Source organism: Sphingopyxis sp. 22461 (assembly GCF_052044915.1).
In the GTDB taxonomy this organism is placed as follows: Bacteria; Pseudomonadota; Alphaproteobacteria; order Sphingomonadales; family Sphingomonadaceae; genus Sphingopyxis.
Window position 1 is genome coordinate 167,704 of sequence record NZ_JBQENY010000011.1, and the last position, 48,365, is coordinate 216,068.

The 48,365-nt window shown below is 66.2% G+C and carries 40 protein-coding genes (1 of these 40 running past the window's edge); 28 read left to right on the forward strand and 12 right to left on the reverse strand.

Going from position 1 to position 48,365, the window contains the following annotated elements; all coding sequences use genetic code 11:
- The 3 genes in view from uxaC to ACTJI5_RS18690 are tightly spaced (at most 22 nt apart) and all read right to left on the reverse strand, a layout consistent with a single transcriptional unit that may run on beyond the window.
- Window positions 1-553, reverse strand: partial view of a glucuronate isomerase gene (uxaC, locus tag ACTJI5_RS18680; protein WP_440861360.1) — the 5' end (the start) only. The gene continues 860 nt to the left of window position 1, outside the view; the window shows 553 of its 1,413 coding nt (coding positions 1-553); its start codon is at window positions 551-553; its stop codon lies beyond the left edge, outside the window.
- 4 nt (window positions 554-557) lie between these two features.
- Entirely contained in the window at window positions 558-1,865 is a 1,308-nt protein-coding gene (locus tag ACTJI5_RS18685; RefSeq protein ID WP_058539382.1) for an MFS transporter, read from the reverse strand.
- 22 nt (window positions 1,866-1,887) lie between these two features.
- Window positions 1,888-2,679, reverse strand: coding sequence for a 2-keto-4-pentenoate hydratase (locus tag ACTJI5_RS18690; RefSeq protein ID WP_439512574.1), 792 nt, complete (start codon window positions 2,677-2,679; stop codon window positions 1,888-1,890).
- 103 nt (window positions 2,680-2,782) lie between these two features.
- On the opposite strand from ACTJI5_RS18690, the gene ACTJI5_RS18695 reads away from it, so the two are divergent.
- The gene (locus tag ACTJI5_RS18695; protein ID WP_440861361.1) at window positions 2,783-4,279 is read left to right on the forward strand and encodes a UxaA family hydrolase; all 1,497 of its coding nucleotides are present in this window, start codon (window positions 2,783-2,785) and stop codon (window positions 4,277-4,279) included.
- Here ACTJI5_RS18695 and ACTJI5_RS18700 read toward each other — a convergent pair.
- A complete protein-coding gene (locus ACTJI5_RS18700; RefSeq protein WP_440861388.1) occupies window positions 4,276-5,871 on the reverse strand; it encodes a family 43 glycosylhydrolase in 1,596 nt (531 codons plus the stop codon). The two genes, ACTJI5_RS18695 and ACTJI5_RS18700, sit on opposite strands and share 4 nt — an antisense overlap.
- An 88-nt stretch (window positions 5,872-5,959) precedes the next feature.
- Entirely contained in the window at window positions 5,960-8,788 is a 2,829-nt protein-coding gene (locus tag ACTJI5_RS18705) for a TonB-dependent receptor (RefSeq protein WP_440861362.1), read from the reverse strand.
- A gap of 260 nt (window positions 8,789-9,048) precedes the next feature.
- Here ACTJI5_RS18705 and ACTJI5_RS18710 point away from each other — a divergent pair, with 260 nt between their 5' ends.
- Genes ACTJI5_RS18710 through ACTJI5_RS18720 form a run of 3 tightly spaced genes read left to right on the forward strand, consistent with a single transcriptional unit; the run spans window position 9,049 to window position 11,794 of the window.
- Window positions 9,049-10,422: a pectate lyase family protein gene (locus ACTJI5_RS18710; protein ID WP_440861363.1), complete on the forward strand. Its 1,374-nt coding sequence runs from the start codon at window positions 9,049-9,051 to the stop codon at window positions 10,420-10,422.
- A 2-nt stretch (window positions 10,423-10,424) separates the two neighbouring features.
- A complete protein-coding gene (locus ACTJI5_RS18715; protein ID WP_440861364.1) occupies window positions 10,425-10,826 on the forward strand; it encodes a cupin domain-containing protein in 402 nt (133 codons plus the stop codon).
- Window positions 10,823-11,794 (forward strand): alpha/beta hydrolase, encoded by a 972-nt coding sequence (locus tag ACTJI5_RS18720; protein WP_440861365.1) that lies wholly within the window; start codon window positions 10,823-10,825, stop codon window positions 11,792-11,794. The genes ACTJI5_RS18715 and ACTJI5_RS18720 overlap by 4 nt, the downstream gene beginning before the upstream one ends.
- Here ACTJI5_RS18720 and ACTJI5_RS18725 read toward each other — a convergent pair.
- From ACTJI5_RS18725 to kduI, 4 genes are all read right to left on the reverse strand, one after another.
- On the reverse strand, window positions 11,791-13,305 hold the full coding sequence (locus ACTJI5_RS18725) for a carboxylesterase/lipase family protein (RefSeq protein WP_440861366.1): 1,515 nt from the start codon (window positions 13,303-13,305) through the stop codon (window positions 11,791-11,793). The two genes, ACTJI5_RS18720 and ACTJI5_RS18725, sit on opposite strands and share 4 nt — an antisense overlap.
- On the reverse strand, window positions 13,292-14,305 hold the full coding sequence (locus ACTJI5_RS18730; protein WP_440861367.1) for a sugar kinase: 1,014 nt from the start codon (window positions 14,303-14,305) through the stop codon (window positions 13,292-13,294). The genes ACTJI5_RS18725 and ACTJI5_RS18730 overlap by 14 nt, the downstream gene beginning before the upstream one ends.
- 9 nt (window positions 14,306-14,314) lie before the next feature.
- Window positions 14,315-15,067 carry a 2-dehydro-3-deoxy-D-gluconate 5-dehydrogenase KduD gene (gene kduD, locus ACTJI5_RS18735; protein WP_440861368.1) on the reverse strand — a complete coding sequence of 251 codons (753 nt, stop codon included), beginning with the start codon at window positions 15,065-15,067 and terminating at the stop codon, window positions 14,315-14,317.
- Between the two features lie 93 nt (window positions 15,068-15,160).
- A complete protein-coding gene (gene kduI, locus ACTJI5_RS18740; RefSeq protein ID WP_440861369.1) occupies window positions 15,161-16,003 on the reverse strand; it encodes a 5-dehydro-4-deoxy-D-glucuronate isomerase in 843 nt (280 codons plus the stop codon).
- Window positions 16,004-16,174: 171 nt separating this feature from the next.
- On the opposite strand from kduI, the gene ACTJI5_RS18745 reads away from it, so the two are divergent.
- Complete coding sequence (locus tag ACTJI5_RS18745; protein ID WP_440861370.1) at window positions 16,175-17,224, forward strand: LacI family DNA-binding transcriptional regulator; 1,050 nt, start codon at window positions 16,175-16,177, stop codon at window positions 17,222-17,224.
- A gap of 3 nt (window positions 17,225-17,227) precedes the next feature.
- On the opposite strand, the gene ACTJI5_RS18750 is transcribed toward ACTJI5_RS18745, so the two are convergent.
- On the reverse strand, window positions 17,228-18,907 hold the full coding sequence (locus tag ACTJI5_RS18750; RefSeq protein ID WP_440861371.1) for a hypothetical protein: 1,680 nt from the start codon (window positions 18,905-18,907) through the stop codon (window positions 17,228-17,230).
- 86 nt (window positions 18,908-18,993) lie between these two features.
- Window positions 18,994-21,606, reverse strand: coding sequence for a TonB-dependent receptor (locus ACTJI5_RS18755; RefSeq protein ID WP_440861372.1), 2,613 nt, complete (start codon window positions 21,604-21,606; stop codon window positions 18,994-18,996).
- 354 nt (window positions 21,607-21,960) lie between these two features.
- On the opposite strand from ACTJI5_RS18755, the gene ACTJI5_RS18760 reads away from it, so the two are divergent.
- The 6 genes from ACTJI5_RS18760 (at window position 21,961) to ACTJI5_RS18785 (ending at window position 33,432) form a co-directional block, all read left to right on the forward strand.
- Window positions 21,961-23,142: an efflux RND transporter periplasmic adaptor subunit gene (locus ACTJI5_RS18760; protein ID WP_440861373.1), complete on the forward strand. Its 1,182-nt coding sequence runs from the start codon at window positions 21,961-21,963 to the stop codon at window positions 23,140-23,142.
- 6 nt (window positions 23,143-23,148) lie between these two features.
- A complete protein-coding gene (locus ACTJI5_RS18765) occupies window positions 23,149-26,349 on the forward strand; it encodes an efflux RND transporter permease subunit (protein ID WP_440861374.1) in 3,201 nt (1,066 codons plus the stop codon).
- Window positions 26,346-27,755 carry an efflux transporter outer membrane subunit gene (locus ACTJI5_RS18770; RefSeq protein ID WP_440861375.1) on the forward strand — a complete coding sequence of 470 codons (1,410 nt, stop codon included), beginning with the start codon at window positions 26,346-26,348 and terminating at the stop codon, window positions 27,753-27,755. The genes ACTJI5_RS18765 and ACTJI5_RS18770 overlap by 4 nt, the downstream gene beginning before the upstream one ends.
- 148 nt (window positions 27,756-27,903) lie before the next feature.
- Window positions 27,904-28,704 (forward strand): ImuA family protein, encoded by an 801-nt coding sequence (locus tag ACTJI5_RS18775; RefSeq protein WP_058539401.1) that lies wholly within the window; start codon window positions 27,904-27,906, stop codon window positions 28,702-28,704.
- Window positions 28,619-30,157: a Y-family DNA polymerase gene (locus ACTJI5_RS18780; RefSeq protein WP_440861376.1), complete on the forward strand. Its 1,539-nt coding sequence runs from the start codon at window positions 28,619-28,621 to the stop codon at window positions 30,155-30,157. Before ACTJI5_RS18775 ends, ACTJI5_RS18780 begins: the two co-directional genes overlap by 86 nt.
- Window positions 30,154-33,432, forward strand: coding sequence for an error-prone DNA polymerase (locus tag ACTJI5_RS18785; RefSeq protein WP_440861377.1), 3,279 nt, complete (start codon window positions 30,154-30,156; stop codon window positions 33,430-33,432). Before ACTJI5_RS18780 ends, ACTJI5_RS18785 begins: the two co-directional genes overlap by 4 nt.
- Before the next feature lie 222 nt (window positions 33,433-33,654).
- Here the strand turns inward: ACTJI5_RS18785 and ACTJI5_RS18790 are convergent, their stop codons facing one another.
- Window positions 33,655-34,485 carry a flagellin N-terminal helical domain-containing protein gene (locus ACTJI5_RS18790; protein ID WP_058539364.1) on the reverse strand — a complete coding sequence of 277 codons (831 nt, stop codon included), beginning with the start codon at window positions 34,483-34,485 and terminating at the stop codon, window positions 33,655-33,657.
- A gap of 246 nt (window positions 34,486-34,731) precedes the next feature.
- Here ACTJI5_RS18790 and fliE point away from each other — a divergent pair, with 246 nt between their 5' ends.
- From fliE to ACTJI5_RS18875, 17 genes are read left to right on the forward strand one after another with little or no spacing between them, the layout of a single operon-like run.
- Window positions 34,732-35,085: a flagellar hook-basal body complex protein FliE gene (gene fliE / locus ACTJI5_RS18795; protein WP_137890179.1), complete on the forward strand. Its 354-nt coding sequence runs from the start codon at window positions 34,732-34,734 to the stop codon at window positions 35,083-35,085.
- Between the two features lie 3 nt (window positions 35,086-35,088).
- Window positions 35,089-36,756: a flagellar basal-body MS-ring/collar protein FliF gene (gene fliF / locus ACTJI5_RS18800; RefSeq protein WP_440861378.1), complete on the forward strand. Its 1,668-nt coding sequence runs from the start codon at window positions 35,089-35,091 to the stop codon at window positions 36,754-36,756.
- The gene (gene fliG / locus ACTJI5_RS18805) at window positions 36,749-37,780 is read left to right on the forward strand and encodes a flagellar motor switch protein FliG (protein ID WP_440861379.1); all 1,032 of its coding nucleotides are present in this window, start codon (window positions 36,749-36,751) and stop codon (window positions 37,778-37,780) included. Before fliF ends, fliG begins: the two co-directional genes overlap by 8 nt.
- Window positions 37,773-38,375 carry a FliH/SctL family protein gene (locus tag ACTJI5_RS18810; protein WP_440861380.1) on the forward strand — a complete coding sequence of 201 codons (603 nt, stop codon included), beginning with the start codon at window positions 37,773-37,775 and terminating at the stop codon, window positions 38,373-38,375. Before fliG ends, ACTJI5_RS18810 begins: the two co-directional genes overlap by 8 nt.
- The gene (locus ACTJI5_RS18815) at window positions 38,372-39,703 is read left to right on the forward strand and encodes a FliI/YscN family ATPase (RefSeq protein WP_082639735.1); all 1,332 of its coding nucleotides are present in this window, start codon (window positions 38,372-38,374) and stop codon (window positions 39,701-39,703) included. Before ACTJI5_RS18810 ends, ACTJI5_RS18815 begins: the two co-directional genes overlap by 4 nt.
- Window positions 39,700-40,146 carry a hypothetical protein gene (locus ACTJI5_RS18820; RefSeq protein ID WP_058539358.1) on the forward strand — a complete coding sequence of 149 codons (447 nt, stop codon included), beginning with the start codon at window positions 39,700-39,702 and terminating at the stop codon, window positions 40,144-40,146. The genes ACTJI5_RS18815 and ACTJI5_RS18820 overlap by 4 nt, the downstream gene beginning before the upstream one ends.
- Window positions 40,146-41,333 (forward strand): flagellar hook-length control protein FliK, encoded by a 1,188-nt coding sequence (locus ACTJI5_RS18825; protein WP_440861381.1) that lies wholly within the window; start codon window positions 40,146-40,148, stop codon window positions 41,331-41,333. The genes ACTJI5_RS18820 and ACTJI5_RS18825 overlap by 1 nt, the downstream gene beginning before the upstream one ends.
- A gap of 17 nt (window positions 41,334-41,350) precedes the next feature.
- A complete protein-coding gene (locus ACTJI5_RS18830; RefSeq protein ID WP_058539356.1) occupies window positions 41,351-41,956 on the forward strand; it encodes a flagellar basal body-associated FliL family protein in 606 nt (201 codons plus the stop codon).
- Window positions 41,953-42,903: a flagellar motor switch protein FliM gene (locus ACTJI5_RS18835; protein ID WP_440861382.1), complete on the forward strand. Its 951-nt coding sequence runs from the start codon at window positions 41,953-41,955 to the stop codon at window positions 42,901-42,903. Before ACTJI5_RS18830 ends, ACTJI5_RS18835 begins: the two co-directional genes overlap by 4 nt.
- Window positions 42,896-43,228 (forward strand): flagellar motor switch protein FliN, encoded by a 333-nt coding sequence (gene fliN, locus ACTJI5_RS18840; RefSeq protein ID WP_058539354.1) that lies wholly within the window; start codon window positions 42,896-42,898, stop codon window positions 43,226-43,228. Before ACTJI5_RS18835 ends, fliN begins: the two co-directional genes overlap by 8 nt.
- Entirely contained in the window at window positions 43,228-43,506 is a 279-nt protein-coding gene (locus tag ACTJI5_RS18845; protein WP_440861383.1) for a flagellar biosynthetic protein FliO, read from the forward strand. The genes fliN and ACTJI5_RS18845 overlap by 1 nt, the downstream gene beginning before the upstream one ends.
- The gene (fliP, locus tag ACTJI5_RS18850) at window positions 43,496-44,266 is read left to right on the forward strand and encodes a flagellar type III secretion system pore protein FliP (protein WP_058539352.1); all 771 of its coding nucleotides are present in this window, start codon (window positions 43,496-43,498) and stop codon (window positions 44,264-44,266) included. The genes ACTJI5_RS18845 and fliP overlap by 11 nt, the downstream gene beginning before the upstream one ends.
- 4 nt (window positions 44,267-44,270) lie before the next feature.
- Entirely contained in the window at window positions 44,271-44,540 is a 270-nt protein-coding gene (locus tag ACTJI5_RS18855; RefSeq protein ID WP_039577709.1) for a flagellar biosynthetic protein FliQ, read from the forward strand.
- A gap of 7 nt (window positions 44,541-44,547) precedes the next feature.
- On the forward strand, window positions 44,548-45,327 hold the full coding sequence (gene fliR / locus ACTJI5_RS18860) for a flagellar biosynthetic protein FliR (protein ID WP_440861384.1): 780 nt from the start codon (window positions 44,548-44,550) through the stop codon (window positions 45,325-45,327).
- A gap of 3 nt (window positions 45,328-45,330) precedes the next feature.
- Window positions 45,331-46,470, forward strand: a complete 1,140-nt coding sequence (flhB, locus tag ACTJI5_RS18865; protein WP_440861385.1) for a flagellar type III secretion system protein FlhB — start codon at window positions 45,331-45,333, stop codon at window positions 46,468-46,470.
- Window positions 46,471-46,515: 45 nt separating this feature from the next.
- Window positions 46,516-47,886: a flagellar filament capping protein FliD gene (fliD, locus tag ACTJI5_RS18870; RefSeq protein WP_310255912.1), complete on the forward strand. Its 1,371-nt coding sequence runs from the start codon at window positions 46,516-46,518 to the stop codon at window positions 47,884-47,886.
- A 25-nt stretch (window positions 47,887-47,911) separates the two neighbouring features.
- Entirely contained in the window at window positions 47,912-48,301 is a 390-nt protein-coding gene (locus ACTJI5_RS18875; protein ID WP_058539400.1) for a flagellar export chaperone FliS, read from the forward strand.
- Window positions 48,302-48,365 lie beyond the last annotated feature (64 nt).

Below are 48,365 nucleotides of genomic sequence, written 5' to 3' on the forward strand. Positions count from 1 at the left end.
CGCTGGCGTTGGCGGCGCGGATCACCGCATGATGGTCGAGCGTGTCGATGGGGCTTTCGGTCGTTGCGATCACCTCGATCCCGAAGCGATCGAACAGCGCGCGCGGGCGGAAGGCGTCGGTCGCCAGCGCTTCGGTGATACGGTCGTAGTAGAGATCCGACGTCGCCGCCTCGAACTGCACGCCGATCCCGAACGCCTCGGCGAATACCCAGTCCATCCACATCCGCGACGGTGTGCCGCGGAAGAGATGGTAGTTTTGGGCAAACAGTCGCCAGCTCTCGCGCGGGTCGGCATCGCGGTTGCGGATGCCGAGCGCGCCCAGGGAAATGCCCTGCGAATAGAGCATCCGGAACACATAATGATCGGGATGCAGCAACATCTCGGTCGCATTGCCGAACGACCGATTGCCCGCGAACCAGCTCGGGTCGGTGTGCCCGTGCGGGCTGATGATCGGCAGGCCCGCCACCTCCTTGTAGAGCCGGCGCGCGATGTCGCGCTGCGCCGGATCGGAGGGAAAGAGGCGGTCGGGGGAGAGGGCCAGCGGACGCGGCATCGGATCAGGCTTTGCTTTCCACGGTAACCGGCGCGAGGCGCGGGCTGAGGAGGTGGATCGCCAGCACGGCGAGGAAATAGACCGTCGTGCAGGCGGCGAAAATGAAGGTGTAATTGCCGCCCGTCGCGTCGAGCACCAGCCCGGTCGACTTCGCCATGATCATACCGCCGACGCCGCCCGCAAAGCCGCCGAGCCCGATCACCGACCCGACCGCGCGTTTGGGGAACATGTCGGGCGGGATCGACAGGAGCGTCGACGAAAAGGCTTGGTGCCCCGCGAGCGCCAGACCGATCAACACGACCGCGAGCCACATATTGTCGAGCCCGGTGACGAACAGCAACGGCAGGACGAAACAACCGGCGATCGCCATCGTCACCTTGCGCGCGAAATTGACGCTGTGGCCCTGCTGGATCAGTTTCGACGAGGTCCAGCCGCCAAAGATGCTGCCGACATCGGACAGCAGATACATGATGATCATCGGCAGCAGCACGACCTTGAGATCGACGTCATAGGTCGAGCTGAAATATTTGGGCAGCCAGAAGAGCATCAGGAACCAGACGGGATCGATGAGGAATTTGGCGACCGCGAACGCCCACGCCTCGCGCTTGGTGACGATCCGGCCCCAGCCGATGCGTTCGACCTGTTCGGGCGGATCATGCTCGATCCACGCGAGTTCGGCATCGCTGACCTTCCCGCTCTCGCGCGGGTTGCTGTAGAGCCAGAGCCAGAGGATCAGGAGAAGGACGCCGAAGGCGCCGGTGTAGATGAAGGTCTCGCGCCAGTCGAAGCCGAGCACGCGCATGAACAGCGCAACGGTCGGCGCGGTCAGAATCACGCCGATCGTCGTCGCGCTGTTGACCCAGCCGATCGCGTAGGAGCGCTCCTTTTGCGGAAACCATTCGCTCGACGCGCGGACGACCGCGGGGAAATGCCCCGCCTCGCCGACGCCGAGTATGACGCGCGCGGCCATGAAGGAGGCGATCGACCCCGCGAAACCATGCGCGATATGACCGATCGTCCAGATCGAAATAGCGATGCTGTATCCGATCTTGGGACCGAAGCGGTCGATCAGCCAGCCCATGAGCAGGAAGCCGAGCGCATAGGCGGCCTGGAAGGCGGTGACGATGTTGCCATAGTCATTCTCGCTCCACTTAAGCTCGGTGCCGAGCGTCGGCGCGAGCAGGCCGAGCATGGTGCGGTCGATATAATTGACCGTGGTCGCCGCGAACAGCACCGCGACGATCAGCCAGCGGTAGCGGCCGGACCTTGGCACCGGCGCCGCCGTACCTCCGTCCGCGAATGCCTGTGCCATAAACCTCTCCCGTTGTTTTGCTTTAATAGCTTTTGATCGAGCAACCGACGCGGATTTTTCCGTCGAAGAGCGCTTCGGCGCGCTGGCCGGGTCTGATTTCATGGATACCGGTGATCGCGCCCGCGGACACCCAGGTCCCGGGTGGAATAGCTATGCCGCGTGCGCGCAGGATGTCGATCAGGAAGAGCGCCGATCCGAACGGGCCATCGAGCATCGCCTCCATCGTCGCCGCGCCGACCGTTTCGCCGTCGATCGCCATTTCGACCGGCATGCGGACAAGATCGGCGCCGCGCCAGTCGGCGATCGACGGGCCGAGGATCAGCCCCTTGTTGTTGCCATAGTCCGACGCGGTGACCGCGGGACCGTGGCGGTTGATTTCGGGAAAGGGCGAGCTCGCAATCTCGATGCCGGTGCGGACGTCGGCGATGCACGCGCGCACACTGTCGATGTCATAGACGCGCGTGCCGACGTCGCCGAAGCAGAGCAGAATCTCGGCCTCGGCCGCAGCGAAGCCGTCAGCATAAACCGGCATCACGGGATCGGCGGCGCCATCGAAGATTTCATCGGCGAAGATCGGTCCGGTCAGGCGGTTGCCGCCGTAGCGGGTGACGAGCTCGGCGGCGATTCGCCCGACCTTCCATCCGCCGATGCGGCGGCCGTCGAGCGCGATCGCGCTGTCCTGGATCGCATAGGCCTCAGCCATCGTCTGCGGCATCGCGCCGGGATAGACGGTAAGCGGTGTCTTTCCCGCGCGTGCGTCGATTAGTGCACGCGCCACATTCTGTTGATCGCTTGTCGCCAGCATCTTTCTCATTTCCCTCTTCCGCGAAGCGGTGTAAGAGACACCGGTGTCAAAGGCAAGCGAATATCGGATGTATGATAAATTGCTCCGCCATACCGGGCGCTGCTGAACGGCGATGACCGGCAACAGCCGAATCCATGCGATCCGCGTCCATGACGTGGATAATGTCGTGACGGTGATTGCCGATATCGCGGCAGGCGCCCCCCTGTTCGCCGACTGTGATCTTCGCGCATCGGTTGCCGTGGGGCGCGGGCACAAGATCGCTCTCGCGCCGATCGCGCACGGCGAAGCGGTGATCAAATATGGCTTCCCGATCGGAATCGCGACCGCCGACATCGCGCCGGGCGACCATGTCCACAGCCACAATCTGGCGACCGCGCTGCGCAGCGATGGCGATTATCATTATGGGCCGGGCGCGAGCGAAGCGACACCAGACGCCAAGCCGGCGCCGACATTCGGCGGCTATGTCCGCCCCGACGGCCGCGTCGGCACACGCAACGAAATCTGGATCCTGCCGACCGTCGGCTGCGTCGGCAATCTGGCCGCGCGCGTCGCGCGGATCGCGGGCGCGCGCCATGCCGGGGCCGTCGACGGGGTTCATGCGTTCAAGCATCCGTTTGGCTGCTCGCAGCTTGGCGACGATCTGGGTCATACGCGCGCGTTGCTCGCGGCGCTCGCGCAGCATCCCAATGCCGGCGGGGTGCTGATCGTCGGGCTGGGGTGCGAGAGCAACCAGCTCGGCGCGCTGATCGAGCTGATCCCGGCCGAACGCCGCGCGCATATCCGCACACTGTCGGCGCAGGCGGTCGAGGATGACGAGGCGGCGTGTCTGACGCTGGTCGACGAGCTGGTATCGGGCTGCGCCGATACACCGCGCCGCAAGGTGCCGCTGTCGCAGCTGGTGCTCGGGGTCAAATGCGGCGGCTCCGACGGGCTGTCGGGGCTGACCGCGAACCCGCTCGTCGGGCGCATGGCGGATGCCGTCGCGGCGGCCGGCGGCAAGGTTGTGCTGACCGAAATCCCCGAGATTTTCGGCGCCGAACAGCTGCTCATGGACCGTGCGATATCGCGGGAGGTGTTCGACGACACCGTCGCGCTGGTGCAGGACTTCAAAGATTATTTCATTCGCAACGGCGAGCCGGTGAGCGAGAATCCCTCGCCCGGCAATATCGCGGGCGGGATCACCACGCTCGAGGAAAAGTCGCTCGGCGCGGTGCAGAAGGGCGGCAATGTGCCGGTGGTCGATGTCCGGCGCTACGGCGGCGAAGCCACGCTGCCCGGGCTGACCCTGCTCGAAGCGCCGGGCAATGACGCGGTGTCGTCGACCGCGCTGACCGCGGCGGGGGCGACGATCATCCTGTTTACCACCGGCCGCGGCACCCCGCTCGGCTTTCCGGCGCCGACGCTGAAGATCGCATCGAACAGCGCGCTGGCCGAGCGCAAGGCGAGCTGGATCGACTTCGATGCCGGGTCGGTGCTCGAAGCGGGCTTCGACAGTACAGCGGACGCGCTGCTCGACCTGATCACTGCGACAGCCTCGGGCAAGCCGACGCGGGCCGAGAAAAACGAGGAACGCGATATCGCGATCTGGAAATCGGGCGTGACGCTTTAGTCGAGCGCGCGGAAGGTGAAGTTGCGGAAGCGCGCCTCGCCCTGCCCCGCCGAATAGAGGCCGGGCCGCAGCATCAGGAAACCGCCGCGCACATTATGGTGATAGCCCGAGACCTCCATGCCGCGGTCGAAACGCGTCCACGTCTTCCCGCCGTCGCCGCTGGTGTCGTAGGTGACGATATGGCGGTTGTTGGTGACGCGCATGCGCATCGTGCGGCCGTGCGGATTGGCGGGGCGCGCGCGCTCGATGCCATATTGGTGCGTGACGAAGCGCTCGCCGTCGAAGCCGAGCCCGCAATAGAGTTTTTCGTCGTAGAAGAGGATCAGGCCAGCGGTGCCGCCGGGCGCGATCTCGATATCGCATTCGAAGCGGTACGCCTGATCGCCCGCGATCAGCAGCAAGGGCGATGAATCGACCGGCGCCTTGCCGCGCGCCGCCAGCACCAGCGCGCCATCCTCGACGCGCGCGCGGCTGCGCTCGTCGGCGGCGGGCTTGAAGAAATTCCATTTCGCGCCGAGCGCGAGGCTCGCGAAATCGTCGGAGAGCGCCATGCCGTGCGGGCCCGCGATCGTGCCGCCCTTCGGCTTGGCGATCGGCCGCGACAGGTCGCCCCCCTTCATGCGGAACCAGCCGTCGTCGGTCCATTCGATCGGGTCGAGCAACGTCTGCCGTCCGAGCGTCCAATAGCCGTTTTCGAAACCGTGATAGACGCTCCACCAGTCGCCCGCGGGTCCCTCGACGAGCGTCGCATGGCCGCGCGACCACCATTTTTCGGCGGCCGACGTCGTGCGGACGAGCGGGTTCGCGGGGCAGTTCTCCCACGGCCCGTGGATCGATTTCGACCGCGCCGCGATGACCATATGGCCGGTCGGCGGACCCGCGGTGCCGCCGACCGCGGTGATCATGTAATAATAGTCGCCGCGCCGCGTGATCTTTGGCCCCTCGGGCGCGAAGCCTTCGACCACCCAGTCGGCGGGATAGCGCCACGGATCATAGACATGTTCGGGCTCGCCGATGCGCTTGAGGCCGTCGTCGGACAGGCGCACGCGGTCGCCCCCCGACAGGAACAGCCAGCGCGACCCGTCTTCGCCGACCGCATGGCCCGGGTCGATATGATTGGGCAGGTTCAGGTCAACGGGTTCGCTCCACGGTCCCTCGATCCGGTCGGCCCAGATCACCCAGCTGGTATTCGGTCCCTTGGTCGGAATGTAGAGATAGAAACGCCCCTTGTGCTTGCACAGCTCGGGCGCCCAGACCGATCCGATATTCCTGTGGAGCGCGGGGCCGATCGGGCGCCAGTTCACCAGATCGCGCGAATGCCAGATGACCAGCCCCGGATAGGAGTCAAAGGTCGAGAAGGTCATATAATAATCGGCGCCGTCCTTCAGGATCGACGGATCGGGATGGTCGCCGGCCATGATCGGGTTGAGGAAGCGCCCGTCGCCGAGATCGGCTTTGCGCTGGCCGTCGAAACCCTTGGCCCAAGGCGGAACGGGATCCGAGGGCGCGGGCGGCGCCCCCGCCCATGCGGCGGGCGCGGCGAGGCCCGACAGGCCGGTCGCGAGCAGGCCGCCCCCGGCGAGTTTGAGCATGTCGCGGCGATCGGTCACGCGTCTCTCCTCAAAAAAGAAAGGCCCGGCCCCCTGAAAACGGAAACCGGGCCTCACCGGGACGAACCCGTCAGATCTTGACGCGCGCGCCGAACAGGAAGGTGCGGCCGAAGTGGTTATTCTCGTAATTGCGGTCGGCATCGATATCGGTGAAGCGATAGCGATATTCGTCGGTCAGGTTGATGCCCTCGACCGAGATTTCGATATTGTCGGTGATCGCGTAACGGACCGACGCATCGACGTTGATCGTCGAACCATAGCCTTCGAAGACGTTGCCGGTGCCGCTGTTCGCATCGGCATAGCGGCTGCGATAGCTGACCGAGGCGCGGGCGCTGAACTTGCCGTCGTCATAATAGAGCGTGCCGTTGTAGGCGCGCTTCGACAGGTTGAAGAGCGTGCCGTTGCGGATCGCGCCGACGTTGGCGCCGCCCGGGACGATCGACGGGCCGGCGACCGAATAATCGGCGTCCGAGTCGACATAGGTTGCGTTCACGATGCCGCCGAAGTTCGACAGGAAACCCGGCAGGAATTTGAACGGTGCCTGCAACGAGACTTCGATGCCTTTCAGCTTTGCGCCTTCGCCGTTGCCGATCGAGTTGATCGTCCAGATCTGACCCTCGGGATTGATCGACGCCGGGCTGCTCGGCGGGATGATCGACGTCGGCAGACCGGTCGAGGCAAAGGTGCCGCTGGTCGTCGTCGCGACCGGGAAGCTTGCGATATCCTTTTTGAACAAGGCGACCGAGAAGATCGACTGCGGTGCGAAATACCATTCGAACGCAATGTCATAGGCGGTCGCGCGGAACGGATCGAGGAACGGATTGCCGTAGTTGATGCGATAGTTGAACCCGTCGACTGTCCCGCCCGGCGTCAGATTGCCGAGCGTCGGGCGAGTCATCACGTCGGCAACCGCGGCGCGGATGATGATGTCGTCGTGCGGGAACAGCGCGAGGTTCATCGATGGCAGCCAGTCTTCGTAGCTGCGCTCGACGGTTACCGCCGCGCCGCTGCTGAGCCCGCTCGACGTCTGGTCGGTGTGGACATAACGCACCCCGGCGTTGAGCGCATAGCGCAGCCCGCCAAGCTCGCCCTTGGCATCGAACTGCAGATAGCCGCCGGTGACCTCTTCGCGCACCGCGCGGTTGTTGCCGGCGTCGACCGCGGCGACGCGGTCGTAAAGCTTGGTGAAGGCGGTCGTCGCGTCGAGATTGGCGACCAGCCATTCGGTCGTCGTGCCCGATGGCTGGCCCGCCTTGCCGAGCGTGAACAGCTCGGCGAGCCCCGAATTGACCGGGAAGCCGTATACCGCGGCGGGTCCGAACGCCGACGACGGCGAGCAGGCGAGCGTGCCGAGGACACGGTCGACGCCGCCGTTGCCGCACACGACGGTGTCGCGCGTGAAGGCGATGCTGGAGAAGTCGAAGCGGCGATAGACGCCGCCCGCCTTCACCGTGAAGTCGTCGCTGATGTCCCATTCGGTGCGCAGCTGAACGGTGCGGAACTTGTTCGCGACCTCCGACGGGCGGTCGCGGATTTCGGCAAGCTGGAAATTCGCCGGATTGGTGACGCTGGTGCCAAAGGTCAGCAGCGGATTTTTCATGTCGCTATAATCGTAGCGATAATCCTGCGCATCGCGGTCGTCGAAGACGATCGTCGTTTCGAGCGGGATCGACGCGGTCGATTTCGACAGGCCGCCGAGCAGGGTGAAGCGGAACGTATCGCTGACATCCTGGTCCCAGGTCGCGCCGACCTGATAGAATTCGGTCTTCGCCTTGCGCAGATAATGTTCGGTGCGCACCCACGCGTCGTCGAGCGTCGCCGAGATCAGATTGTTGTCGCCGTCGATTTCGTAATCGCTGACGTTGATCGAGCGTTCGTTGCTGCGCAGCAGCACCTCGGCCCAACGCTCGCGGCGCTGATGCTTGAAGCTCGAATAAAGCCCGTCGAGCGAGATCTTGGTCGCATCGCTCGGCGCGAACTGGATCGACCCGGTGATGCCGAGGCGCTTCTTGTCGTGCGCGATTTCGCCGTAGCGCGGGATGCGCGGATGGAAGGCGAGCGAGACCGAATCGCAAGCCGTGCTTGGCCTGTAGGTGCCGCCCGAATTGGCGGTGGTCCAGCACGGCGTACCATCGACCGAGTCGAAGCGCGCCTGCGCCCAGCGAACCGAATTATTGCCGAGTTCGAGCGTCTTCTGGTCCGAATAGGCGGCCGACACGGCAAAACCGAGCGTGCCGGCATCATTGACCCAGCTGAGCAGTCCGGCGACGCGCGGGCCGACTTTTTCGGAGAGGTCGTTATAGCTGCCCTGCGCCGACAGCGCGGCGGTGAAGCCGCCCTTGCCCGCGAGCGGGTTGCCGGTGTTGAGGTCGACGACGGCGCCGAGCGAGCCTTCGTCGAGTTCGGCCGACGCGGTCTTGTGGACGACGATCGAGCTGAACAGCTCCGAGGCGAAGACGTTGAAGTCGAACGCGCGGTCGCGGTTCGCCGAGGCGCCGTCGGTCGAGGTCGCGACGGTTTCGAGCCCGTTGACGCGGACGCGGGTGAATTGCGAGCCGAGCCCGCGCACGGTGATGCCGCGGCCTTCGCCGCCGTCGCGCTGGATCGTGATGCCGGGAATGCGCTGCAGCGATTCGGCGAGGTTCTGGTCGGGGAATTTGGCGATATCTTCGGCGACGATCGCGTCGACCGCGGCGACCGACTCGCGCTTCACGTTGAGCGCGGCACCCAGCGAGGCGCGGAAGCCGGTGACGACGATCTCGTCTCCGCTCGCCACCGCTTCATCGGCGGCCGCAGCAGCGTCCTGCGCCCAGGCCGGCGAGGCCGCCAGAACGGCAAGCGATGCACCGCACGCCAGCCGGGTCAAAGTGCGAATGCTCCGCATTGCATGAATAGCCATTATCATCCTCCCATATCGCCCCGTTGCCCCCGCTTGCGCAAGGAATGACACCGGTTACTTTACTGGACAAAGCGATTTGGCACACCGCTTCATCCGTTGATCTTTCAGAGAGTGATGATGGCTCGCCGTCACATGCGGCGAACCGGATCAGACCCTCTCCCTTGGAAATATTTTCTCGTTGACCGATTGGGGTAACCGGTGTCAGAAAGATTGCGGATTGCGACGAACATGTCAATACCCCAATGATAAGGAGAGACAGGATGCCCAAAAATCCTCGGATAACCGCGCTTTTTCTGGCCCTTAGCCTGTCATCGGGTTCGGCGACGGCCGCCGATGCGGCACCGCTCGCCTTTCCGGGCGCGGTCGGTCCGGCAGCAGAGACCCCGGGCGGACGCGGCGGGCAGATATTGCGCGTGACCACGCTCGCGCCCGACGGCCCCGGGTCGCTGAAGGCGGCGATCGACACGCCGGGGCCGCGCATCATCGTGTTCGAGGTCGGCGGGGTGATCGACATGGGCCGCAGCACGATCGAGATCAAACATCCCTATCTGACGATCGCCGGCCAGACCGCGCCGGGGCCCGGCATCACCCTGATCCGCACCGGGATCGACGTGAAGACGCACGACGTCGTGATGCGCCATTTGCGTGTCTACACCGGCGTTGACGGCCAGCCGAAGCGCAGCGGGTGGGAGGCTGACACTTTCTCGACCGTCGCGGCGCATAATGTCATCGTCGACCATTGCACTTTGATGTGGGGTATCGACGAAAATATGTCGGCCTCTGGACCGCGCTTCACCGGCAAGAGCGTCGACGAATGGCGCAAGGGCACGAGCCACAACATCACCTTTTCGAACAATCTCGCCGCCGAGGGGCTCGCCGATGCGAGCCATCCGAAGGGCGAGCATAGCAAGGGATCGCTGATCCACGACAATGCGACGGGCATCGTCTTTTACCGCAATGTCTGGGCGCATAATGTCGAGCGCAACCCGCTGATCAAGGGCGGCGCGCAGGCGCTGATGATCAACAACCTGATCTATAATCCGCAGCACCGCGCGGTGCATTATAACCTGATGAACCTCGAATGGGTCGGGCATGAATATGTGACCGGACAGATCACCGCGGTCGGCAATGTGATGCGCGGCGGCAACGACACCGACGAACGCCTGCCCTTCCTGATGCTCGGCGGCGACGGCGACCTCGAATATTATGGCAAGGATAATCTGGCGGTCGACCGACACGGCGAGCCGCTTCCCGAGTTCGGCCGCTATGGCGAGACAAAGGCGAAGCTGATCCGCGCCAAGGCGCCGCTCGCGCCGGTTGGCGGTTATACTATCCTGCCGGTACGCGATGTCGAAACATCAGTGCTGTCGACCGCGGGGGCGCGGCCGTGGGCGCGCGATGCCGAGGAGATTCGCGTGCTCTTCTTCGTCGCCGAGGGGCGCGGCGATGTGATCGACGATGAGAAGGAAGTCAGCGGTTATCCTGAGGTCAGGGAGGTACGCGCGCCCTTTGTCGCGGGCGACTGGGACCTTGCGACGATGGAACCGAAGTCGGGCCGCTATCCTGGCCAGACCGCGCCGCTGCCGCAGGAAAATCTGTCGCAGCGCGACCGCGCTTCGCGGACGGCGAATTGACGATGGGCGCGCTCCTCGCCCTGTTCCTTGCCGGGGGAGCCGCTCCCGCAATGGTCGTGATCGACGAAACGGCAACGGTGCGCGAGGAAGCGCCGCCGCACGGCGCGATCGGTATGTCGACCGCGTACCGGATCAGCGATTCGGTCCCCGCGCCGCGCAGCTTCGAATTCCGCAAGCGCGCGCTGCATGTCGGCGCGGCGATCGGCGTGCATCCGATCGACCATGACGAGATTTACTACGTCCTCTCGGGCACCGGCGTCGTCCATTCGAACGGCGAAGAAAAGGAACTGAAGGCCGGGACCGCGGCGTGGCTCTACAAGGGCGCGCAGGTCGGCATTCGCCAGACGGGCCGCGAACCGCTGGTGCTGATCATCGCTTATCCGAACAAGGCGGCGAGCGAATGACCTTCGACCGGCGCGCCCTGCTGACCGCCGGCCTCGCGCTGCCCTTCGCGAGCGCGGCAGCACGCGAAGCATGGACACGGCCGGCGGGCCTGAAGCCCGACGCGAGCATCGCGCTCTGGCCCGAAGGCCATATCCGGCCGCCTGCGGGGCTTGTCGAAGCGGTCGTCCAGCGCAGCGACGATCCGAAGGCGAGCGACCGGATGCTGCAAGGAATCAAGCACCCGCGGCTCGACATCTTCCGCCCGGCAAAGCCCAATGGCGCGGCGGTGATCCTCGCGCCGGGGGGCGGCTATCGTTACGTCGTGGTCGACAAGGAAGGCTATGAGCTCGCACGCTGGCTGAGGGAGCGCGGCGTTACCGTCTATGTTCTCTTCTACCGCCTGCCGGGGGACGGCTGGACGAACGGCGCCGACGTGCCGCTCGCCGATGCGCAGCGCGCGGTGCGGCTGGTGCGCAGCCGCGCGGGCGCCGACGGCATCGATCCGGCGCGCATTGCCTTCGGCGGCTTTTCGGCGGGCGGGCAGGTCGCTACGAGTCTGCTCACGCGTTTCGACGCCCAGGTCTATGCGCGGGTCGACGCGGCCGACGCCTTATCGGCGCGGCCCGATGCGCTCGCGGCGATCTATCCCGTCGTGTCGATGGACCCGGCGATCGCGCATGCGGTGAGCCGCGAGAAATTGATCGGTGCCAATCCCGATACGGCGCGCGAGAAACTTTATTCGCCCGAACGCAATGTCCGCGCCGACCAGCCGCCGCTGTGGCTGCTCCACGCCGAGGACGACAGCGTCGTGAAGGTCGAGAACAGCGTGCGGCTGCGCGAAGCGACGCGCGGTATCGGCGCCCCCGTCGAGGCGCATTTCTTCGAGCGCGGCGAACATGGCTTCGGGCTGATGAAGGCGGCGGGGCTGCCCATCGTGATCTGGCCCGAGCTGCTGTGGAACTGGCTCGGCTCGCACAAGATCGTCTAGCTGCCCGGCTGGATGTACGGCACGCGCGCGAACAGCTCGCGCTCCCACTTGCGCGGATCATTTTCGACGCGGCTCTCCGTATCGAAGATCATCGTCTGACGCTTCGCCAGATCATAGGCCGGCCAGCCCGGGTTACCGGTGCGGGCAAAGCGGACGAAGGCGTCCATCACGCGATCGCTCATCGCCTGCTGCGCGGGGGTGGGATCGGGTATCGTGCCGAAGCTGAGCGCGATATCGTCGGCGTGTTTCGCGCTTTCGAAATCGAGCTGGTAGACGAAGCCCGGAGCCCTGGCGCGGGCGCGCGCCTCGGCCTCCTCGACCTGCCCGCGCCAGCTGCGCGCGGCGGTGACGATGCGGTGGAACAACTCGAGCGGCGCGGCCTTCGGATAGCGCACGCGGAACTGGCCAACGACCCACGACGGCTCGATATCGATGCGCATCTCGGGCGCTATGCGGCTGGCGAGATTGTCAAAGTTCAGCCCCGACAATTGCTTGCCATCGGGCGCGTAGAAGGCGCGCGTCTCCATCACCGTGTTGCCGAGCATCATCGGGATACCAAGCGACTGCGGCGCGGCGTCGGGCCAGAAGGGGTGGCGCACCAGATGCTTCATATCGAGCACCGGCCCCATATAGACCCCGCCGCCGAGGATCGGGTCGGTCGCGGAGAGCGCGGCAACGAGCTGCTCGACCGGCGCAGTCGCGGGATCGACGCCTTTGCCCAGCTTGTCGAGAAATGCCTGCGCGCGCTTCGTCGCATTGAGCGGACCCGAGGCGGTGACCTGCTGCCCGCTCATCGTGATTGCCTTGTGGAACAGCCCTTTCGCTTCGGGCATCGCCATCAAGGTCGCGATCTTCGCGCCGCCGCCCGACTGACCGAAGACGGTGACATTGGCCGGATCGCCGCCGAACGCCGCGATGTTGCGCTGGACCCATTGCAGCGCGACGATCAGGTCGAGTTGCCCGGCATTGCCGCTATCGGGGAAACGCGGGTCGAGCCGCGCAAGGTAGAGATAGCCGAGCGCGTTGAGGCGGTGGTTGACGGTGACCACCACGACATCGCCGCGCGCCGCGAGATTCGCGCCGTCGTTGACCGGATCGGTGACGCTGCCAGTCGAATAGGCGCCGCCGTGGAAATAGACCATCACCGGCTTTTTGCGTGCCGTCTCAGGATCGGGCGTCCAGACGTTGAGGAAGAGGCAGTCCTCGTCCTGCGGCTGGTAGCGGTCACCGCTCTGCGGGCAGGCGGGTCCGAAGTCGGGAAAGGCGGTGCGATATTGTTCAGCCTCGCGGACCGGTACGGGCGCCTGAAAGCGCGCCGCCCGCGCATAGCGGATGCCGCGGAAGGACCGGGACGCGGCCTCGGTCATGGCGTTTTCGCGGCTCTCGTAAAAACCGTCGGGTGCGGCCACGCCGGTGGTTGCGTTGATCGCCTCGAACCGAAACGCGCTCAGTCCGAGCCACGCTGCGGCGCCGAGGAACGCCCGGCGCCCTACGCCGTCAGCGCCGGACATCGAGCCCGCCGCCGTGGAAGGCGTCGATATCGGCCTGTCCGAAACGGCTCGCGTCGCCCGGCAGCGAATGTTTGAGGCACGTCAGTGCGAGGCCCGATTCGGCCATCGCACGCGCATCGCCCCCCGACAGATGCGCGTGGAGCACACCCGCGGCAAAGGCATCGCCCGCGCCGATGCGGTCGACGATGCCCGTGACGTCGATCTCGGGGGTCTGGTAGCCGCCGCCGCGCAGGTCGACGCGCGCCGCGATGCGGTGATGATCTGCGGTGACCGTATGGCGCGCGGTCGATGCGATCAGCTTGAGGCCGGGGAACGCCGCGAAACCCGCTTCGGCCGCTTCGCGCCGCCGGTCCTCGCCCTCGCCGCTGAATTCCTTGCCGAGCACGAGCGAGAGATCGCGGTGGTTGCCGAAGAGGATGTCGGCGGTGCCGATCAGTTCGGAGAGGATCGTGCGCGGATCGCTGTCCCACGCCTCCCACAGCATCGCGCGATAATTGCCGTCGAAGCTGACGGGAACGCCGAGCCGTTTTGCCGCGCGTGCCGCCGCAAGCGCGGCCTCGGCCGAGCGCGGTCCGAGCGCGGGGGTGATGCCCGACAGGTGGAGCAGGCCCGCGCCCGCGAGCAAGTGGTCGAAATCATAATCCCCGGGCGCGGTCGCCGCGAAGCTCGACCCCGCGCGGTCGTAAACGATCTCGGACGCGCGGAGCCCCGCGCCGACGCTGAGGAAATAGAGCCCCATGCGCCCCGCACCGCTGGAAACGGCAGCGCAATCGACGCCCGCGCCGCGTACCGCCGCCACCGCTCCGCGACCCAGCGCATTCGCAGGAACGCGGCTGACCATCGCGCAGTCGTGGCCAAGGTGCGCGAGGCCGATCGCGACATTCGCTTCCGCGCCGCCGACATGGAGCGCGAGCGACGGCGACTGCATCAGCAGCTCGTTGCCCGGCGCGGTCAGGCGGATCAGCAGTTCGCCGAAAAAGACAAGGCGGCCTTCGGTCATCGCGCGAAGCTAACGCGCGAGCCAGCCGCCGTCGACGGCGAGGATATGGCCCTGCACATAGTCCGACGCCGATGACGCGAGAAAGACCGCGGCGCCGCCGATGTCGCTGGGGTCGCCCCAGCGCCCCGCGGGGATACGCTCCATGATCTGGCGGTTGCGCGTCTCGTCGCCTTGCAGCGCGGCGGTATTGTTCGTCGCGATATAGCCGGGCGCGATCGCGTTGACCTGCACGCCCTTTGCCGCCCACTCGTTCGCGAGCAGCTTGGTGAGCCCGCCGACGCCCGATTTCGACGCGGTATAGCTCGGCACGCGGATGCCGCCCTGAAAGGTCAGCATCGAGGCGATGTTGATGATCTTGCCGCTGCCGCGCGCGATCATGTGGCGGCCGACGCTCTGGCAGAGGAAGAAGAGCGTCTTGAGATTAGTGTCCATCACCGCATCCCAGTCGGCCTCGGTGAAGTCGACCGCGTCGGCGCGGCGGATGATCCCGGCATTGTTGACGAGGATGTCGATCCGCCCGAACTCGGCGAGCACCGCGTCGACGAGCGGCTGCACCGCGCCGACGCTCGACAGGTCGGCGGCGAAATTCTCGCCGCGGCGACCGAGCCCGCGCACCTTGCCGACGGTCTCGTCGGCGGGCGAGCGGCCCGCGGCGGCGATGTCGGCGCCCGCTTCGGCGAGCGCGAGCGCGATCCCCTGCCCGATGCCGGTGTTGGCGCCGGTGACGAGCGCGACTTTTCCTGTGAGGTCGAACATCTTCATCTTCCTACCCTTCGTCATGCCGGGCTTGATCCGGCACCCATTTCAGCGGCGTAGTCTGGACCCCGGATCAAGTCCGGGGTGACGATGAATGGATTACGACAGCTGACAGATGTCGAGGACGTTCATGTCCGTATAATCCTGATTCTCGCCCGCCATCGCCCAGATGAAGGCATAGGATTTGGTGCCCGCGCCCATGTGGATCGACCAGGGCGGCGAAATCACCGCTTCCTCATTCTGCATGACGATATGGCGGGTGGCTTCACCCTCGCCCATGAAATGCATCACGCGGTCGCTGTCGACATTGTCGAGTTCGAAATAGAAATAAATCTCGCTGCGGCGCTCGTGGATGTGCGGGGGCATCGTGTTCCAGACGCTGCCTTCCTTGAGCACGGTCAGCCCCATGACGAGCTGCGCGCTGTCGCACACGCCCGGAATGACGAGCTGAAAGATCGTGCGTTCGTTCGATTCAGCGAGGCTGCCGCGATCGAGCGCATTGGCGTCGGCGATGCCGAGCTTGCGCGTCGTGAACGCCTTGTGCGCCGGGCACGACGCCAGATAGTAGCGCGCGCCTTCACCGGCGAATTCGACGTCCTTCGCGCCCATCGTCACATAGAGGCAATCCTTGTTGCCGAGCGTGAATCTCTCGCCATCGACGGTGACGGTGCCTTCCACCGAAGAGACGTTGACGATCGCGAGCTCGCGGCGTTCGAGGAACGGGTGGCCCGCGGCCGACGGCGGCTCACTCTGCGCGGGCAGCTTCACCGGCGCCGAACCCACGGCGACGCCGCCGATGACGAAGCGGTCGGCATGGGTGTAGTTGAGGACGCACTCGCCTTCACTGAACAGGTTCTGGATCAGATAGCGATCGCGCAGCTCGGCGTTCGACACTTCCTCCATCATCACGGGATGGGTGGCGTAATAGGTCTTGGAAAACATGGGATCGCATCCTCATCTGAGATTTCTGGCTTGCCGCCTTGCTAGTTTTGATGGTAACCGGTGTCAAGAGGTGTTGGCGCCCCCGCCGGGCGGTTGATTTTACGCTTTCGAGCGCCCATCAGCATTGCAAAGCGCGAGCCGGGCCAGAGGCTTGCAGGGGAAAGAGCGAATATGGCGGCACAAACCAAGGGGCCGGGGGGCAAGCAACCGACGATCAACGACGTCGCGGCGCTTGCGGGGGTGTCGAAAAAGACCGTGAGCCGGGTGATCAACCGCTCCGAATTCCTGACCGACAAGACGCGCGCCGCGGTCGAAAAGGCGATCGAACAATTGGGCTTCGTCCCCAATCCGCAGGCGCGCGCGCTCGCCTTTCGCCGCAACTTCCTGATCGCGCTGCTCCACGACAATCCGAACGCGCAGACCGTGCTCAACTTCCAGCGCGGCGTGCTCGACGCGATCAAGGACAGCGACCTTGCTTTGCTTGTCCGCCCCGTCGATCGCGGGTCGGACAAGCTGCTCGACGATGTACGCACGTTCCTGGAAAAACAGCGGCCGATCGGCGCGATGCTGCTGCCGCCGATTTCGGAGAATGACGATCTGGCCGCGCTCTGCGAGGATCTGGGCGTGCGTTATGTCCGCGTCGGGTCGGCGCCGCTCGACGATCCGAAGCATTGCATTTCTTCGAACGATCGCGAGGTCGTCTCCGAAGCGGTGCGCCGATTGATCGCGCTCGGCCATCGCCGCATCGGTTTCGTGCGTGGCCCCGTCGGCTTCCGTTCGGCCGCCGAGCGCGAAGAAGGTTTCCGCGAGGCGCTGAGCGAGGCCGGACTCGACCTTCCTCCAGCATTCAACGCGCCCGGCAATTACCGCTATACCGCTGGCATCGAGGCCGGCGAAGCCCTGCTGTCGCTCGCCGCCCCGCCGACGGCGATCTTCTGCTCGAACGACGAGATGGCGGCCGGCGTGATGAGCGTCGCGCACAGCAAGGGCGTGAAAGTGCCCGAGCAGCTTTCGATCATCGGCTTCGACGACAGCCCGACCGCGACGCATATCTGGCCCGCGCTCAGCACGGTCCGCTGGCCGATCCACGAGATGGGTATCCGCGCCGCGCAAACGCTCGTGCCCGATTTTCTCGCCCCGGGGACCAAGGTCGCCGAGGGCGCGGTTCTGGCCTCGACCTTCGTCGAGCGCCAGTCGGTCGCGCCGCCTTCGACGAAATAAGGGTCAGCGGCGCCGGCGGGCGAGCTGATATTCGTAGAGCGACGGCACCGCGGCGACCGCCTGCCCCGTGCCCTCGATATAGGGCGCGGGGGTGTAGCTGACCGCGATCTTGCGGTTCGCGTGCAACCCGACGATCCGTTCGCCGGGGCCTTCGAGCCCGCTTGTGATCGCAACCGTGGCATCGGCGGGAATGCCCTCGGGCATCACCAGCTTCGCGTTCCACAGCGTGTTGTAAAGCCCGTGCCCCGGCTTCCAGTAGGGCGCGCCGCCGCCGACCCACAGCTGGTAATGCCAGCCGTCCTTGCCCCGCTTGGGGTCGATGTGCATCTCGATCGCGTCGAACAGATTCTGGTGGTTCGACCCGCTGTGCTGGTCGATGATCGCCTCTTTCTCGACGACCGAGCGCAGGAACACCGAGCGCGTCGAGCGCGTGTTGATGCTGACCGGGTGAACGACCGGATTTGCGACCTTCAGATCCTTCACCAGCACATTGTGCACCGCGCCGACATGCACCGAATAATGCGCGCGGCGGTCACCCGTTGTCGTGATGTCGGCGATCGTCAGGCTCGCGGCATTGTCGGTGAGGATGCCGCTGTCCGCGCGGTCGATCGTGAGCTTGCTGACCCAGCCGTCGAAGACGCCGGTCATGTAGATGCCATTATAGCCCTGTTCGAGATGATGGCCGAACGCCGGCGCTTCGGGAAATTGCAGCCGCAGATTCTGGATGCCGACGTTCGTCAGATGCTGCCATTGTGCGACCACTGCGGGCTGATCGGCGCGAATATCGTGGAGCAAAGGATCGCCGAGCGTCACCGTCTTGCCGCGGACCGCCGCGACGCGCGTCGCCTGCAAGACGACCGGCCGGTTCGGAAAGCTCCAGTGATGCGAGCCGATTGGCAGGTCGGTATCGCCATAGAGCGATTTCAATATCTGGCTGTTCGGCCCGTCGACCGAGAACCATTGCAGCTGCACGACATCGCCGACTTTGAACTTCGACGCATCATCGACCGTCAGCGTGCGGGCGAACTGTTTGCCCGAAACCCCGGTCGCGAGCACCGGATCGCGGACATCCTTCGTCCCGTCATAGGAGACCGGCCGGCTGCCCGCGGGCGCGACATAGATCATCCCGCCCGCCCACGTATATTCGGTGAACAGATAGTCGATATTATGCTCGGGCTCGACCTGCTGCTTCTTCTCGCGCACCATATATTCGCGCAGCTCGTCATAATCGTGACTCTGGTCGATGAGCTTCAGCGGGCGCGGGAACCAGAGTTCGCTGCCGCCCGGCCCGTTGCCCGCGCCGTCGAGGGTGATATCGCTGCGCGTGATGCGCAGCACCTCGGTGATCTGCGTGCGGCCTTTGGGGAAGCGCAGCGTCACCTTGCCCTTCACCGCGTTCGCCGCGGCGAGCGCGCGCAGCACCGCCTTGCTATCGTCGAGCCCGTCGTCGGGGATCGCACCATAGTCGGTGACGTCGACGATCGTCCCCGCATCGGCGGGGATCGGCGCCAACCCGAAGCCATAGCCGGCATAGCTGAAATCGGGCAGCGGGTTCGCCGCCGTTGTCGCGGGGTCGGAGAGGATTTTGGGCAGTTTCGCCGGTTGCGCCTGCAAGGGGAAAGTCAGCGCCGCGCCGAGCGCCAGAACCGAAACGAGGCGCGCACGCCGATCACGCGAAATCATAACCCGATACACTCCCTGCGGCTCCGTTTGGCATGGCGGCGCGCGCCCAGTATAAGTCGGGGGCGCCGCCATGCCGGGGACCTCGTTTAGAACTTCGCGCGCACGCCGACCGAGAAACGCCGCTCGGACAAGGCATAGCTGTTGAGCGCGGTCGTGTTGAAATTGCTATACTCGGTCGTCGCCGATTTCTTCGGCATCAGATTCTGCGCCTGCAGCGACACCGCGATATTCTTGGTGATGTCGACCCCGACCTGCGCATCGAGCTGCGAGCGCGAGCCGACAAAACTCGGCCGCCCTTCGGAGAATTCGAACACCGCCTCGTCGCGATAGTTGTACGCGATGCGCGCCGAGAAAGGCCCCTTTTCGTACAGGCCGACGAGATTATAGCTGTTCTTCGACACCGCGACGAGCGGGAAGCCCGCGCTGTCCTCCGAATCCGAATAGGTGTAATTCGCGATCACCCCGAAGCCGTCGAGCGGTGACGGCAGGAAGTCCATGAACTGCTGGATACCGATTTCGAAGCCCTTGATCTTCGCGCTTGAGAGGTTCTCCGGGCGCGAGAAGGTCAGCTCGCGGCCCTGCGGGTCGAGGTTGGTGTCGATCCCGGTGGTGACGAAGCTCGCGATGAAATTCTTCACATCCTTGTAGAAAACGGCGCCCGAGATCAGCGAGCTCTTGCCCGTATAATATTCGAAGCTGACATCGGCCTGCGTCGAGATCGGCGGTTCGAGATTCACATTGCCGCCGGTGACCGACAGGTTCGTCGCGTTGAAGAAGGTCGACGGCGCGAGGTCGGCGATCGAGGCGCGCTGCATCGTCTGCGACCCCGACACGCGGATCAGGAAATCGTCGGTGACATTGAACGCGATGTTCGCGCTCGGCAGCACATTGGTGTAGCGATTCTTGTCGTTGACCAGCCGGCTGACGGTGCCGACGTTGACATAGCTATCGACCGACAGGCGCGTCCACGCGATGCGCACCCCGGCATTCGCCTTGTACGGGATGCCGGCAATCTCGCCCTCGCCCGATACCATCAGATAACCGGCGAGCGTCTTTTCGCTGAAGTCATAGTCGCGCTGCAGATTGGGCAGCAGCGTCGAGCGGCCATTCGCGTTCGGATTGGGCTCGGCCGCCTGCGCGCGGGTGAAGACATAGTCGAAGGTCGGCGCGGTGCTTAAAAAGCTGCGCGGGAAGGTTCCAGGAATGTCCGACAGGAAATCGCCCGCATCGACCAGCTTGAGAAACGGCTCGATCTCGGCGCGGGTCGGCGTGACCTGGCTGCGGAACGCGTTCGAGCGCGCATGGAGGTCGGTATAGCGAACCCCCGCGGCGATCGTGACGCCGCCGGTTTCGTAGCTGACGTCAAGCTTGCCTGTATATTCGTCGAGCAGGCCGATCAGGCGGTTGCTGCGCACGCCGTTCGTCGCCGGGTTGTACGATGCATAATTCGTCGGATTGAACGGCCCGGTCAGTGTCAGCGACGGGATCGTCGTGTCGCGGAAATCGAACGCACCCGGCACCGCAGCGGTGCCCTGCAAGGTGATGATCTGGATCGTCTGGTCGATCGTGCCCTTGCTGTAATAGCCGTCGGCCTCGATCGTCAGCCCGTTGTCGCCCTCATATTTGCCGTTGAGCCCATAGAGGAAGCTTTCGGTCGGCTCGTTGCGGATCTGCCCCGCGGTGGTGACGGTGCCGTTGGCGTTGCCCGCGACGACCATGCCATCCTCGACGACGCGATTGGTGACGGGATTGCTGCCCGTCGGCAGGCGGAAGGCGAAAAAGTCCTGGCGGCGCCCGGTCTTGAGCTTCGAATAGAGCGCGTCGGCGGTGATCGTGAACTCAGGCGTCACCTCGAACTGGATCGCACCGTTGAGGCCGAGGCGCGAGCGGTCGACGGTGAACTGCTCATATTGCAGCAGCACCGGGGTCGGGAAGACGCCGCCGCCCGTCCCCGTATAGGTGCGGCCCAGGAAATTGTTGCGCTCGAACGTCTGCGTCATCGACGTGCGCTTCTGATATTCGCCCGCGATCATGACGCCGATGCGGCCATCGGCGAATTTGGTCGTCGCAAAACCGGTGATCGCGGGTTCGAACTTTTTCGAATTTTCCGAATAGACGCCCTGCGCGCGGACCGAGATTGTCGGTTCCTTGAAGCTCAGCGGCTTCGGCGTGACGAGGTTCACCGTGCCGCCGAGGCCGCCTTCGGCATTGCTGGCGAGCGGCGATTTGCGCACTTCGAGGCGGCCGAACAGGCTGGAGGGCACCGAATCGAGCCCCGACGAGCGACCGAGCTGGTCATTTTCGGGCGGCGACAGGCGCGCCGACCAGCCGAGCAGCGTACGGCCATCGACCTCGACGCGCACCTGCTGCAGCCCGCGCACCGACACCGACTGACCTTCGCCGAAAACACGGGTGATCTGAACGCCGGTGACGCGCTGCAGCGCTTCGGCGACGTTGGCGTCGGGCAGCTTGCCGACGTCTTCGGCGGTGATGACGTCCATGACCTGATCGGCTTCGCGCTTGATGTCGGCGGCGCGTTCGAGCGAGGCCCGGATGCCGGTCACCACGATCGCGTCATCGGCGGCCGGAGCCGCCGCCGCGTCCTGCGCATGGGCCGGCGATAGCGCCAGCGCCGCGAGCGACGCGCCGCCTGCCAGTTTCGCCAATGTCCGGACGCCCCGCCTTGCCTGAATAGCCATCTTCATCCTCCCACGCCGGCGGCGGCCTGTCGCCTGCTCGCCAATGATTTCCCATGGAGATTGCGCCTGATGGCCAGCCTGTGTGGCCGCACCAGCCGCCTTCCCGTTTCTATTTCGTTGCCCGGCACTGGTAACCGGTGTCACGAATGATGCGGGAATTGCCGGGCCCATGTCAAGCAAAAATTGTATGACAACTGCCCTCTTGTATGACAACTCAGGTGGCGATGGGCCGCGGTAGAAAAATTGTCGTAATTTGTCGCATCGCCCGCATTGCGCTTGCATGGCGCAATCCAATGGGTTGAAAGGACGCAACCTCCCCCGCCTCCCGGCGAACCGATACGAGAACAACCAACTATGCTGGACAAAAGGTCGCTGTCGCTGACCGGAGTGCTGTGTGCCGCGGCTCTATCGCTCGGCGCCTGCTCGGGTCAGGATGAAAGCAAAAATGGCCGCGGCGCGCCCGAGGTCGGCTATGTCGCCGTCAAGGTCGAGCCGGTGCCGGTGACGTCGTCGCTCGGCGGACGCACCGTCGCGTTCGAGACGAGCGAAGTGCGCCCGCAGGTCAATGGCCTGATCCGCCGCCGCCTGTTCACCGAAGGCGGCTTTGTGCGCGCCGGCCAGCCGCTCTACCAGATCGACGCGAGCTTGTATCAGGCGGGGGTCGACCAGGCCGCCGCGAACCTCGCGAGCGCCCGCGCGAGCGCGCAGGCCGCCGACGAACGCGCGCGGCGGCTCGAACCGCTCGCCAAGATGCAGGCGGTCGCCGAGCAGGATTACACTGACGCGCTGGCGCAGGCGCGGATGGCGCGCGCCGCGGTCGCGCAGAATGGCGCCGCGCTGGAAACCGCGCGCATTAACCTGCGTTTTGCGACGATCACCGCGCCGATCAGCGGCCGCATCGGCCGCAGCCTCGCGACCCCCGGCGCGCTCGTCAGCGCGAGCCAGGCGAGCCCGCTCGCGGTGATCCAGCAGACCGATCCGATGTATGTCGACATGCAGCAGTCGAGCGCCGAGCTCACCACGCTGCGCCAGGCGATCGAAAGCGGCGGGGTCACCGCGGGCAGCACCTCGGTGCGCCTGCGCATGGAGGATGGCAGCGCCTACCCCTTTGCCGGCCTCGTCCAGTTTTCCGACGTCACGGTCAACGAGGCGACGGGCACCGTCACACTGCGCGCGCGCTTCCCCAATCCCAAGGGCATCCTGCTGCCCGGCATGTTCGTGACCGCGCTGTTCGACCAGGCGGTGAACCCGACCGCGATCCTGTTGCCGCAGGCCGCGGTGCAGCGCGATTTCGACGGGTCGGCCTTCGTCTATCTCGTCGGCAAGGACAACAAGGCGGCGCGGCGCAAGATCGTCGCCGACCGCACCTCGGGCGCCAACTGGGTCGTCACCGACGGGCTGAAACCCGGCGACCGCGTGATCACGCAGGGCATCGGCAATCTGCGGCAAGGGGCGCCGATCCGCCCCGTGCCCGCGAGCAGCGCGCAGCGCGTCGGTGCTCCGAAGGGCGGCGACGCCCAAGCCAAGGGCAAATAACCTCTTATGTCGCGCCTTTTCATCGACCGGCCGATCTTCGCCTGGGTGCTGGCGATCATCGTCATGCTCGGCGGCGCGGGCGCGCTCTTTTCGCTGCCGATCGAGCAATATCCCGACATCGCGCCGGCGCAGGTCAATATCCGCGCTAGCTATCCGGGCGCGTCGGCCGAAACGATCGAGAACAGCGTCACGCAGGTACTCGAACAGCAGCTGACCGGGATCGACGGCCTGCTCTATTTCAGCTCGCAATCGAGCTCGCGCGGGCAGGCGAACATCACCGCGATCTTCGAAAAGGGCACCGACCCCGACATCGCGCAGGTGCAGGTCCAGAACAAGATCGCATCGGCGGTCTCGCGCCTGCCGCAACAGGTGCAGCAGCAGGGCGTGCGCGTCACCAAGTCGAACTCGGACACGCTGCTGCTCGTCGGCGTTTACGATTCGACGAACACGCGCGTGAACCAGGACGTGTCCGACTATATGGCGTCGAACATCCAGGACCCGCTGTCGCGCGTCGAAGGGGTGGGCGAGGTCAATATCTTCGGCGCGCCGCACGCGATGCGCATCTGGCTCAATCCGCAGCGGCTCGCCGCGGTATCGCTGATGCCGAGCGACGTGATTTCGGCGATCACCGCGCAGAACAGCGAAGTCGCGGCGGGCGACGTCGGCGGCCTGCCCGCGCCGCAGGGACAGATGCTCAACGCGACCGTCACCGCGCAGTCGCGGATGCAGACCGTGCCCGAGTTCGAGAATATCGTGCTGAAGACGCTGCCCGACGGGTCGACGGTGCGCATCAAGGATGTCGCGCGCGTCGAGATCGGCGCCGAAAGCTATGCCGTCGTCAGCCGGATCAACGGCCATCCGGGCGCGGGCATGTCGATTTCGCTGTCGCCGGGGTCCGACGCGCTCGAGACCGCCGACCGGGTCAAGGCGCGGATGGAGGAGCTCGCCGCCGACTTCCCCGACGGGCTCACCTATTCCTACGCGAACGACTCGACTGCCTTCATCAAACTGTCGGTCAGCGAAGTGCAAAAATCGCTGTTCGAGGCGATTTTGCTCGTCATCCTTGTGATGTTCGTCTTCCTGCAAAGCTGGCGCGCGGTGCTGATCCCCGCGATCGCGGTGCCCGTCGTGCTGCTCGGTACCTTCGCCATCTTCTATATGCTGGGGTTCAGCATCAACACGCTCACCCTGTTCGGGCTGACGCTCGCGATCGGGCTGCTCGTCGACGACGCGATCGTCGTGGTCGAGAATGTCGAGCGATTGATGGAAGAAAACCCCGGCATGTCGGCGCGCGACGCGACAATCCAGTCGATGAAGGAGCTGCAGGTCGCGCTGATCGCGATCGCGCTCGTGCTGTCGGCGGTGTTCCTGCCGATGGCCTTCTTCGGCGGGTCGACCGGCGTCATCTATCGCCAATTCTCGGTCACCATCGTGTCGGCGATGGCGCTGTCAGTGCTCGTCGCACTGATCCTCAGCCCCGCGCTGACCTCGACGCTACTCAAGCCGAAGAGCCATGGCGACGCACCGGCCGAGGGCGGGCGCTTCCCGCGCGCGCGTGCCTTGCTCGAACGCGCCAAGACCGGCTTCAACACGCGCTTCGACCGGTCGGTCGACCGCTATGTCGGCAGCGTTACCAAGGTCGTCGACCGCAAATGGCTCTTCCTCGGCATCTACGCGGTGCTGCTCGTCCTGCTTGTCGTCCTGTTCCTGCGCCTGCCGAGCGGCTTCCTGCCCAACGAGGATCAGGGACGCGTTTCGGTGCAATTTCGCTTGCCCGCGGGCGCGACGCAGGCGCGTACGCTCGAAGTGCGCGACGAAATCGAAAAATATATGCTCACCGCGGAAAAGGCGAACACGCAGGCGCTGTTTCTGATCGCGGGCGGCGGCGGCGGTGGCGCTTCGGGGCAGAACACCGGCCAGGGCTTCGTCAACCTCACCCATTGGGACGACCGCCCGGGCAAGGAGAATACCGCCGATGCGATCGCCGAACGCGCGCGCAAGGCGCTGAGCGGCCTCCGCGACGCGCAGATCTTTGCGCTCGTCCCCGGCGCGGTGCGCGGGCTCGGCGATTCGTCGGGCTTCACGATGCAGTTTCAGAACCGCAGCGGGATGAGCCGCGAAGAGTTCGCCGAAGCACGCGAAAAACTGCTTTCCGCGGCGAATGCGAATCCGAAGCTGACCTCGGTGCGCCTGTCCGACCTGCCCGACGTCGCGACGCTGAAGATCGACATCGATACGCAGCGGCTGACGGCGTACGGCATCGACAATGCCGATGTGAATTCGACGCTCGCGACCGCGTGGGGCGGACGCTATGTCAACGACTTCATCGACAAGGGGCGCGTCAAGCGCGTCTATGTCCAGGGCGACGCCCCCTATCGCGCGCGGCCCGAAGACCTCGGCCAATGGTATGTGCGTTCGGCCGACGGCGAAATGTCGCCCTTCTCCGCCTTCGCCAAGACCGGCTGGTCGACGACGCCGAGCAGCAGCTCGCGCTTCCAGGGCGTGCCCGCGTTCGAAATCTCGGGCCAGCCCGCGCCGGGCACCAGTTCGGGCGAGGCGATGGACGAGATGGAGCGGATGGCGAACGAGATCCCCGGCACCAGCGTCGCCTGGTCGGGCTCCTCCTATCAGGAGCGCCTCTCGTCGGGACAGGCGCCCTTGCTCTATGGCCTGTCGCTGCTCGTCGTCTTCCTCTGCCTCGCGGCGCTTTATGAAAGCTGGACGATCCCGCTCGCGGTGATCCTGGTCATTCCGCTCGGGCTGATCGGCGCGATCTTTGCCGTCAATCTGCGCGGGCTCGAGAATGACGTCTACCTCCAGATCGGTCTGCTCACGACGATGGGGTTAGCTGCGAAGAATGCGATCCTGATGATCGAATTCGCCGAGCAGGAAGAGCGCAAAGGCAAACGCGTGATCGAGGCTGCGATCGCTGCGGCGCGCATCCGCCTGCGCCCGATTTTGATGACGAGCTTTGCCTTCATCTTCGGCGTGCTGCCGCTCGCGATCGCGACCGGCGCGGGTGCGAACAGCCGCGTCGCGATCGGCACCTCGGTGATCGGCGGCATGCTCACCGCCGCCTTCCTCGCGATCTTCTTTATCCCGCTCTTCTTCGTCCTCGTCCGCCGCGGCGTGCGCGACGGCCTCGCGGCGGCGCGCGCGCGCTTCGGCAAGAACAAGGATGAAGGCGCGGCGGAGGTGCCGGCATGATCCACGCCCGCGCCCTCCTGTTGGCAAGTACGCTGATGCTGGCCGGCTGCTCGCTCGCGCCGAAGACGGTGCTGCCGGCGCCGCCCGTCCCGCAAAGCTGGCCCGCCGGCGACGCCTATCTGCTCCAGAGCGAGGCGGCGCTGCCGATCCTCTCGTACAAAAGCGTGTTCACCGATCCGCGACTCCAGTCGCTGACCGATCAGGCGCTCGCGAACAACCGCGACCTTCGCGTCGCTTATGCCAATGTCGCCGCGGCGCGCGCGCAGGTGCGCGTCACGCGATCGGGGCAATTCCCCGAGCTCGGGATCAGCGCCGGCGCGGGCTATTCGGATGGCGGCGGCAACACGAACGGCAGCGGCGATTTCTCGCTGCGCGGCGGCATCACCGCTTTCGAACTCGACCTGTTCGGCAAGCTCGCCAACGCGACCGAAGCTGACCGCAATCGCGCGCTCGGCACCGAGGCGGCGTCGCGCACCGTGCGGCTAGCGCTGATCGCCAATCTCGCGGACGCATGGGCGACCTATGGCGCCGACCGCGATCTGCTCAAAATCGCCGAGGACACCGCCACCAATGCGCGCGAGAGCGTGCGGCTGACCAAGGCGCGGCTCGACGGCGGCGTCGCGCCGCGCACCGATCTGCGCCAGGCCGAACAGATCCTCGCGACCGCCGAGGATTCGATCGCGCAGCAAAGGACCGCGCTCGCGCAGGATGAGAATCTCATCCGCCTGCTCGTCGGCGGCGATGTCGACCGGACGCTGCTGCCCGCGAGCCTCACCGAAGTGACGCCCGCGATCGTGTCGCTGCCCGCCGGGGTCAGCTCCGAAATCCTGCTCCGCCGTCCCGACGTGATCGAGGCCGAATATGGCCTGCGCGCCGCCAACGCCGACATCGGCGTCGCGCGCGCGCAGCTCTTCCCGTCGATCTCGCTCACCGGGCTGCTCGGCTTTGCGAGCAATGCGCTCGGCAGTCTGTTCGACAGCGGGTCGTTCAACTGGTCGGCGGGCGGCGACGCGACCGCGACGATCTTCGACGCCGGCGGCCGCCGCGCGGGTGTCGCAGTCAGCGAAGCGCAGCGCGACGCCGCGCTCGCGGGCTATGAAGGCGCGATCCAGACCGCGTTCCGCGAGGTCGCCGACGCGCTCGCGGTGCAGGGCACGATTTCCGAGCGCGCCCGCGCCGCGGCGGCGAACACCGAAGCCGCGACCGACACCGCAACGCTCGCCGACGCGCGCTACAAGGGCGGCGTCGACAGCTTCCTTTCCAGCCTCGACGCGCAGCGCAGCCTCTATTCGGCGCGGCGGAGCGAGGTCGGGACGCAATTGCTGCTCGTCAGCACGCGAATCGCGCTGTTCCGTACGCTGGGCGGCGACAGCAGCGCGGGTTCGGCCGCGCCTGCACCCCAATAGCTTCGTCACCCCGGACTTGATCCGGGGTCCACGACCACGCCGCCGGAATTGATGCCGGATCAAGTCCGGGGTGACGGAACGGGAGCGACTGACTCATCTTGACAATCGACCCCGCTCGCGCGCTAATAGAACATATCAGGAACAAATGATGCGCGAGTCGTCTTCCCAACTCGCCGGGCTGCGCAAACGCATCGCCCGGCTGGCCGCCAATGGCGGTTTCGAAAGCCGCCGGGCCGACGGCTGGCTGGCGAGCGGGCACGCGTCCTTCGACGCCGCGATCGGCGGCGGCCTGATGATTGGGCGCACCCATGAATTTTTCGCCGCCGATGCGCTCGACGCGACGAGCGCCGCCGCCTTCGCCGCGCTGATCGCGCTGCGCACACCCGGCAAGGCGCCGCTGATCTGGCTGCGCACGAGCGATGCCGGCAAGCGCACGGGCCATATCTATGCACCCGGTATTGCCGAGCTCGGCGGCGACCCCGACCGGCTTTTGCTCGTCGAGACCACCGATCCGAAGATGCTGCTCGCCTGCGCGAACGATGCGATCCGCTGTGCGGGATCGGCGGCGGTGATCGTCGAAAGCTGGGGCAAATTCCCTTTGCTCGACCTCACCGCGGGGCGCCGCCTCGCGCTCGGCGCGCGCGATGCGGGGACGATCTTGCTGATGCTCCGGCTCAATGCCGCGCCGGCGCCGAGCGTCGCCGAGACGCGCTGGAGTGTCGCCGCCGCCGCCTCGCACGCGCTCGAAGCGAACGCCCCCGGCGCGCCCGCCTTCGACCTCGAATTGCTGCGCTGGCGCGGCGGCGCTGCGCCCGCCCGCTGGCGACTGGACTGGAACCATGACGAAAAAGCTTTTGGGCCAAATGCCGACGAAGCGGCGCTATCTGGCGCTCTTCTTCCCCTTCCTGCCCGCCGAGCGATGGCTTCGCACGGCGCCGCGGCCGCCTGACGCGCCGCTCGTCTTCGCCGAGAAGCAGCGCGGTGCGATGAGGATCGCTAGCGTCGATGCAGAGGCGCTGGGCGTCGGGCTGCGCCCCGGCATGCCGCTCGCCGATGCGCGCGCACAGATCGGCGAGCTTACCGTCGTCCCGCACGACCCGGTGCTCGACCAGGACTGGCTCGACCGGCTCGCGCAGGGCTGCGCGCGCTACTCGCCGCTCGTCTCGCTCGACGCACCCGACGGGCTGATCCTCGACATCGCGGGCGCCGAACATCTGTACGGCGGTGAGGCGGAGCTCGTGCGCGATGCCGAGAGACGCCTCGCGCGGCTCGGCATGACCTTGCGCCACGCGCTCGGTCCGACCGCCGATGCCGCGCGCGCACTCGCGCGCTACCAGACGCGCCCTGCCCCCGACGAACGGCAAGCGATCCGCCGCCTGCCCGTCGCCGCGCTCGAACTCGAAGCCGAAGCGACCACCGCGCTGGTCCGCGCAGGGCTCAAGACGATCGGCGACCTCGCGAGCCGCCCGATGGCGAATATCGCCGCGCGCTTCGGCGCCGACGCCGCGATGGCGCTGCGCCGCCTGCTCGGCGATGCGCCCAGCCCGCTCGCCCCGCGCATCGCCCTGCCGCCCGTGGTCGCCGAACGCCGCTTCGCCGAGCCGCTCGGCAGCACGGCGCACGCCACCAAAGTGCTAGCCGAACTCACCGGCGAAGCGATCGAGGAGCTTGGCGAACGCGGCAAGGGCGGGCGCCATTTCCGCGCGACCTTCTTTCGCAGCGATGGCCTCGCGCGCAGCATCGCGATCGAAACCGGCCACCCGACGCGCGACACGGGGCTGGTGATGCGCCTGTTCGCCGAGCGTATGGACAGCCTCGCCGACCCGCTCGACCCCGGTTTCGGTTTCGACATGATCCGCCTCGCGGTGCCGCGGCTCGAGCGGTTGACCGCGACGCAGTTGAAGCTGGAGGGCGGCGCGGTCCGCACGGCGAACGAAGGCGCGGCGATGGACGAACTCGCCGACCGGCTGACGACGCGGCTCGGACGCGGGCGGGTGCGGCGACTGCGCCCTGCCGATACGCATATCCCCGAACAGGCGCAGCTCGAACTGCCCGCGGCCGACGCGCCGCTCCCGCTGGCCTGGCCCGCGCCCGAGGAAGGCGAGCCGCCGACGCGTCCCTTCCACCTCTTCGATCCGCCGCAGCCGATCGAGGTGATCGCCGAGGTGCCCGACGGCCCGCCGCACCATTTCCGCTGGCGCCGCGCGACGCACGCGATCCGCCGTTACGAAGGGCCCGAACGTATCGCCGCCGAATGGTGGCGCCGCCGCGACAATGGCGGGCTGACGCGCGACTATTACCGCGTCGAGGATGCGCAGGGCCGCCGCTTCTGGCTCTTTCGCCACGGCCTCTACGACGAAAAGCCCGACCCGCGCTGGTATATCCACGGGGTCTTCGCATGAGCGAGGCGCCCGAAACCGGTTTCGCCGAACTGGTCGCCGCGACCAATTACAGCTTTTTGCGCGGGGCATCGCATCCCGCCGAAATGGTTGCGGAGGCGATCGACCTCGGCATGACGGGCATCGGCATCGCCGACCGCAACAGCGTTGCGGGGGTCGTGCGGGCACTGACCGGGCTGCGCAAGCTGCGCGAGGATGCCGCGGAAGAAGGGATCGAGCTCCCCCCTTTCAAGCTCGTCGTCGGTGCCCGGCTGGTCTTCGACGACGGCACGCCCGATATCATCGCCTATCCGACCACGCGCCATGGCTGGGGCCGACTGACCCGGATGCTCACCATCGGCAACCGCCGCACCACAAAGGGCGATTGCGTGATGAAGCTCAAGAATCTGCTGGTCCATTGCGAGGATATGATCCTGATCGCGATGGCGTCCGAAAAGGATGAAGTGATCCTGCGCCGTCTGGCCGAGGTCGCACCGGGCTCGCTATGGCTGGGTGCGACGATGCCAAGAGGCGGCAGCGATCGCCGCCGCCTCTCGCGGCTGGGCGCCTTGGCCGACCGCGTCGGCATTCCGATGCTCGCGACCAACGACGCGCTTTATGCCACGCGCGCGCAGCGGCCGCTCCATGATGTCATCACCTGCATTCGCGAAGGCACGAACCTCAGCGATGCCGGCCGCCTGCTACGCGCCAATGGTGAACGTCATTTGAAATCCCCGCAGGAAATGCGGCGTCTGTTCCGCACCTGCCCCGAAACGGTCGACGAAAGCGCGAAGATACTCGGCCGCATCGGCTTTTCGCTCCGCGATCTCGAATATGAATATCCGCACGAGCCGGTGCCCGAAGGCTGGGAGCCCCAAAGCTGGCTCGAACATATGGTGATGAAAGCTGCGACCAAGCTTCATCCGGGCGGATTGCCCGACCGTTGGCAGGCGGTGCTTGATGAAGAGCTCACCCTCATCCGCAAATGCAACTTCGCCTGCTATTTCCTGACCGTCCACGACATCGTGAAATTCGCGCGGACGCAGGAGCCCCCAATCCTCTGCCAAGGCCGCGGGTCGGCGGCGAATTCGCTCGTCTGCTATCTGCTCGAAATCACCTCGATCGACCCCATCGCCAACAACCTGCTCTTCACGCGCTTCCTGTCCGAGGAACGGCGCGAGCCGCCCGATATCGACGTCGATTTCGAGCACGAGCGGCGCGAAGAAGTGATGCAATATGTCTATCGCCGCTACACGCGGCGGCGTGCGGGGATTGCCGCGACGGTGATCCATTACCGGCCGCGCAGCGCGGTGCGCGAGGTCGGGAAGGCGCTGGGACTCAGCGAGGATGTCACGCAGCGGCTCGCCGACACGACCTGGGGCAGCTGGGGGAGCGAGATGCCCATCGAGCGCTTCATCGAAGCGGGCCTCGACCCCGCGCTGGATGATATTGCGCGGCTGCAATGGATCGTCGCGCAGCTGCTCACCTTCCCGCGCCACCTGTCGCAGCATGTCGGCGGCTATGTGCTGACCGAGGACCGACTCGACGAGACGGTGCCCATCCACAATGCCGCGATGGAGGACCGCACCTTCATCGAATGGGACAAGGACGACATCGACGAACTCGCCTTGATGAAGGTCGATGTCCTCGCGCTCGGGATGCTGACCTGTATCCGCAAATGTTTCGACCTGATGCGGCTCCACGATCTGGGCGATCACGACCTCAAATCAGTCCCCGAAGAGGATTCGGCCGTCTATGACATGCTCTGCAAGGGTGACAGCATCGGCGTCTTTCAGGTCGAAAGCCGCGCGCAGATCAACATGCTGCCACGGCTGCGCCCGCGGGAATTCTATGACCTTGTCATTCAGGTCGCGATCGTCCGGCCGGGGCCGATCGAAGGGGACATGGTTCATCCCTATCTGAAGCGCCGTAGTGGCGAGGAAGCGGTGGACTATCCTTCGCCTGCGCCGCCGCACGATCCCAAGGAACTTTACAATCTGCTTCGCAGGACATGCGGTGTCCCCCTGTTCCAGGAACAGGCGATGAAGCTCGCCATTGTTGCCGCTGAATTTACCCCTGATGAAGCCAATGGTCTGCGCCGTGCAATGGCGACCTTCAGAAATGCCGGAACGATCCATCAATATAAGGAGAAGATGATCGGCGGCATGATACGCCGCGGCTACGAAGCCGATTTCGCTGCGCGCTGCTTCAAACAGATCGAGGGTTTCGGCAGCTACGGCTTTCCCGAAAGCCACGCCCAGTCGTTCGCCAAGCTCGTCTATGTGTCGTCGTGGCTGAAATGCCATCACCCCGCCGTCTTCGCGTGCGGAATCCTCAACTCGCAGCCGATGGGTTTCTATGCCCCGGCACAGCTCGTTCGCGATGCGCGCGAGCATGGGGTCGAGGTGCGCGAGGTCGATGTGAACGCGAGCGATTGGGACAACAGCATCGAACGGAAGGACGACGGCAGCCTCGCGCTCCGGCTCGGTTTCCGGCAGGTTGACGGGTTTCGCGAGGAATGGGCGAACCAGATCGTCGAGGCACGAACCACATCCTTCGCCTCGGTCGAGGAACTCGCGCGCCGCGCGGGCCTGCCGCCGCGCGCGCTGCGCCTGCTCGCCGAAGCCGATGCGTGCCGGTCGATGGGACTCGAACGGCGGCCGGCGCTGTGGGACGCGCGGCGCGTCCGCCAGGGCGTGTTGCCGCTGTTCGGTGCGGCCGAAACCGACGAGCTCGGTGCCGAGGAGGATGCGGAGCTGCCGCCGACGCCGATGGTCGAGCATGTGCTCACCGATTATCAGACGACGCGGCTGTCGCTGAAGGGCCATCCGATGGCGTTCCTGCGCCGCGATTTCGCGCGTGAGGGCGTGCTGAGCGCGGCCGAGGTTATGGCGGCGAAGAACGGCTCGATCGTCCGCACCGCGGGGGTCGTGCTGATCCGCCAGCGGCCGGGCAAGGGCAATGCGATCTTCATCACGCTCGAGGACGAGGGCGGGATCGTCAACATCCTGCTCTGGGCGCGCCATTTCGAACGCTATCGCCGCGCCGTCATGGCCTCGCGGCTCATGCTCGCCGAGGGCGAGGTGCAGCGGAGCAAGGAGGGCGTGATCCACCTGATGGCGACGCGCATCGTCGATTGCACCGCGATGCTCGATACGCTGGGCAGCGACCGGCGTTTTGAACCCGACGTCTGCCGCGCCGACGAGGTCAAGCATCCGCAGCTGCCGCGGGGCTATGCGGCGAAGCATGGCCATCCGCGCGATGTCCGCATCCTGCCCAAGTCGCGGGATTTTCATTAGTTGCGGCCGACTGACGTCGGCAACGGCACCAGCCCGCTCCCCCTCCCGGCCTCCCCAACGATAGTAACCTGGGGAGGCCGGGAGGGGGAGCGGGCTGGTGCCGTCCCTGTTCGGCCATGCCGAACAGACAAAAAAGAAGATGCCCCGGCTGTGGGGGCCGGGGCATCGGATCAGGCTATCTAAGGGACCAACCGAATATAGCCTGAAATTTATTTGCGAAGTTTAGCCGCGGAGCAGGTTCATCACGCCCTGCGAGCTCTGGTTCGCCTGGGCGAGCATCGCGGTCGATGCCTGCGCCAGGATGCCGGCAGCCGCGAGGTTCGTCGATTCGACCGAGAAATCGGCGTCTTCGATGCGCGACTTGGCTTCGTCCAGATTGGTGACGCGCGACGTCAAATTATCGACAGCCGAGGTCAGGCGGTTCTGCTGCGCACCGAGATTGGCGCGTTCGCTGGCGACATTGTCGATCGCCGTGTCAAGCACTGCCAGCGCAGAGGTAGCCCCGGCCTGCGTAGCGACGGAGATCGCACCGACGCCGGTAAGCGCCGTGCCGGCCGTGCCGAGGTTCGCGATGGTGATGTTCACGACCTCGGTGTTATTGATGCCGGTCTGGATATTGAAACCGGTGGCGGCACTGCCGTCGAGCAGCTTGTTGCCGTTGAAGGTGGTCTGACCGACGACGTCGCCAATCTGCGCGATCAGCGCGGTGACTTCCTTCTGCACCAGCACGCGGTCGGGATCGCTGAGCGTGCCGGTCGATGCCTGCATCGACAGGTCGCGCATACGGACGAGGATGTCCGAGATGCTGCCCGCGGCGCTGTCGGCGGTCTGGGCGAGCGAAATGCCGTCGTTGGCATTGCGGATGGCCTGCGTGAAACCGCGCGATGCGGCCTCCATGCGGGTTGCGATGGCGAGGCCGGCGGCGTCGTCCTTCGCAGCGTTGATGCGCTTGCCGCTCGACAGGCGTTCCATCGCCTGCGACTGCGCCTGGCTGGCGACGCGCGAATTGTTCTGGGCGCGAAGCGCGCTCACATTGGTGTTGATGACAGTCATCTTTGTTCCTTTCCGGCCTCGATGGCCATTCCCGTGATGTGAGGGCTCGAGGAGCGGTCACGAAAGCAGTAACGGCGGGCGTCGGCGGCGCTTAAGCCCGCGTGTCAAAAAAATGCCGAAACGGCCCGACGGGCACCGGCAATCCAGATCAATACACTGAAAATAAGCCATTAATTTTTTTGGCACGCGCTTTGCATTGTTCTTTGCGTGCGGCACATCGCCGCCATCAGGACGGATGAAAAAGCAATGAGCACGATTGACCCGAGCCGGCTGCTGCAGATGCGCAGTTCGATCCTCAATCAGAACCAGGCGCTGCAGCGCGCCGCAGGCCGCGGCGGGATCGGCGCGGCCGAAGGCGGCGTCGGCGGCGCAGCGGGAACCCCCGATTTCGGCGCCGCGATCAACAATGCGCTGCAACAGGTCAATGCGCAGCAGTCGAAGGCGAGCCAGATCACCGAAGCCTATGAGCGCGGCGACACGCACGACATCGTCAGCGTGATGATCGAGCGCCAGAAAGCCTCGCTCGGCTTCGAAACCACTCTGCAAGTCCGCAACAAGCTGCTGTCCGCATACCGCGACATCATGAACATGCCGGTGTAATCCATGGCCGAGACCCAGATCCTTACCCCCGTCCCCAACTCTGTGACCGACGGTAACGCGAACCGCCTCCCCGCCCCCGTCCTGGGCGGCCGGCTCGCGCCGTTCACCCAGTTCATGCGCCAGCCGGCGGTGCAGCGCGCGCTGCCCGCGATCGCGATGACGTCGGCGATCGGCATCGCCGCGCTCGCCTATTTCACGATGCAGGCGGCGCCGCAGGCGCAGCTGTTCGCCGGGCTCGACGACACCGACAAGGCGGCGGTCGCCGACGCGCTGCAGACGCAGGGTATCGGCCACAGCATCGACCCGACCACGGGCGCGCTGACCGTCGACGCCGACAAGCTGCATCAGGCGCGCATAGCGCTCGCGGGGCAAGGCCTGCCCAAGGCGGCGCCGAGCGGCGACAGCCTGATCGCCGCGCTGCCCATGGGGTCGAGCCGCGCGATCGAGGGTGAAGCGCTGCGCTCGGCGCGCGAGGCCGATCTGTCGCGCACGATCGAGACGATCGACGCGGTCAAGAGCGCGCGCGTCCATGTCGCCGCCGCCGAACCCAGCCTGTTCGTCCGCGAAGACAAGCCCGCCACCGCATCGGTGATGCTGACGCTGCAGAACGGCCGTTCGCTGAGCGACGGTCAGGTGCAGGCCATCCGTTTCCTTGTCGCCTCGTCGATCCCCGGCATGAACGCCGATCAGGTGTCGGTGATCGATCAGCGCGGCGCTTTGCTCTCCGACACCGCATCGGGCAGCGACATGAAGGCGTTCCAGCTGCAGCTGCAGGTCGAAGACCGCTTCCGCCGCGCGCTCGACACCTTGCTCGGCCCGATGCTCGGCGCCGGCAATTATAGCGTCGAAGTCCACGCCGACGTCGACATGTCCGAAAGCCAGGCGACGCGCGAAAGCTTCCCCGAGAACGACCGTGCGCTGACCAGCGAGCAGATCACGCGCTCGACCAGCGGCACGAGCGCCCCCGCGGTCGGCATCCCCGGCGCGCTGTCGAACCAGCCGCCGCAGGCAACCACCATCACCGCGACCGGTCCGCAGCCGGTCCCCGCTGGCACACCGCCGGCACCCGGCACCGAGAGCAACGAGAACGCCGCGCGCGCTTATGAAGTCGGCCGCGAGATTTCGGTGACGCACTCGCCGCAGGGCAAGCTGCGCCGCGTCTCGGTCGCGGTCGCGCTCAATCAGGGCAAGAAGGCGCTGACGCAGGCCGATCTCACCAAGATCGACAATCTGGTAAAGGGCGCGATCGGTTATGACGCGACGCGCGGCGATCTGGTCGCGATCAACCAGCGCCCGTTCGTGCAGGTCGAAGACACCGCGCCCGCCTTTTACGACCAGGGCTGGTTCATGCCGCTGGTCAAGCAGGTCGGCGCGATCCTCGCCGCGCTGCTCGCCTTCCTGTTCATCGGCCGCCCGATGATCCGCGCCGCCAAGGAACGCGCCGCGAAGCGCATCGCGCAGAATCAGGAACTCGAAGCATCGCTGCTCGCCGCCACCGACCGCCCGGCACTCGCCAGCGGTCAGGGCGGCCGCGAAATCACCCTCGAGATGATCGAGCAGGCGCCGAGCTATGAAGCGCGCGCCAACCTCGTCCGCGCCTTCGTCCGCCAGGATTCGGCGCGCGCCGCGCTCGTCGTCCGCCACCTGATGCAGGAGGGCGCCCGTGCCTGAAGTCGCCGAACTCGATAACGCACCCGCCATGCCCGCGATCGAAGGATCGGCCGCCGCCGCGATCCTGCTGATGCTGCTCGACGAAAGCGAAGCCGCGACGATCCTGAAACAGCTCGGTCCCGAAGAGGTCCGCCAGCTGGCGAAAGCGATGTTCGACACGGCGAACGCCAGCGAACAGCAGATCGGCCAGGCACTCGACCGCTTCGTGACGCGCAGCCGCGATGTCAGCGCGCTCGCGATCGGCGCCGACACGCGCATCCGCACCGTGATCAACGAAGCCGTCGGCAATGTCCGCGCCGACAATATCCTCGCCGCCGTCGCGCCGCAGCGGAGCGCCGCGTCGCTCGAAATGCTGCGCTGGATGGACGTCGACGCGATCAGCGGGCTGCTCGCCAGCGAGCATCCGCAGGTCGGCGCGCTGATCCTCTCGGTGCTCGTCCCCGATGTCGCCGCGCGTGCGATCGAAACGCTCGACGAAGTGCTGCAGGCCGACCTGGTGCTGCGCGCCGCGATGCTCACCTCGGTGCCCGCCGCGGCGATCGAGGATCTCGAAGCGGTGCTCGCGAGCGCCAACGTCGATGGCCAGCGCGTCGCCAAGCAGGCGATCGGCGGCCCGAGCGACGTCGCCAAGATCATGAAGAAGATGCCGAAACAGCTGTCGGAGCGCACGCTTCGTTCGCTGAAGAAGCACGACCGCGTGCTCGCCCAGACGATCGAGGAAGAGATGTTCATCTTCGAAAACCTGCGCGACCTCGACAAGAAGAGCCTCAGCAGCGTGCTGCGCTCGGTCGACGCCGCCCAGCTCGCGATCGCGCTCAAGGGCGCCGACGACGAGATGGTCGACATGTGCCTTGCCACCATGTCGCAGCGTGCCGCCGAAACGATCCGCGACGAGATGGCCGAAATGACGATGGTCAAGCGCGCCGACGTCGACGATGCGCAGAAGAGCGTGATGCAGATCGTCCGCCAGATGGCCGCATCGGGCGAAATCATGATCGCGGGCGGAGGCGACGATTATGTCTGATCGCGCCGCCCAGGCCGGCTTCGCCCCCGTCTCGCTCACCGAAGCGATGGCGCGCGGCAGCGGCTTTCGCCCGATGTCCTTCGCGCCGGCCGTCTACACGGCGCAGGCGACCGAACAGGAAAGCATCGACGAACTCGACCTCGAAGATCCCTTCGCGCTCGGCCTCGCCGAAGGCCAGCGCCTCGCCGAAGCCGCCTTTGTTGCCGAGCGTCACCAGCTGCTCGCATTGCTTGCCGGCGCCGAAGCGCTGCAGGACGAGCCGAGCGAAGAACTCGCGCAGCTGATCGCCGAAACCGTCGAACGGCTGGTGCGCCAGATCGTCGCCGCCGCGCCGATCGACGCCGAATGGCTGCAGGCACAGGCCGAAACCGCCGCCTCGATGGTCGCCGACGCCGACAAGGCGCGCACGCTTTGGGTTCATCCCGAAGACGCCGTGCTACTCGCCGACGCTCCGTTGACGCTGGCGATCGAGAGCGATCCCGCGATGGTGCGCGGCACCGTCCGCCTCGAAACCTCGACCGGCTGGATCGAACATGGCCGCGCCGTCTATCTCGACGAACTGCGCACCGCGCTCGGTACGGAACACGCCGCGTGACGCGCCGCCTCGCCATGAGCGCGCAGCAGCTGCTCGACCCCGTCGACCTCGCGGGCGCCAGCCCGCGCCGCATCGGCACGCTCGTCGCGCACGAGGGGATCATGCTCGAAGTCTCCGGCTTTCCCCAGCCGCTGGGCAGCAACGTCCGCATCAAGTCGGCCGACAATGACTATGTCTATGGCGAGGTCGTGGGCTTTCGTGGCCACCGCAGCCTTGTCCTGCCCTTCGACATGAACAAGCCGCTGGTCACTGGCGCGCCGGTCGAACCGCATGGCGCGAGCAGCATGGTCGCCGTCGGCAAGACCTTGCTCGGCCGCATCATGGACGCGCAGGGCAACCCGCTCGACGGCCGCCCCGCGATCCAGTCGCAGTTCCAGTGGCCGCTCGCCGGCCGCAAGGTCAACCCGCTGCGCCGCGGCCGTGTGACCAGGCCGCTCAACATGGGCGTGCGCGCGATCAACGGCCTGCTCACCGTCGGCGAAGGCCAGCGCGTCGCGATCATCGCGGGCTCGGGCGTCGGTAAGTCGGTGTTGATGGGCCAGATGATCGCCGGCACCGAATGCGACGTGATCGTCGTCGGGCTGATCGGCGAACGCAGCCGCGAAGTCAGCGACTTCGTCGAAACCAAGCTGCCCCCCGAAGTGCGCAAGAAATCGGTCGTCGTCGCGGTTCCCGCCGACCATCCGCCCCTCCTCCGCCTGCGCGCCGCGATGCGCGCGACCGCGATCGCCGAAGCATTCCGCGCCGAGGGCAAGAAGGTGCTGCTGCTGATCGACAGCCTGACCCGCGTCGCGCATGCGCAGCGCGAGATCGGGCTGACCTTGGGCGAGCCCCCGACGATGAAGGGTTATCCGCCGTCGGTCTTCGCGCTCATTCCCTCGCTGTGCGAGCGCGCCGGCATCGACCGCGAAACCGGCGGATCGATCACCGCGCTTTACACCGTGCTCGCCGATGGCGGCGACATCGACGATCCCGTCGTCGACAGCGCGCGCGCGATCGTCGACGGTCATATCATCCTGTCGCGCCAGCTCGCCGAACAGGGCGTCTATCCGGCGATCGACGTCGCACGCTCGCTGTCGCGCACGATGGTCGATTCGGTCGATCCCGAACATGCCGCCGCCGCCGCGCGCTTCCGCCAGCTCTGGTCGCTCTATGAAGAGAATCGCGATCTGATGCTGATGGGCGCTTACGTCGCCGGCGCCGATCCGGTGCTCGATACCGCCATCGCGCGCCACGCCGACCAGCTCGCCTATGTTTCGCAGCCTGCCAAGGCGCAGGTCGATTTCGACATTTCCCGCCAAGCCCTGATTGAAGGATATTCCGCATGAACGCCCGTACCGCACGCCGCAAACGTATCATTCGCGTGCGCTCCGTCGAACATCAGCAGGCGGAGGCCAATCTGGCGCGCGCCAATGGCGAACTGGCGAACCTCGTCGAACTCGCGAAGCGGCTCGAAACGCTGCGCGTCGATCTCGCGATGGCCAAGGGTGCGGTCGCCGGCCGCGCGCTCAACACGATCGGCGAACTCGCGATGCGGCTCGACATCGCGCAGGAAAGCCTGACCGCGCCGCTGAGCAATGCCAGCGAGCGCCGCGACCAGGCCGGCGCGCTGGCGCAGAACGCGATGGTCAGGGAAGAATCGGCGGTCCGCCTGTACGAACGCAGCCGGAAAGCGGCGCAGGTCGAACAGGAACGCCGCGACGACGCCAACCGCCCGCACCGCCCGCGCACGGGCATGCGCCTGCGGCTGATCGAAGGCGGCGCGGCATGATGAGCGCGCCCTCTCTCCCCACCATCCAGGGCGCGATGCCCGCGGGCTTCGCAACCTTCCTCGCCAACATCGGGCAGCTTCCCGAAGGCGGCGGCGAAGGCGGTTTCGACCAGCTGCTCGCCGCCGCGCCGGTCGCCGTCGCGCCGATCGCGAATGCTGCCGCGGCGGCGATCAAGATCGATCCCGCACCGGCCGTCGATGTCGCGGCCCCGCAGGTCGACGCCCCCGTCGAAACGGCCGTCGCCGTCGAAACCCCCGCGGTAAAGGCCGAGCCGGCCAAAGCCGATCCCGCGGCGCTGGCCGCGAACTTGCTGATCGCGCTGAACGGCAGCATCCCCGGCGCCGCGCCCGCACAGACGTCGGGCAAGCCCGCTGGGGCCAAGCCCGAAGCGGAAGCCCCCTCGTCGGACACGGCCGAGACCGGTGAGACCGTGGCGGCTGCGCCGGCCACAAACTGGGCCGCGATCGTGGCGGCCGCAGTTCCGGCCGCCGCGAGCCCCGCCGCCGCACCCCCGGGCGCCGCAAAACCCGCGAAGCCGGCGGAAGCCGCGACGGCTCCGGCCGACACCAGCGCCCCCGCGCTTCCCGTTGCCGCGCGCCCGCGCGATGCCGCGATGCCGATCCTCCCCGGAGCCGAGGCACCCGTCGCCAAGCCCGTCGAGGCGGCGCCGTCGATGACGATCCTCTTCGCGCAGCCCGCCGCACAGAGTGCCGCGACGCTCGCCGAAGCAGCCGCGCCCGCGGTGATCGCCGAACGCGTGCTCGATATGGAAAGCGACGGCGCGTGGATCGACCAGCTCGCGCGCGACATCGCCGCGACCAAGTCGGACAGCGGCGACATCAGCTTTCGCCTGATGCCCAAGCACCTCGGCCGCCTCGACGTCGCGATGCAGATGGGCGACGAGGGCGTGTCGCTGAAAATGGACACGCGTCACGAAGCGACCGCGACGATCGTTACCGCCGCGCAAGGCCGCCTCGTCGAAGAATTGCGCCAGCAGGGCGTGCGCGTCGCCGGCGCCGAAGTGACCTGCACGCCGGGCGAGACCGGACGCCAGTCGCAAAGCCAGGGCCAGGGTCAGGGTCGCACTGCCGCGCCCGACACCTCGCACCTCATCGAAACCGCCACCGAACGCGCCGAGCCGCGTGACGAAGACCGCGCCGCCGACCGCCGCGGCCGCTTTGCCTGATCAGAAAGGGTCCCATCATGGCCAAGGATAATATCGAAGGCGCCCCCAAGAAGAAGGGCTCGTTCAAGAAGCTGCTGTTCATCGGCGTCGCCGCGATCGCTCTGATCGGCGCGGGCGCGGGTGCGGGCATCTATTTCGGCGCGCTGCAGGCGCACGAGGCGAAGCCCGAGGATCATTTCCCCAAGCTGGTCGAGCGCAGCGAAGGCGAGCCCGAGCCGGCCGCCGAGGGCGACGACAAGGAAGCGCCGCCAAAGGTAGGGACGGTGTCGGTCCCGAACGACAAGTTCAAGGTCGATCCCAAGAAATACGAGATCACCTATTACCCGATCGCCGACAGCTTCACGACGAACCTCGCCGACGGATCGGGCTTCCTGCAGGTCGGTATCAGCCTTTCGACCTTCTACGACGGCAAGGTTATCAATAATATCAAACGGCAGGCTGTTCCGATCCGTTCGGTCGTGCTTATGGTGCTCGCCGAACAGGATCCGGCGTTGCTTTCCACATCACAGGGGAAACAGCGGCTGCAGCGTCAGCTGACGGCCGCGATCAACGATGTGTTGCGCGACAAGGAAGGTTTCGGGGGCATCGACAATGTTTATTTCACGAGCCTGGTGATTCAGTGACCACCAGTACGAAAACCGTCAAAGCCGTGAAGGCACCGGCCGCACCTGCACCAGCAGCTGCGGCCACGCCTGCGGATACGAAGGAGTCTCTGCTGCTGCGCAGGGCGGCGGATGGCTATGCCTTTCCCGCGCTCGAAGGCGTGGCGAACCAGTTTGCGCGCAGCTTGCGCGACCTGATCCGCGCGCTCGGCGCGCCGACGGTCCAGATCGAACGGTCGGGCGCCGAACAGGTCAGCTTTGCCGAATGGAGCGCGTCCGCTGCGCCCGCGATCTTCTGGCGCTATCATGCGCCGCCGCTCAAGGGGCCGGTGATGCTCGCGGGCTCGCGCTCGCTGCTGCTCCAGCTCGTCGACATCTTCTATGGCGGCCGCGGCCAGCTCGCCGCCGAGCGCGAGGAACTGACCGACGCCGAGGATCGTTTCGCGGCGCGCCTCGGCCGCGACATCGGGATGCAACTCGCCGCCGCATGGCGCGGCAAGCTCGCGATCGAGCCCGAACTCGATTGCGTCACCGCCGATCCCGCCAAGCTCGCCGCGGTACGCGCCGACGATGAATTGTTCGTCCAGCGCTTCACGCTGCGCGGCGCCCCGTTCGAGGGGCGGACGATCATGTGCGCCTATCCGGTCGCCGCGCTGCGCGGGATCGCGGGCGACGAACTGCTTCCCGACATGCAGGGCAATAGCGGCGGCGATCCGGCCTGGTCGGGCGCGCTCGACAGGGCGCTGCGCGACGTGCGCATGCCCGTCCGCTCGGTGCTCGCGCGCCCCGAGATCAGCCTCGTCAAGCTGCTCGCGCTCGAAGTCGGCGACATCATCCCGCTCAATATGCCGCGCCATGTGCCGGTGACCGTCGCCGGACGCAGCTTCGCGCTCGGCAGCATCGGCGAGGCCAATGGCAACGCCGCGATCATGATAGACCATATCGAAAAAGGACCGGACCATGACTGATATCAGCGACGCCCCGAAGGCGCGCGCCGACCGGCGCGACAAGAGCATCGCCGCCGCGCCCAATTTCGACCTGCTCGCCGGCGTTTCGCTGCGCGTGTCGGTCGAGGTCGGGTCGACCTCGATGACGCTCTCCGAACTGCTCGCGATCGATGAGGGCAGCGTGATCGAACTCGACCGCGCCGCGACCGATCTGCTCGACATTTATGCGAACGGCACGCTGATCGCGAAGGGCGAGATCGTCAGCATCGACGGCCGCTATGGCATCCAGGTCGCCGAAGTCGTCGCGCCGGCGCGCGGACTCGAAGGTTTCGAGCGGAGAGCCTGATGTTCGAATATATCCTCCGCCTGCTCATCCTGCTGCCGCTCGTCGGCGGCATGGCGTGGGGCAGCCTGTGGCTGTGGAAGCGCGTCCAGATGGGCGTACCGCTCGTCGGCGGCGGCGCCAAGACGCGCGCCGTCGAAATGATCGACGTGCTGCCGCTCGGCCCCGGATCGAAACTCGCGGTGGTCGAATTTGCCGGGCAGCGCGTGCTGATCGCGGTGTCGCGGAGCGGCATCACGCGGATCGCCGACGACAGCCAGGGCGACTTCCATGCGGACTGATCGCCGCTTCTGGCTGCGCGCCGCGGCGCTCGCCGGCGGCGCCGCGCTGCTGTGCGCCGCACCCGCCGCCTATGCGCAGGCCGCCGACGGGCTGAGCCGCGCGGTCGGGGAAATCGGCGGCGATGGCCGCCCTCTGAGCCTGTCGCTGCAGATCCTCGTCCTGATGAGCCTGCTGACGGTGCTGCCGTCGCTGCTCCTGATGATGACCAGCTTCACGCGCATCATCATCGTGCTGTCGATCCTGCGCCACGCGCTCGGGCTGCAACAGACGCCGCCGAACCAGGTACTCGTCGGTTTGAGTCTGTTCCTCTCGCTATTCGTGATGGCGCCGGTGATCAGCGAAGTGAACCGCGTCGCGATCGAACCTTATGGCCAGGAACAGATCGATATCGGCGAAGCGGTATCGCGTTCGGGCACCGCGCTCCACGGCTTCATGATGAAGCAGACGCGCAAGACCGACCTGATGATGTTCGCGAAGATCGCGAAAGCGCCGACCTATGCGAGCCCGAAGGACGTGCCCTTCTCGATCCTGCTGCCCGCCTTCGTCACCAGCGAGCTCAAGACCGCGTTCCAGATCGGCTTCCTGATCTTCCTCCCTTTCCTCGTCATCGACCTGATCGTCGCCTCGGCGCTGATGTCGCTGGGTATGATGATGTTGTCACCGACGATCATATCGATGCCCTTCAAGCTCCTGCTCTTCGTCCTCGTCGACGGCTGGGCGCTGACGATGGGATCGCTCGCCTCCTCCTTCGTGAGTTAGCGGGATGGAGGCCGACTATTTCATCGGGGTGGCGCAGCAGTCACTGTGGATTCTCGCGCTCGCGTCGGCGCCTTTGCTGCTGCCCGTGCTCGTCATCGGCGTGCTGCTCGGCATGGTGCAGGCGGCGACGTCGATCAACGAACAGACGCTGACCTTTGTGCCCAAGCTGATCGTCGCGGCGATCTGCCTCGCGATCTTCGGCGGCAGCATCCTCGTCCTGCTCACCGATTTCACCCGCGAAATCTTCGCCCAAATCCCCAGCCTGGTGAAGTAATCCGGGGATGAATCCCGCCGACATCCCGAATATCGAGGCGATGCTCCAGCTATGGATGCTGGGGATGATTCGTCCCGGCGCCGCCTTCATCGCCGCGCCGGTGTTCGGCGCGACGAGCGTGCCGGTGCAGCTGCGGCTGGTGATCGCGCTCGCGGTCGGAGTGCCCGCGGTCGCCGCGTCGGGCATGACGTTGCCGCCTGAAGGGATCGTATCGGTCCCGGGCTTTTTCCTCATCATTGGCGAGGTCGTGATCGGCCTCGCGATGGGATTCGTCCTCCAGATGGGCCTCGCCGCCGCCTTGCTCGCGGGCGAGGCGATCAGCAACGCGATGGGACTCGGCTTCGCGTCGATGGTCGATCCGCTGAGCGGCGCGTCGAGTTCGGCGATCGGCCAGTTCCTGTCGATGATGGCCACCGCGCTGTTCCTCGCTGCCGACGGCCATCTTGTGCTGATCGGCATCATCGTCGACAGTTACAGCGCGCTGCCCCCCGGCAACGCCTTTCCGTCGTGGGACGCGATCGGAGGCATCATCCGTTTCGGCAGCCTGATGTTCGCCGCGGGGCTCACCATCGCGATGCCGGTCGGTTTCGTATTGATCCTCGTCCAGATCATCATGGGCGTCATCGGCCGCTCGGCGCCGGCGCTGAACCTGTTCGCGGTCGGCATTCCGGCGACCTTGCTCGCCGGGATCGTGCTGCTCGGCGTCGCGACGCCGGCGATGGCCGAGGCAATCGCGCGCATCCTGTCCGACGCGCTCGACGCCGCGCGGATGGTCGCGGGAATCTAGGCAATGTCGGGCACGACCGAGAAGGACCAGAAAACCGAACAGCCGACGGCAAAGAAGCTGTCGGACTCGGCGCGCGAAGGCGATGTGCTGATGTCGCGCGAACTCGCGACGGCGCTGGCGATGCTTGCTGCCGCGGGCTGGATGGTCGCCGCAGGCGGCTGGTTTGTCCAGTCGGCGGGCGATCTCGTCCGCCGCGGGCTGACCTTGACCGCCGCCGACGTCGCCGATTTCGCGCCGGCGGAGGCGCTGATGCGCAACGGCGCCGAAATCCTGCTTCCGCTCGCAAGCCTGTTCGCGCTGACGCTCGGCGCCGCGGTCGCGGGACCGGCGATGCTCGGGTCGATAGGCTGGCGCGGCAAGGCGCTTCACTTCAAGGGCAACCGGATGAGCCCGATGGCCGGGCTCAAGCGCATGTTCGGGATGCAGGGCGTCACCGAACTCGGCAAGGCGCTCGCCAAGGTGCTGCTGCTCGGCACCATCGGTTACTGGCTCGTCCTGAACAGCCTGCCCGCGATCATGACGATGGCGTCGACCGACCTGATGGCCGCGATCGGCCTGGCCGGAAAGGAAATCGGCCATGCGATGCTGGTGCTCGCCGGCGGGCTGGTCGTCATCGCGCTGATCGATGTGCCGGTGCAGTGGTTCACACGCAACCAGCGGCTGATGATGAGCAAGCAGGAAGTGAAAGAAGAAATGCGCCAGTCCGACGGCGCCCCCGAACTCAAGCAGGCACAGCGCCAGCGCGCGCACGACATATTGAGCGGGTCGGCGCGCAAGGCGGTGTCCGACGCGACCGTCGTCCTCACCAACCCGACGCATTTCTCGGTCGCGCTGCGCTATCGTCCCGGGGTCGATGCGGCGCCCGTCGTCGTCGCGCGCGGGCGCGGCGATGTCGCGCTCTCGATCCGCGAGCTGGCGCGCGGTGCCAATGTCCCGCTGCTCGAATATCCGGCGCTCACGCGCGCCATCTATTTCACCGCGCGCGCCGGCCGCGTGATCCCCGAAGAATTGTTCGTTGCGGTCGCCACGGTGCTCGCTTTCGTGTTCCAGCTCGAACGTGCGGCCGCCGAAGGCACGGCGCCGCCCGCGATCGACGTGCCGCCTTCGCATCGTTTCGATCCCGAAGGGCGCCGTCAGGCTTAAACTTGTCCGCGCGCCGCCGTTAAGGGGTTCGAAGGATATTTTGCCATGGTCAGTTCAATCGCCAACAGCCTCGGCTTCGGGTCGGGCCTCGACGTCAAACAGCTCGTCACCGACCTGTCGAACGCGTCGCGCGACCCGAAGATAAAGCGCATGAACTCGCTCAACCAGGCGAACCAGACGCGGATCAGCGCGCTGGCGCAGGCGCGATCGGACCTCGACGGCTTTGCCAATTCGCTGGGCCAGATGGTCAGCGACGGCACCTTGCGCAGCACGCCGACCGTTTCCGACGAAAGCGTGCTCAGCGCCACCAGCCGCGCCGGCCTGTCGGCTGACAGCTTCGCCGCGACCGTCGTCGTGACGCAGCTCGCGCGCGCGCAGACCAATTATTCCGCCGTCGTCGCCGACCGTACCGCCGCGATCGGCGCGGGCACGATGACGCTGACCGTCGGCGGCGTCGCCAAGACGATCACCATCGGCGCCACGAACAACAGCCTCGAGGGGCTGACCAATGCGATCAACGCGAGCGGCGCCGGCGTGACCGCGTCGATCATCGCCGATGAGGGCGGCCACCGCCTGATCGTCAAAGGCCCGACGGGCGAAGTCGGTGCATTCACCCTCACCGCCGACGCCGGTGCCGACCCGGGCTTGACGGCCTTTTCGACCAGCGGCGGCATGACCGTGGGCCAGACCGCCACCAACGCCGAATTCACGATCGACGGCGTGGCCTTCAGCCGCGCGAACAACATCGTCGACGATGTGATTCCCGGCATGTCGCTCACGCTGAAAAAGGCGGCGCCCGGACAAGGCGTCGACATCGGTGCGAGCCGCCCGCTCGAGATGATCAAGCAAACCGTCGGCGATTTTGTTTCGGTCTATAACCAGCTCAAGAAGAGCCTCGTCGCGGCCTCGAGCATGTCGGGCGCGACGACCTCGCTCCGTGAGATCGAACGCGAACTTTCCGGCCTCGTCAACAAGGTGCTATCGAGCCACGGCAGCATCAACAAGCTGTCCGACATCGGCATTTCGTCGACGAAGGACGGCCTGCTTTCGGTCGACAACGCCAAGCTCGACAAGATGCTCGCCAGCGACGCGGGCGCGGTCGAGGCGCTGTTCAATCCGCGGCGCGACGCGACGCACACCGAGATAAGCGATCCCGGGATCGCCTTTGCGCTCGACGCGATCCGCGACAAGGCGGTCGGCGTCAATGGCGCGATCGATCGCGTCTCGAAAACGCTCGACGCCAAAAAGGAAAATCTCATCGATCAGCTCGAGAAGATCGAGGAGCGCGAGAGCGCTTATAAGGCGCGGCTCGAGAAGCAATATGGCACGCTCGAAGCCAAGCTCGCGGCGTTCAAGGCGACGCAGACCTATCTCGAACAGCAAATCAAACTCTGGACGAACCAGGGTAACGACTAAGAACTAGGACTTGGGGACCGCCGCCGTGAACGCTACCGCCTCGACCGTCCGGGCGACCGGGCTTTATCGCCGATTGCAGCATGAAAGCCGCGCCGCCGCCGCCGACCCCGTCGAGCTGGTCACCATGCTCTATGACGAGCTGGAGACCGCCGTGGGCGTGCTGGGGGCGATGATCCGGCAGGGGCAGCGCGTGTCGGCGACCGAACCCGCGCACCGCGCGCGCGCGATCCTGATCGGTCTCGACGCGGGACTCGATCGCGACAAGGGCGGCGATGTCGCGACCGCGCTGTCGCGCGTCTATCGCAGCATGCGCCGCAAGCTCGACGATGCCGTGGCCGCGAATAGCGCCGAGGGTCTTGCCGAGCTGCTCGAAGGAATTTTGACGATCAGCGCGGCCTGGCGCCAGCTTCGATAGAGTTTTTCCACTGACGTGGAACGGCACCGGCCCGCTCCCCCACCGCCCGAAGACGACGCGAGGC

Excerpts from the sequence above, each read along its gene's own strand:
- ACTJI5_RS18685 (WP_058539382.1), bottom strand. The coding sequence starts at position 1,865 with ATGGCACAGGCATTCGCGGACGGAGGTACGGCGGCGCCGGTGCCAAGG.
- ACTJI5_RS18690 (WP_439512574.1), bottom strand. The coding sequence starts at position 2,679 with ATGAGAAAGATGCTGGCGACAAGCGATCAACAGAATGTGGCGCGTGCA.
- ACTJI5_RS18695 (WP_440861361.1), top strand. The coding sequence starts at position 2,783 with ATGACCGGCAACAGCCGAATCCATGCGATCCGCGTCCATGACGTGGAT.
- ACTJI5_RS18700 (WP_440861388.1), bottom strand. The coding sequence starts at position 5,871 with ATGCTCAAACTCGCCGGGGGCGGCCTGCTCGCGACCGGCCTGTCGGGC.
- ACTJI5_RS18705 (WP_440861362.1), bottom strand. The coding sequence starts at position 8,788 with ATGGCTATTCATGCAATGCGGAGCATTCGCACTTTGACCCGGCTGGCG.
- ACTJI5_RS18710 (WP_440861363.1), top strand. The coding sequence starts at position 9,049 with ATGCCCAAAAATCCTCGGATAACCGCGCTTTTTCTGGCCCTTAGCCTG.
- ACTJI5_RS18715 (WP_440861364.1), top strand. The coding sequence starts at position 10,425 with ATGGGCGCGCTCCTCGCCCTGTTCCTTGCCGGGGGAGCCGCTCCCGCA.
- ACTJI5_RS18720 (WP_440861365.1), top strand. The coding sequence starts at position 10,823 with ATGACCTTCGACCGGCGCGCCCTGCTGACCGCCGGCCTCGCGCTGCCC.
- ACTJI5_RS18725 (WP_440861366.1), bottom strand. The coding sequence starts at position 13,305 with ATGTCCGGCGCTGACGGCGTAGGGCGCCGGGCGTTCCTCGGCGCCGCA.
- ACTJI5_RS18730 (WP_440861367.1), bottom strand. The coding sequence starts at position 14,305 with ATGACCGAAGGCCGCCTTGTCTTTTTCGGCGAACTGCTGATCCGCCTG.
- kduD (WP_440861368.1), bottom strand. The coding sequence starts at position 15,067 with ATGAAGATGTTCGACCTCACAGGAAAAGTCGCGCTCGTCACCGGCGCC.
- kduI (WP_440861369.1), bottom strand. The coding sequence starts at position 16,003 with ATGTTTTCCAAGACCTATTACGCCACCCATCCCGTGATGATGGAGGAA.
- ACTJI5_RS18745 (WP_440861370.1), top strand. The coding sequence starts at position 16,175 with ATGGCGGCACAAACCAAGGGGCCGGGGGGCAAGCAACCGACGATCAAC.
- ACTJI5_RS18750 (WP_440861371.1), bottom strand. The coding sequence starts at position 18,907 with ATGATTTCGCGTGATCGGCGTGCGCGCCTCGTTTCGGTTCTGGCGCTC.
- ACTJI5_RS18755 (WP_440861372.1), bottom strand. The coding sequence starts at position 21,606 with ATGGCTATTCAGGCAAGGCGGGGCGTCCGGACATTGGCGAAACTGGCA.
- ACTJI5_RS18760 (WP_440861373.1), top strand. The coding sequence starts at position 21,961 with ATGCTGGACAAAAGGTCGCTGTCGCTGACCGGAGTGCTGTGTGCCGCG.
- ACTJI5_RS18765 (WP_440861374.1), top strand. The coding sequence starts at position 23,149 with ATGTCGCGCCTTTTCATCGACCGGCCGATCTTCGCCTGGGTGCTGGCG.
- ACTJI5_RS18770 (WP_440861375.1), top strand. The coding sequence starts at position 26,346 with ATGATCCACGCCCGCGCCCTCCTGTTGGCAAGTACGCTGATGCTGGCC.
- ACTJI5_RS18775 (WP_058539401.1), top strand. The coding sequence starts at position 27,904 with ATGCGCGAGTCGTCTTCCCAACTCGCCGGGCTGCGCAAACGCATCGCC.
- ACTJI5_RS18780 (WP_440861376.1), top strand. The coding sequence starts at position 28,619 with ATGCCGACGAAGCGGCGCTATCTGGCGCTCTTCTTCCCCTTCCTGCCC.
- ACTJI5_RS18785 (WP_440861377.1), top strand. The coding sequence starts at position 30,154 with ATGAGCGAGGCGCCCGAAACCGGTTTCGCCGAACTGGTCGCCGCGACC.
- ACTJI5_RS18790 (WP_058539364.1), bottom strand. The coding sequence starts at position 34,485 with ATGACTGTCATCAACACCAATGTGAGCGCGCTTCGCGCCCAGAACAAT.
- fliE (WP_137890179.1), top strand. The coding sequence starts at position 34,732 with ATGAGCACGATTGACCCGAGCCGGCTGCTGCAGATGCGCAGTTCGATC.
- fliF (WP_440861378.1), top strand. The coding sequence starts at position 35,089 with ATGGCCGAGACCCAGATCCTTACCCCCGTCCCCAACTCTGTGACCGAC.
- ACTJI5_RS18810 (WP_440861380.1), top strand. The coding sequence starts at position 37,773 with ATGTCTGATCGCGCCGCCCAGGCCGGCTTCGCCCCCGTCTCGCTCACC.
- ACTJI5_RS18820 (WP_058539358.1), top strand. The coding sequence starts at position 39,700 with ATGAACGCCCGTACCGCACGCCGCAAACGTATCATTCGCGTGCGCTCC.
- ACTJI5_RS18825 (WP_440861381.1), top strand. The coding sequence starts at position 40,146 with ATGAGCGCGCCCTCTCTCCCCACCATCCAGGGCGCGATGCCCGCGGGC.
- ACTJI5_RS18830 (WP_058539356.1), top strand. The coding sequence starts at position 41,351 with ATGGCCAAGGATAATATCGAAGGCGCCCCCAAGAAGAAGGGCTCGTTC.
- fliN (WP_058539354.1), top strand. The coding sequence starts at position 42,896 with ATGACTGATATCAGCGACGCCCCGAAGGCGCGCGCCGACCGGCGCGAC.
- ACTJI5_RS18845 (WP_440861383.1), top strand. The coding sequence starts at position 43,228 with ATGTTCGAATATATCCTCCGCCTGCTCATCCTGCTGCCGCTCGTCGGC.
- fliP (WP_058539352.1), top strand. The coding sequence starts at position 43,496 with ATGCGGACTGATCGCCGCTTCTGGCTGCGCGCCGCGGCGCTCGCCGGC.
- ACTJI5_RS18855 (WP_039577709.1), top strand. The coding sequence starts at position 44,271 with ATGGAGGCCGACTATTTCATCGGGGTGGCGCAGCAGTCACTGTGGATT.
- fliR (WP_440861384.1), top strand. The coding sequence starts at position 44,548 with ATGAATCCCGCCGACATCCCGAATATCGAGGCGATGCTCCAGCTATGG.
- flhB (WP_440861385.1), top strand. The coding sequence starts at position 45,331 with ATGTCGGGCACGACCGAGAAGGACCAGAAAACCGAACAGCCGACGGCA.
- fliD (WP_310255912.1), top strand. The coding sequence starts at position 46,516 with ATGGTCAGTTCAATCGCCAACAGCCTCGGCTTCGGGTCGGGCCTCGAC.